This is a genomic window from Snuella sedimenti (assembly GCF_016428595.1).
Classification (GTDB): domain Bacteria; phylum Bacteroidota; class Bacteroidia; order Flavobacteriales; family Flavobacteriaceae; genus Snuella; species Snuella sedimenti.
Map to the genome: position 1 here is coordinate 1 of NZ_JAELVQ010000002.1, position 57,671 is coordinate 57,671.

46 protein-coding genes (1 of these 46 running past the window's edge) are annotated in these 57,671 nt (G+C 35.3%); 21 read left to right on the top strand and 25 right to left on the bottom strand.

What is annotated here, in order from left to right:
• Positions 1–239: 239 nt before the first annotated feature.
• From JF259_RS01800 to JF259_RS01810, 3 genes are all read right to left on the bottom strand, one after another.
• Entirely contained in the window at positions 240–1,481 is a 1,242-nt protein-coding gene (locus tag JF259_RS01800; protein ID WP_199112642.1) for a DEAD/DEAH box helicase, read from the bottom strand.
• Between the two features lie 25 nt (positions 1,482–1,506).
• Positions 1,507–1,887, bottom strand: a complete 381-nt coding sequence (locus JF259_RS01805) for a hypothetical protein (RefSeq protein ID WP_199112644.1) — start codon at positions 1,885–1,887, stop codon at positions 1,507–1,509.
• Between the two features lie 137 nt (positions 1,888–2,024).
• Positions 2,025–3,275: an IS4 family transposase gene (locus JF259_RS01810; RefSeq protein ID WP_199112646.1), complete on the bottom strand. Its 1,251-nt coding sequence runs from the start codon at positions 3,273–3,275 to the stop codon at positions 2,025–2,027.
• Positions 3,276–3,384: 109 nt separating this feature from the next.
• Between JF259_RS01810 and JF259_RS01815 the strand changes: the two genes are divergently transcribed.
• The 3 genes from JF259_RS01815 to JF259_RS01825 all read left to right on the top strand — a co-directional run bounded on the left by JF259_RS01815 (position 3,385) and on the right by JF259_RS01825 (position 6,655).
• Complete coding sequence (locus tag JF259_RS01815; RefSeq protein WP_199112648.1) at positions 3,385–3,978, top strand: SprT-like domain-containing protein; 594 nt, start codon at positions 3,385–3,387, stop codon at positions 3,976–3,978.
• 30 nt (positions 3,979–4,008) lie between these two features.
• A complete protein-coding gene (locus JF259_RS01820; protein ID WP_199112650.1) occupies positions 4,009–5,088 on the top strand; it encodes a mannose-1-phosphate guanylyltransferase in 1,080 nt (359 codons plus the stop codon).
• A 106-nt stretch (positions 5,089–5,194) separates the two neighbouring features.
• Entirely contained in the window at positions 5,195–6,655 is a 1,461-nt protein-coding gene (locus JF259_RS01825) for a DUF389 domain-containing protein (RefSeq protein WP_199112652.1), read from the top strand.
• A gap of 164 nt (positions 6,656–6,819) precedes the next feature.
• On the opposite strand, the gene JF259_RS01830 is transcribed toward JF259_RS01825, so the two are convergent.
• Both JF259_RS01830 and JF259_RS01835 read right to left on the bottom strand, forming a co-directional pair.
• On the bottom strand, positions 6,820–7,587 hold the full coding sequence (locus tag JF259_RS01830) for an ABC transporter ATP-binding protein (RefSeq protein ID WP_199112660.1): 768 nt from the start codon (positions 7,585–7,587) through the stop codon (positions 6,820–6,822).
• Positions 7,587–8,324, bottom strand: a complete 738-nt coding sequence (locus JF259_RS01835) for an MlaE family ABC transporter permease (RefSeq protein ID WP_199112662.1) — start codon at positions 8,322–8,324, stop codon at positions 7,587–7,589. Before JF259_RS01835 ends, JF259_RS01830 begins: the two co-directional genes overlap by 1 nt.
• A gap of 107 nt (positions 8,325–8,431) precedes the next feature.
• On the opposite strand from JF259_RS01835, the gene pafA reads away from it, so the two are divergent.
• From pafA to JF259_RS01850, 3 genes are all read left to right on the top strand, one after another.
• Positions 8,432–10,099, top strand: a complete 1,668-nt coding sequence (gene pafA / locus JF259_RS01840; protein WP_199112664.1) for an alkaline phosphatase PafA — start codon at positions 8,432–8,434, stop codon at positions 10,097–10,099.
• A 4-nt stretch (positions 10,100–10,103) separates the two neighbouring features.
• Positions 10,104–10,916 carry a DNA/RNA non-specific endonuclease gene (locus tag JF259_RS01845; protein ID WP_199112666.1) on the top strand — a complete coding sequence of 271 codons (813 nt, stop codon included), beginning with the start codon at positions 10,104–10,106 and terminating at the stop codon, positions 10,914–10,916.
• Positions 10,917–11,009: 93 nt separating this feature from the next.
• A complete protein-coding gene (locus JF259_RS01850; RefSeq protein ID WP_199112668.1) occupies positions 11,010–12,761 on the top strand; it encodes a T9SS type A sorting domain-containing protein in 1,752 nt (583 codons plus the stop codon).
• Positions 12,762–12,788: 27 nt separating this feature from the next.
• On the opposite strand, the gene JF259_RS01855 is transcribed toward JF259_RS01850, so the two are convergent.
• The 4 genes from JF259_RS01855 to gcvP form a co-directional block, all read right to left on the bottom strand.
• A complete protein-coding gene (locus tag JF259_RS01855; protein WP_199112670.1) occupies positions 12,789–13,649 on the bottom strand; it encodes a glycosyltransferase in 861 nt (286 codons plus the stop codon).
• 26 nt (positions 13,650–13,675) lie between these two features.
• Positions 13,676–14,203 (bottom strand): methyltransferase domain-containing protein, encoded by a 528-nt coding sequence (locus JF259_RS01860; protein ID WP_199112672.1) that lies wholly within the window; start codon positions 14,201–14,203, stop codon positions 13,676–13,678.
• A gap of 26 nt (positions 14,204–14,229) precedes the next feature.
• Positions 14,230–15,288, bottom strand: coding sequence for a 3-oxoacyl-ACP synthase III family protein (locus JF259_RS01865; protein ID WP_199112674.1), 1,059 nt, complete (start codon positions 15,286–15,288; stop codon positions 14,230–14,232).
• 100 nt (positions 15,289–15,388) lie between these two features.
• A complete protein-coding gene (gcvP, locus tag JF259_RS01870; protein ID WP_199112676.1) occupies positions 15,389–18,238 on the bottom strand; it encodes an aminomethyl-transferring glycine dehydrogenase in 2,850 nt (949 codons plus the stop codon).
• A gap of 119 nt (positions 18,239–18,357) precedes the next feature.
• Here gcvP and JF259_RS01875 point away from each other — a divergent pair, with 119 nt between their 5' ends.
• Positions 18,358–19,191: a UbiA prenyltransferase family protein gene (locus JF259_RS01875; RefSeq protein ID WP_199112678.1), complete on the top strand. Its 834-nt coding sequence runs from the start codon at positions 18,358–18,360 to the stop codon at positions 19,189–19,191.
• On the opposite strand, the gene JF259_RS01880 is transcribed toward JF259_RS01875, so the two are convergent.
• The 5 genes from JF259_RS01880 to JF259_RS01900 all read right to left on the bottom strand — a co-directional run bounded on the left by JF259_RS01880 (position 19,188) and on the right by JF259_RS01900 (position 23,970).
• Entirely contained in the window at positions 19,188–19,451 is a 264-nt protein-coding gene (locus tag JF259_RS01880) for a hypothetical protein (protein WP_233164061.1), read from the bottom strand. The genes JF259_RS01875 and JF259_RS01880 overlap by 4 nt on opposite strands.
• Positions 19,452–19,453: 2 nt before the next feature.
• A complete protein-coding gene (locus tag JF259_RS01885; RefSeq protein WP_199112682.1) occupies positions 19,454–20,008 on the bottom strand; it encodes a sigma-70 family RNA polymerase sigma factor in 555 nt (184 codons plus the stop codon).
• A gap of 46 nt (positions 20,009–20,054) precedes the next feature.
• The gene (locus JF259_RS01890) at positions 20,055–22,094 is read right to left on the bottom strand and encodes a M3 family metallopeptidase (RefSeq protein ID WP_199112684.1); all 2,040 of its coding nucleotides are present in this window, start codon (positions 22,092–22,094) and stop codon (positions 20,055–20,057) included.
• Between the two features lie 145 nt (positions 22,095–22,239).
• Positions 22,240–22,722, bottom strand: a complete 483-nt coding sequence (gene purE, locus JF259_RS01895) for a 5-(carboxyamino)imidazole ribonucleotide mutase (RefSeq protein WP_199112686.1) — start codon at positions 22,720–22,722, stop codon at positions 22,240–22,242.
• A 93-nt stretch (positions 22,723–22,815) separates the two neighbouring features.
• Complete coding sequence (locus tag JF259_RS01900; protein ID WP_199112688.1) at positions 22,816–23,970, bottom strand: 5-(carboxyamino)imidazole ribonucleotide synthase; 1,155 nt, start codon at positions 23,968–23,970, stop codon at positions 22,816–22,818.
• Positions 23,971–24,447: 477 nt separating this feature from the next.
• Here JF259_RS01900 and JF259_RS01905 point away from each other — a divergent pair, with 477 nt between their 5' ends.
• The 4 genes from JF259_RS01905 to JF259_RS01920 all read left to right on the top strand — a co-directional run bounded on the left by JF259_RS01905 (position 24,448) and on the right by JF259_RS01920 (position 28,200).
• Positions 24,448–25,557, top strand: coding sequence for an adenylate kinase (locus JF259_RS01905; protein WP_199112690.1), 1,110 nt, complete (start codon positions 24,448–24,450; stop codon positions 25,555–25,557).
• A gap of 112 nt (positions 25,558–25,669) precedes the next feature.
• Positions 25,670–26,668 (top strand): GTPase ObgE, encoded by a 999-nt coding sequence (obgE, locus tag JF259_RS01910; RefSeq protein ID WP_199112692.1) that lies wholly within the window; start codon positions 25,670–25,672, stop codon positions 26,666–26,668.
• Positions 26,669–26,735: 67 nt separating this feature from the next.
• Positions 26,736–27,437, top strand: coding sequence for an ion transporter (locus JF259_RS01915; protein ID WP_199112694.1), 702 nt, complete (start codon positions 26,736–26,738; stop codon positions 27,435–27,437).
• Between the two features lie 241 nt (positions 27,438–27,678).
• On the top strand, positions 27,679–28,200 hold the full coding sequence (locus JF259_RS01920; RefSeq protein WP_199112696.1) for a DUF4136 domain-containing protein: 522 nt from the start codon (positions 27,679–27,681) through the stop codon (positions 28,198–28,200).
• A 1-nt stretch (position 28,201) separates the two neighbouring features.
• Here JF259_RS01920 and JF259_RS01925 read toward each other — a convergent pair whose 3' ends face one another.
• The 4 genes from JF259_RS01925 to JF259_RS01940 form a co-directional block, all read right to left on the bottom strand.
• Entirely contained in the window at positions 28,202–29,620 is a 1,419-nt protein-coding gene (locus JF259_RS01925) for a M64 family metallopeptidase (protein ID WP_199112698.1), read from the bottom strand.
• Positions 29,617–30,042 carry a hypothetical protein gene (locus JF259_RS01930; RefSeq protein WP_199112700.1) on the bottom strand — a complete coding sequence of 142 codons (426 nt, stop codon included), beginning with the start codon at positions 30,040–30,042 and terminating at the stop codon, positions 29,617–29,619. The genes JF259_RS01925 and JF259_RS01930 overlap by 4 nt, the downstream gene beginning before the upstream one ends.
• 380 nt (positions 30,043–30,422) lie before the next feature.
• On the bottom strand, positions 30,423–30,797 hold the full coding sequence (locus JF259_RS01935; protein ID WP_199112702.1) for a DoxX family membrane protein: 375 nt from the start codon (positions 30,795–30,797) through the stop codon (positions 30,423–30,425).
• A gap of 249 nt (positions 30,798–31,046) precedes the next feature.
• The gene (locus JF259_RS01940) at positions 31,047–37,097 is read right to left on the bottom strand and encodes an alpha-2-macroglobulin family protein (RefSeq protein ID WP_199112704.1); all 6,051 of its coding nucleotides are present in this window, start codon (positions 37,095–37,097) and stop codon (positions 31,047–31,049) included.
• A 267-nt stretch (positions 37,098–37,364) separates the two neighbouring features.
• Here JF259_RS01940 and JF259_RS01945 point away from each other — a divergent pair, with 267 nt between their 5' ends.
• Positions 37,365–38,321 carry a tetratricopeptide repeat protein gene (locus JF259_RS01945; protein WP_199112706.1) on the top strand — a complete coding sequence of 319 codons (957 nt, stop codon included), beginning with the start codon at positions 37,365–37,367 and terminating at the stop codon, positions 38,319–38,321.
• Positions 38,322–38,436: 115 nt separating this feature from the next.
• Positions 38,437–39,792 (top strand): UDP-N-acetylmuramate--L-alanine ligase, encoded by a 1,356-nt coding sequence (locus JF259_RS01950; RefSeq protein ID WP_199112708.1) that lies wholly within the window; start codon positions 38,437–38,439, stop codon positions 39,790–39,792.
• 47 nt (positions 39,793–39,839) lie between these two features.
• On the opposite strand, the gene JF259_RS01955 is transcribed toward JF259_RS01950, so the two are convergent.
• Together JF259_RS01955 and JF259_RS01960 are read right to left on the bottom strand one after the other, a co-directional pair.
• Entirely contained in the window at positions 39,840–40,487 is a 648-nt protein-coding gene (locus JF259_RS01955) for an MOSC domain-containing protein (protein WP_199112710.1), read from the bottom strand.
• Positions 40,488–40,539: 52 nt separating this feature from the next.
• On the bottom strand, positions 40,540–40,989 hold the full coding sequence (locus tag JF259_RS01960; RefSeq protein ID WP_199112712.1) for a DUF1569 domain-containing protein: 450 nt from the start codon (positions 40,987–40,989) through the stop codon (positions 40,540–40,542).
• Between the two features lie 124 nt (positions 40,990–41,113).
• On the opposite strand from JF259_RS01960, the gene radC reads away from it, so the two are divergent.
• The 6 genes from radC to JF259_RS01990 all read left to right on the top strand — a co-directional run bounded on the left by radC (position 41,114) and on the right by JF259_RS01990 (position 46,702).
• On the top strand, positions 41,114–41,812 hold the full coding sequence (gene radC / locus JF259_RS01965; protein ID WP_199112714.1) for a RadC family protein: 699 nt from the start codon (positions 41,114–41,116) through the stop codon (positions 41,810–41,812).
• Between the two features lie 68 nt (positions 41,813–41,880).
• Positions 41,881–43,182: a polysaccharide deacetylase family protein gene (locus tag JF259_RS01970; protein WP_199112716.1), complete on the top strand. Its 1,302-nt coding sequence runs from the start codon at positions 41,881–41,883 to the stop codon at positions 43,180–43,182.
• Positions 43,172–43,861 carry a YjjG family noncanonical pyrimidine nucleotidase gene (locus tag JF259_RS01975; protein WP_199112718.1) on the top strand — a complete coding sequence of 230 codons (690 nt, stop codon included), beginning with the start codon at positions 43,172–43,174 and terminating at the stop codon, positions 43,859–43,861. Before JF259_RS01970 ends, JF259_RS01975 begins: the two co-directional genes overlap by 11 nt.
• Positions 43,862–43,903: 42 nt before the next feature.
• The gene (locus JF259_RS01980) at positions 43,904–44,467 is read left to right on the top strand and encodes a hypothetical protein (RefSeq protein ID WP_199112720.1); all 564 of its coding nucleotides are present in this window, start codon (positions 43,904–43,906) and stop codon (positions 44,465–44,467) included.
• Positions 44,464–45,876 carry a DUF5723 family protein gene (locus tag JF259_RS01985; RefSeq protein ID WP_199112722.1) on the top strand — a complete coding sequence of 471 codons (1,413 nt, stop codon included), beginning with the start codon at positions 44,464–44,466 and terminating at the stop codon, positions 45,874–45,876. Before JF259_RS01980 ends, JF259_RS01985 begins: the two co-directional genes overlap by 4 nt.
• Positions 45,866–46,702: a hypothetical protein gene (locus JF259_RS01990; protein ID WP_199112724.1), complete on the top strand. Its 837-nt coding sequence runs from the start codon at positions 45,866–45,868 to the stop codon at positions 46,700–46,702. The genes JF259_RS01985 and JF259_RS01990 overlap by 11 nt, the downstream gene beginning before the upstream one ends.
• Positions 46,703–46,719: 17 nt before the next feature.
• Here the strand turns inward: JF259_RS01990 and JF259_RS01995 are convergent, their stop codons facing one another.
• Complete coding sequence (locus JF259_RS01995; protein WP_199112726.1) at positions 46,720–47,997, bottom strand: replication-associated recombination protein A; 1,278 nt, start codon at positions 47,995–47,997, stop codon at positions 46,720–46,722.
• Positions 47,998–48,114: 117 nt separating this feature from the next.
• Between JF259_RS01995 and JF259_RS02000 the strand changes: the two genes are divergently transcribed.
• A complete protein-coding gene (locus JF259_RS02000; RefSeq protein ID WP_199112734.1) occupies positions 48,115–48,852 on the top strand; it encodes a rhomboid family intramembrane serine protease in 738 nt (245 codons plus the stop codon).
• A gap of 45 nt (positions 48,853–48,897) precedes the next feature.
• Here the strand turns inward: JF259_RS02000 and rlmB are convergent, their stop codons facing one another.
• Entirely contained in the window at positions 48,898–49,635 is a 738-nt protein-coding gene (gene rlmB, locus JF259_RS02005) for a 23S rRNA (guanosine(2251)-2'-O)-methyltransferase RlmB (RefSeq protein WP_199112736.1), read from the bottom strand.
• Between the two features lie 118 nt (positions 49,636–49,753).
• Here rlmB and JF259_RS02010 point away from each other — a divergent pair, with 118 nt between their 5' ends.
• Positions 49,754–53,728, top strand: coding sequence for an FG-GAP-like repeat-containing protein (locus JF259_RS02010; protein ID WP_199112738.1), 3,975 nt, complete (start codon positions 49,754–49,756; stop codon positions 53,726–53,728).
• A gap of 128 nt (positions 53,729–53,856) precedes the next feature.
• On the opposite strand, the gene JF259_RS02015 is transcribed toward JF259_RS02010, so the two are convergent.
• The 3 genes in view from JF259_RS02015 to JF259_RS02025 are tightly spaced (at most 17 nt apart) and all read right to left on the bottom strand, a layout consistent with a single transcriptional unit that may run on beyond the window.
• Positions 53,857–54,732: a hypothetical protein gene (locus JF259_RS02015; protein WP_199112740.1), complete on the bottom strand. Its 876-nt coding sequence runs from the start codon at positions 54,730–54,732 to the stop codon at positions 53,857–53,859.
• A gap of 12 nt (positions 54,733–54,744) precedes the next feature.
• On the bottom strand, positions 54,745–56,442 hold the full coding sequence (locus JF259_RS02020; RefSeq protein WP_199112742.1) for a SusD/RagB family nutrient-binding outer membrane lipoprotein: 1,698 nt from the start codon (positions 56,440–56,442) through the stop codon (positions 54,745–54,747).
• Between the two features lie 17 nt (positions 56,443–56,459).
• Positions 56,460–57,671 carry the 3' portion of a SusC/RagA family TonB-linked outer membrane protein gene (locus JF259_RS02025; RefSeq protein WP_199112749.1) on the bottom strand. The gene runs 2,019 nt beyond the window's last position, so 1,212 of the gene's 3,231 nt are visible here — the last part of the coding sequence; its start codon lies beyond the right edge, outside the window; the stop codon is at positions 56,460–56,462.

The following is a 57,671-nucleotide window of genomic DNA, read 5'->3' on the forward strand; positions in this document are numbered from 1 at the left end:
ACTCAAATAGAAACGATTTTTAGTGGCTCACTTTCGTCCGGCAAGCTATGCTCAATTTAGACCGGCAAGGGTGGCTCACTTTGCTCCGAAGTTAGTGGTATACTTTGTCCGAATTTTGCAGTTAAAATGCGGCAGCTATTTTAGCCATCCTAACTTAGCATTACCCGCTAAATTAGCCTTTTCTCAATTTATTATAAGGGAGCGACTACATTCAGGTGATTTTTTGCCTAATTTTTAACTTAATACCAGCGTTTCTTTTTCTTTTTTGAAGCTATGCTCTTTCTGCCTTTTTTGTGTTTGCTACCTGTTTTTTTAGATTTATGAATTATGGGTTTAGCCTTTGGGTCTAAAGGATAGGGGTGATCTTCTTCAATGGGAATTTGTATGTTGATTAGCTCCTCTATACTTTTAACATAGGTTTTTTCGTCTGCCGAACAAAAAGAGTAAGATAAACCAGTGTGTTTTGCTCTGCCAGTCCTACCAATGCGGTGCACGTAGGTTTCTGGTATGTTTGGTAAATCGAAATTAACAACAGCATCTAATTCGTTTATATCGATCCCACGAGCTGCAACATCAGTGGCTATTAATATGTTTGTATGCCCATTTTTAAATTCGTTTAAAGCATTTTGTCTGGTTGTTTGAGATTTGTCACCGTGAATACTGCCTACTTTATAACCATTTTTAAGAAGCGTTTTTTCAAGTTTGTCTACACCAAACTTAGTGCGCCTAAAAATAAGGATGCTTCCCTTAATGTTGTTCCTTAGTAAATGCAAGCAAAGCTCTATTTTGTTTCGCTTGGGAACATAGTATAGTAATTGACTTATATTTTTAGAGGTAGAAGCGTTTGGAGAAACTTCAATGCGCTCTGGAGTGTTTAAGATGTTATTCGCTAGTTGTTCTACTTTATAGGGAATGGTCGCCGAGAAAAGTAGCGTTTGTTTATCATTGGGACAAAGACGTTCAATTTTTTTAACATCATCAATAAAGCCCATGTCCAACATTAAATCTGCTTCGTCAAGCACCAGCGTTTCAACATAATCTAAATTTACAATATCTTGTTTGTGCAAGTCTAATAGGCGCCCTGGGGTGGCAATTAAAATATCAACCCCTTTTTTTAATATGTCTTTTTGTGGTTCAATAGAAGTGCCTCCAAAAACAACCGTTGCTCTTAAATTGGTGTATGTGCTGTATTTATTAAAGTCTTCACCTATTTGAACGGCTAATTCACGTGTTGGGCTAACAACCAAGGCTTTTATTTTTTTTCCTTTCTTTGAAGCATCTTGTCTGTCAAAAAGTAGTTGCAGAATGGGTAAAGCAAAAGCAGCCGTTTTACCAGTTCCCGTTTGCGCAGAAACAATTATATCTTTTTTTTTCAGAATTAGTGGAATGGTTTTATTTTGAACTAACGTTGGATCGTTATAACCAATCTCGGTAACTGCTCTTAAGATAGGTTTATTTAGTTGTAAGTCTTTAAATGACATTCTTTTTTTGACAAAGATAGGTTATTTAGGCTAGTACTTTGCTTAATTTAATGGCATTCCAAGTATGGTCAATACGGAGTAATTTTATAGGTTTAAGTCTATAGTCTCCCAAGAAATCCCAATCAAATTCCAGATGAAGTTTAGAAAGTTCACTAATTGAAGTGACTTTCGGGTAAAATACCCATATTATTGCACTGTCCAATAATCTGGGGAACAAAGTGAGCATTTGGTTTATAAATTCTTCTTTGGTATCAACAAAAACCAATGCGCAATTAACACATGAAGTAGTTACTAAAGATTCGAAGTAATTTATACCATCAAAAGAATCGTTAAAAGCTTCCGGTTTGTTTAAAATATAAACATCGTCGTTGTCTTCTAATTCTAGTTTTATAGTTAGTAAGCTCATAAAATAAAGATACAAAAAAAACGTATTGTTAAAAAGTAAGGAAAGTATGTTTTATAATCTAATAGGGTATTGTTCTTAAAACATAGCCGTCCGAAAGTTTTTTCCAAACATTTAAAAAAAGCTCAGCATCTCTTTGTTTATAGGGCTATTCTCAGTTGGCTACCATAATTATCTCTATCGAAGAGTGTTTTATCAGGAGGTTTTTCTGCTTTTTTTACGATAGGTTTTAGCTGATTGCATAAGTAATCTATCGTTAGGTAGTGCATCAGGCATATTCTTATTTTCTCGCAGAAATTACTAAAAGCCGTTGCCCTATCACAGCAGCATCTTCTTATGAGCTCTAATAGCAGGTAACATATCAGTGCCACGTATATCTGTGATTTTACGGCATTCTCGCTAATCCCTAAGAACGTTTTAATTTGCAAGTTCTGTTTCATTGCTTTAAAGAACAGTTCGATATCCCAGCGTTTTTTATACAGATCGGCTACGGTTCGTGCAGACCAGTCCAGTTGGTTGGTAATGATCTCAATGACTTTGTTCTCATCGGGCTTGTACACGCTCACTAGGCGTAGCACTTGTTCTGATATGCCTGTTCTTTTTGCCTGTGGGGACGTTAACTTGATGGTCTGGTCCTTGAGAATGTCCTGGTCGGCACCACCGGGCAGGTCAAGCTCTTCAACTTGTTCAAATACCGTATTGGCCTTGATTCGGGTTACAAAAACATTCCCCGCCCTTATGCGTAACAACATAAGCTCAAAATCGAAGTAGGCCCTGTCCTCTACGATAATGGTATCCTTGGCATAGATATGGTCTTTAAGACCATAGCGATCATGTAATTTAGCTTCTGTGATATTGACCATATCTGGGAGCCCTAGCTGATCGTCCCAGACCGTATGGATCTTTAACCCTCCTTTAGCTGTCCGAAACTTTGCCCAATCAAACAAGCCCAAGCACAGGCTTACCGTGCTGCTGTCCACTAATTTAATGGTAAGGTGTTTTATCTCTTCGATAATATGGCTTTGATACCGCACCCTCAATATTTGTTTGTGATAGCTCAATAGCCTATAATACAAAGATTCATAAATTTTATAGGTGCGTTTCTTGTTGCCATCGCTCATAGTGGATTTTGCTGGGCTTTGCGACAAACCGATATCCGATAGAAAAGTGCCGCTAACTGATAATCCGCAACTTATGTCGGTAAGTGTGTAACATTTGTTCAGCTGTCCGAAAATCATAGCGACCAACTGGTCGTAAGTCTTGTATTTACTGCACCCCTTGTCACTTTGGTGCTTGAGGACTTGGGATTGCAATAAATGTCGTGGTATCAAGCCCAAGATTTGACCAAGTAAGGGGCGTTTTGTATTTTTGCTTCGCCTGAAGAGTCCCATAAATCGTATTTTTTTATGACAAATCTAAAATACGGGATTCTCAGGCTTTCTTAAAACTTAAACTTTCGGATAGTTGTGTTCTTAAAACAATTAGTTTATTTTTGTAGAAATGGAGAATTTGCTTAAAGACTATTTGCCGAAATTGGCATTACCACAGGTTTTAAAACTTTTAGAAAATGAGCACTTAACTGTTAAAATAAAAGCAGAACGTAAAACGCGTCACGGAGATTATAAGCGTTTGCCTAACGGGAAGCATCAAATTACGGTTAATTCAAACTTAAATGAATATCGATTTTTGATTACGTTAGTTCATGAAATAGCCCATTTTGAAGCATATAAAAATTATGGACATTTTATTAAGCCGCACGGAATTGAATGGAAACGTTGTTTTCAACATTTAATGTTGCCTTTTTTTAATCCAGGTATATTTCCATTAGAATTACTTCCTCTTTTAGCGAATCATTTTAAAAATCCGAAAGCATCTAGCGATACAGATGTTCGTTTATCGTTGGCGCTAAAACAGTTTGATGAGCCCAATGATAAAGCCTATGTTTTTGAGGTGCCTTTGGGGAGTGTTTTTAAAATATACAATGGCAGGCTATTTAAAAAAGGGCATAAGCGTGTAAAACGTTATGAATGTGTTGAAGTAAATACAGGTAAGTTGTACCTTTTTAATCCCAATGTGGAAGTTGAAATGATATAATGAACAAAATGATAGAAAGATAATTAAGAAATGAATAAAAACTATTATGCCATATTAATGGCGGGCGGTATTGGAACGAGATTTTGGCCAGTTAGTACCAAGGAATTTCCTAAGCAATTTCACGATATGTTGGGAACTGGAGAAACACTTATCCAAAGAACATTTCACCGATTGTCAAAAATAGTTCCTAAGGAGCATATTTTTATATTAACTAACGAAAGCTATAGCGATTTGGTTTGTGAACAGTTACCCGAAATCAAAAAATGTCAATTAGTTTTAGAACCTGCTATGAGAAATACGGCCCCTTGTATTTTATATGCATCGTTAAAAATTCAAAAGGAAAACCCAGATGCTCTAATGGTTGTAGCACCTAGTGATCATTGGATTGAAAACGAACAGGCATTTGTAAAGAATGTGCAGCAGGCTTTCAATTTTTGTTCAGGTAACGACGTCTTAATGACATTAGGAATTCATCCCACATTTCCTAACACGGGATATGGCTATATTGAATACGATAAAGGTGGGAAAGAAACCATAAAATTTGTTAATCAATTTAGGGAAAAGCCAGACTATAAAACAGCAAAAAGTTTTATCGATAAAGGAAATTTTTTGTGGAATGCAGGTATTTTTATGTGGAGTGTAACATCCATTATAAAAGCTTTTCAGGATAATCAACCACAATTATATGCCTTATTTGAAAGCGGGATAGAAGTGTATAATACAGATAGGGAAACTGAATTTGTAAATGAAAATTATGAGAAGTCCGAAAATATTTCGATCGATTATGCTGTTATGGAAAAATCGGATAACGTCTATGTTATTACGGCTGAATTTGATTGGAACGATCTTGGTACTTGGGGTAGCTTATATGATAAACTTCCAAAGGACGGACATAATAATGCGATATTAAATGCCAGAACCTTAGCCGAAAATGCCGAAGGGAACATTATTAGAACCAATAAAGATAAGCTTGTTGTTGTTGATGGATTGAACGATTATATTATTGTAGATAAAGATGATGTATTGCTTATATACCCAAAAAATAAGGAACAAGATATTAAGCAGATACTCCAAAGAGTAAAAAAGAAATATGGGGATGATAGCTTATAAAGGTTCTTTTTAATAAGGGTTTATACCTTCTTAACAACCAGTTTTACGGATTAGGAATTTAAAAAAATATTGTTGTATCTTTAAAATGCTAGTATATCATTAATATATGGAAGAAAATAAATTCAATTTTTCAGAAGAAGAATTAAAGAAAGAACAAACCATTGAAGCTTCAAAAGAAACAATTAAAGAAGAAGCAAAAGGATTATTTCAAAGTATTAGGAGCTTCTTAAATGATTTACTTGATTTTAGGGATGATACAGATAGGGAAGCAACAATTCAGGCTATTAAAAATGACATTTCGTTTAAAGGCGCTACAGCATGGATTTTAATTTGTTCCATATTTGTTGCTTCCGTAGGGCTCAATGCTAATTCAACAGCAGTCGTAATTGGAGCGATGTTAATTTCTCCCCTTATGGGACCTATTTTAGGCGTAGGATTATCCATCGCGATTAATGATATTGATACCCTTAAAAAGTCCTTGATAAACTTAGCAACAATGATTGTTTTAAGTTTATTAACAGCTTTTTTGTTTTTTTGGTTTTTTCCATTGAGTGATGTTACTTCCGAACTTTTAGGTAGGGTGAAACCAGACATACGTGATGTTTTAATTGCTTTTTTTGGAGGTTTGGCACTTATTATAGCACGGACTAAAAGAGGAACTATCGCATCCGTTATTTTTGGAGTAGCTATTGCTACAGCTTTAATGCCCCCTCTTTGTACAGCCGGTTATGGGTTGGCTAAGGGGAACTTAGAGTATTTTTCTGGAGCGATGTATTTATTTACCATTAATACAATTTTTATAGCTATGGCTACAATTATTGTGTTAAAGGTATTGCGATTTCCTATGCTTAAATATGTTAACTCAAAAAAGCGTCGTCGCTTAGCAAGATTGGCTACTTTACTGGCAATTGTTGTTATGATTCCGGCTGTTTGGACATTTTTAAATGTTTTAAATGAAAGCAATTTTAACAGGGATGCCAGTAGTTTTGTAAGTAACGAACTCAAGTCTTTGCCTCATGCCGATTATTTAAAACGAAATGCTAGTTATAAATATGATAGAAAAGGTAGCTCTATTATCGAGCTGAATACGTTTGGTTTAGAAGAAATACCAGAATCAACCATAGCTATTTTGCAAGACAGAATGAAGGATTACAGTGCTTTAAGTAATAGTAAGCTGGTAATTAACCAAAATCGTTCCAAGTTAAATAACTTTAGGTACATGGAAGAGTTACGTACACGCGACTCTTTAGACTTATTGTCGCAGACACAAAAAATAAACTTTTTGGAGAATAAGGTTAAGCAATTAACAAAATTAGAGAAAAACTATATAGCCTTCGATCAGTTGGCAAAAGAAGTAGAGATTAATTACGAAACTATCGAACAGATTTCTTATGCCAATGTCATAAACTCTAATTTCAAAAAAATGGATACACTGTCTGTTTTTTCGATTAAATGGGTTGATTCTTTATCTAACGAAACTGTTAGAAAAAAGGACAAGGAAAAATTAGAGAAGTGGTTGCGGTTAAAACTAGGTTTGGATACCTTAGTTGTAAAGCGAGTTAATTAAGAGACTATTTAAAATTCGTTTTTGAAATTTATTATAGGTCATTATTTTGCCAATAAAGGCTTTGAAACCGGGGTTTAGCAGGGCTAAATGAGGATTTTCATAACGAAAAGTGGTGAAAAAAGGGGCATAACAAAACCAAAAGGTGGAATTTAAACAGTCTCTAATTATTTGTTTTCTTCCAAGTACATTTTTCGAACTTTTTTAAATAAATTGGAAGAGTAAACAAAATTTGTGACAGCTTCGTTATCGGTTTTGAATATCGTTTCATTGGATCCCTCCCAAGCTTTTAACCCATCTTTTAAAAAAACTATTTTTTCACCTATTTCCATAACCGAGTTCATATCGTGGGAATTAATAACAGTGGTTATTTGGTACTCATCCGTAATTTCCTGAATAAGATTGTCTATAACAATAGCAGTTTTTGGATCGAGGCCAGAGTTGGGTTCGTCACAAAACAAATATTTGGGGTTGTTAACAATGGCTCTTGCTATAGCCACACGTTTTTGCATGCCCCCAGAAGCTTCACTGGGCATTTTGTAATGTGCATTGTCCAAGTTAACACGTTTTAAAACAAAATCGACACGATCCTGCATTTCACTTTTACTTTGTTTGGTGAACATTTGTAAAGGGAACATCACATTTTCGGCTATGGTCATGGAATCAAACAAAGCACTCCCTTGAAATACCATGCCTATTTTAGAACGTAAATTTCGTTTTTCGTCTTCTGTTAGTTGAGAGAAAATTTCACCATCGTACGAGATAGAACCTTCTTCGTAATTAAAAAGCCCTAACAGGCACTTTAGAAAAACAGTCTTTCCAGAACCACTTTGCCCGATAATAAGATTGGTTTTTCCCTTTTCAAAGGTTGTACTGATACCTTTTAAAACTTCAGCTTCACCAAACGATTTGTGTAAATTTTTAACCTCTATCATTAGCCTAACATCATTCCTGTTAATATATAATTAAGTAAAATAATAACAACACTGGTCCAAACAAAAGATGTAGTACTGGCCTTTCCAACTTCCAGTGCGCCGCCTTTCATGTAAAAACCGTGAAAGGAAGGAATGGTGGCTAGAATAAAGGCAAATACAAATGTTTTAATAAATGAATAAATAACATGAAAAGTGTCAAAGTCCGTTTGTAAACCAAGAATATAATTTTCCAGCGACGTATAACCTCCAAAAACACATGCAGCCATCCCTCCAAGAATACCTAAAAACATACCAATTGCTATAACAAATGGATATAGCATTAGGGCAATTGTTTTTGGGAAAACAAGATAGTTTAAAGAGTTAATGCCCATCACTTCTAAAGCATCTATCTGCTCCGTAACACGCATTGTTCCTATACTGGAAGTGATAAATGATCCTACTTTTCCTGCCATAATAATAGAAGTGAAAGTAGGTGCAAACTCTAAAACAATAGATTGCCTAGTGGCAAAGCCAACCAAGTACTTAGGAATAAGAGGGTTGCTAATATTTAATGCCGTTTGAATAGTGATAACGCCGCCAACAAAAAAGGAAATAAATGCAACGATGCCCAACGATCCTATTATTAAATCGTCAATATCCTTAAATATTAACTTTTTCATTACAGGCCATTTCGTTGGTTTACGAAACATCTCAGCAATCATTAAAAAATAATTGCCAATATTATATAGGTATGTCATACTTTAATTTGTTAGCGCTAAAGTAAAAAAAAAGTAACAGCTATTTTAAATTAAATTTTGATTATCATTCCCAAAAAAATGTATTTTTGGCGGCAAAACACATTATCATGTTAAAAAATATTATATCCCTGACCATTATTTTGTTTGTGGGAACCGTTTGTATAGCACAAGAAGATAAGCCGAATTTTGGAAAAAAGAAGACTGTAACAGCTCATGAAAATCCTAAGCTTATTGTAGGTATTGTGGTCGACCAAATGCGGTATGATTATTTAACCCGTTTTTATAATAGATATGGAGAGGGCGGTTTTAAGCGCATGATGAATGACGGATTTAATTGCAAGAACAATCATTATAACTATGTACCAACGTATACAGGGCCAGGACATACCTCAATATACACAGGGACAACGCCTAAATATCATGGTGTTATTGCGAATGATTGGTATGATAAAGACATTAAGGATATGGTATATTGTGCAGGTGATGCAGCTGTACAGCCTGTAGGGACCTTAGATAAAGCAGGGAAAATGTCGCCTCACAGAATGAAAACAACAACCTTTGCAGATGAAAACAGGTTATTTACACAAATGCGTGGTAAGACCATAGGAATTTCAATTAAAGATCGCGGTGCTATTTTACCAGCTGGACATACAGCAAATGCAGCATATTGGTTTCATGGGAAAAATGAAGGCCATTGGATATCAAGTACACATTATATGGACAAATTACCTAAGTGGGTAAATGATTTTAATGCGTCCAGTACTGCAAAATCGTATCTGAAAGTTTGGAATACAGTTTACGATATTAATAGTTATGTAGAAAGCGGAAGTGATTTAAATGCCTTCGAAGGCGGTTTTAAAGGCAAGAAAACGGCAACATTCCCATACGATCTTTCTAAGTTAAGCGCTCAAAATGGCGGGTTTGATATTCTTAAGTCTACACCATTTGGTAATAGTTTAACGGCAGACTTTGCCATAGCAGCAATTGATGGAGAAGCATTGGGAAAAGATGATATAACCGATGTGTTGGCCGTTAGTTTTTCTTGTACGGATTATGTAGGGCACAATTTTGGGGTTAATTCTAAAGAGATAGAAGATACCTATATACGTTTAGATAAAGATTTGGAAAGGCTATTCAATAGCTTAGATGAAAAAGTTGGTAAAAATAATTATACCGTTTTCTTAACAGCCGACCATGGAGCTGTTGATGTGCCAGCATATCTACAAAGTGTTAAAATCCCTGCGGGTTACTTAAATAATTCTAAAACCAGAAAAGTGTTCGATGCTTTTATGGTGGCGTCTTATGGAAGTAAGGATTTGGTTGAGAACATTAGTAATAATCAAATATTTTTAAATAGGGAGAAGATAAAAGCTCTAGACTTACATTTAAATGATGTTCAAGAAGCTATTGTAAACGAAGTTATTACTTATGAAAGTATTGATAAAGCATACAGTGCAACTACAATGAGCACAACATCATTTGAAATAGGGGTAGAGAGCCTTGTACAAAAAGGATTTAACCAAAAGCGGTCTGGAGATATTATTATGGTGCCAGATCCAGCCCATATTTCGTACGGGAAAACAGGTTCTTCACATGGAAGCAGTTTAAATTATGATACCCATGTACCGCTTCTGTTTTTTGGGAAGGGTATTGAGCCTGGACAAACACTACGGCGAACGGAAATTACAGATATTGCACCAACAATGTCTGCGCTGTTGGGAATAAGTTTTCCAAATGGGGCTATTGGTAAACCTTTAGAGTTTGTTTTGGAATAATAATTTGAATAAACGAACATTATATTCAATTTTAGCAGCCTTAATTTTTTTAGGGGTTTATTCCTATGAGTATTTTTTGAATGAAGGCGAAAAGGTTGCAGATGTTTCAGAGGGACAAGTTGTAAAAGCAAATACGAAAGAATATTTACTCCCTACAAGCACTACCGAGCAAGTTATTCATCATGAAGGTTATTCCTTATCGTACAGTGAACCTTATGAACAACCCGAGTGGGTAGCCTATCAACTAAAAAAGTCAGACTTGTCGAAGGCTAATTATAAACGCCCTTATTTTGAAATTGATAAAGCCGTGATAACAGGCGCGGCTCACTGGAATAACTATAAAAATTCGGGCTACGATCGAGGCCATTTATGTCCTGCAGGAGATCGTCGTTACAGTCAATCGGCATACGAAGAAACTTTTTTAACCAGTAATATCACACCACAAGAACACCGCTTTAACTCTGGGATATGGAACGACTTAGAACAGCAAGTGAGATATTGGGCATCTAAGTATAATGATGTATTTGTGGTAACAGGAGGTGTTTTAAAAGACGGTTTGGAAGTTATTGGAAAAGAACAAGTTGCTGTACCCGATTATTTTTTTAAAGTGCTTTTGGCAACTCAAAACGGGAAAACCAATATGATTGCATTTTTAATGCCCCATAAAGATTCCGATATCCCATTATATGAGTTTGTTGTGCCAGTAGATGAAATTGAAAAGCTAACTGGTATAGATTTCTTTTTTCAACTAGATGACGAATTGGAGTACAAATTAGAAACGTCAAGTAACACTACTTCTTGGGACTTTTACGAGTGACCGATTTTTTTTGTACCTGATACGATAGATAGCAACTATTTTGTTGGTTTTTTGTATCTTATTTGATCTTATTAAATTATAAATCAAATAGTTATGAAAGAAAAGGTACACGATGATTCCCCAAGTCAATGTTTTGTAAATATTAAAACCAAGATGCTTCTTTTTGTTTTAATAGTTTTAAACATGAGTTTTGTAACTGCTCAAAATGAGCATGCTAACGAAAATGCTACTGTTGATGGAGGCGTTATTAGTACTACAGATAATACAACTGTTTGCGTAGGCGATGGTATTCCAGATTTAATAAATGTCGCCGTCGAAAATGCTTCAGGACGTGTCAAACAGTGGATTATAACTGATGATGAGAATAATATTTTAAAGCTTCCAGAGGGGTCTCCATTTGATTTTGAAGATGCGCCTCCTGGAGTTTGTAGAATCTGGCATTTGTCCTATAACGGTATTAAGCCTTTAGTAGATCCATTCTGGCATAAACACGTTAAAAACCTTTCCGATATTAAAGGACGTTATAGCTTATCAAACTATATTGAGGTTACAAGACAGCAAAAACCAACTGGAGGTATGTTGGAAGGCGAGCCATTCGAATTTTGTGTAGGAGATGGTGAAGCAGATCATATACCGGAAGGCGCTATTACACTTTCTGGGAATATGGGAACCAATTCGCAATGGGTAGTAACAAATGAAGATGGATCCGAAATTCTTGGATTACCCCCCAATAGTTATACAGAAGTAAATTTTGATGGAGCTCCGGCAGGTATTTGTTTAGTGTGGCACTTAATGTATGAGGATGGACTTGTTGGTCTGGAGGTTGGTAATAACCCGGCGGATTTAATGGGCTGCTTCGATTTGTCAAATGCTGTAACGGTTATAAGAAGACATACAGAGGGTGGGACATTAACAGCGGGTGATGATAATACCTTTGAGTTTTGTGTAGGAGATGGTGAAGCCGATCATATTCCCGAAGGAGCTATTAGCTTATCGGGTAATGAAGGGACACATTCAAGTTGGGTAGTTACCAACGAAGATGGATCCGAAATTCTTGGGTTACCCCCAAACAGTTATTCTGAGGTGAATTTTGATGAGGCTCCAGCAGGTACATGTTTGGTATGGCATTTAAGTTATGAAGATGATTTAACAGGATTGGAAGTTGGTAATAATCCAGCAGATTTGATGGGCTGCTTCGATTTGTCAAATGCCGTAACAGTAATTAGAAAGCATACAGAAGGAGGAACTTTAACAGCGGGCGATGATAATACATTTGAATTTACTGTAGGAGATGGTACTGCAGATAATATTCCTGCAGATGCTATTACCTTAGAAGGGAATATAGGCACTAATTCTCAATGGGTCGTTACTAATGAAGACGGAACAATTATATTAGGCTTACCTGAGAATGATTACACAGAGGTCGATTTTGATGGGGCTGGAGCCGGAACATGTTTGGTATGGCATTTAAGTTATGAGAATGGTCTAGTGGGATTGGAGCCTCCCTCAGAAGGAGATCATTTGGTTGCCAGTCTAGAAGGGTGCTTTAGCTTGTCTAATTCTATTACCATTACAAGAACAGCAGCAGCTAGTACATCTAAATTTACGCTCTATCCAAATCCAGCAAAAGGGACTGTGAACGTAGGTTTATCCAAATTCGGTAGTAACGATATAAATCTGAAAGTATACAGCTTACAAAACACCCTGTTGTTCGATTCCCGATATAACTCAAAAATTGACAATACCTCTATAAGTGTAAGGAATTATTTAAGTGGTATTTATATTGTAAGTGTTACAGATAATAAAACAGGAAATACAGTAGTTAAGCGTTTAGTCGTAAGGTAGTTAAAAAAATATTTATTTTGAAAAGGTTCAAATTAGTTTGGACCTTTTTCTATTTATCATCCCTTGCCAACGTAATTTTCTAATAAAATCACCTTGGTCTTTGGTAACAAGAAAGTCGGGCTTTTCGCGTTTGGCTTTAAAATAGCCGTTCATATAATCCAAGAATAATTTAAAGCTATGCTTTTTGTAAGCTAACTTTAGGGCCGAAATAAGCGTAATTAAAAAACCATAGCGCATTTTGTACATGGCTTCCCCTTGCATGTGTTTAGATGCTTTATTATAACTAATTCCAGTAGGTTTTAGGTGTTTTACCTTTAAAGAGGCATCTGTTACTATTTTCCAGCCGTAATATTTTGCAAGCAGTTCATCCACGGTATCCCATCCCATTGAAGGTTTTAATTTGCCAATTTGATTAAAACAGGCCTTTCTATAGGCTTTAAGTGCACCACGAATATGGTCTTTACGGGTTAAGTTCTCTAACTCCCAAGCGTCATTTTTTTTAATATAACAAAAGCCCGATGCCATGCCTAGCATATTGTCTGAGCTAAAGTGGTTAGCCAATTGCTCCAAATAGTTATTGGGAAAGATTAAGTCGGCGTCAAACTTACAGATTACATCATAGCTGTCGTCTAAAGCCTCATAGCCCTTATAAAACGCATTTATGATTTTTGAACCCGGTAAGTGCTCGTTAGACGATTTGGAGTTTACCAAACTAATCCACGCGTGTTTTGAGGCAAACGCTTCTATAATATCTTCTGTATTGTCTGTTGAATTATCATTAACAACTATAACGCGTTTTGGCAGATGGGTTTGGTTAACCAATGAATCTAAAGTGAGTCCAATGGTATCTTGCTCGTTATGTGCTGGGATGATGATGTAGAAGTCCATGCTGTTGGTTTCAATGTTTAAAAAAGTTATGGGCTAACCTTTTCTGCATAAACAACATAATACCTTGGAGTAAACCAACGCAAAATAGGTCGAATCCCTATTTTTCTGGTTGGGTTAGTCCACTTTTGACGATCCATAATTTTCCATCCCGCTTTTTCCAATAGCCAATCGAATTGCCAATCTTCAAACTCATGATAATGTCTGTCTAACATATCCGTTTTACTTCTGTAAGCTGAGGAAAACCAAAGTTTAAGAGGTACACTTGCAACTAATTTATCAGCTTTAATAGAATTTAATACAGTAAAAGGGGATAGCAAGTGCTCAAAGATTTCGAAAGCGGTTACGACAGTAGCATCCGAGTTTGAAATGGTTGATGTATCGATATCCAAATCTTCTCCTTTAGTGTTTTCAACATGAAACCCATGCTGTTTCATGATTTCAGAAAAAGGGTTTTCTACACCTAAGTCCAGAATGGTTTCAGAGTTTGAAACATGTTTTTTTAGAAATTCTAGGGTATACTTAAAACGTTTGTTCGGAAATGTTTTTTCGTACATCTTGCATGTTCGCCTAAGCGGTTAAATTAGTATCTATAAACAATTGCATTAATGTGCATACCAGCACCAACGCTTGCAAATATAATAACATCCCCTTTTGTAAGACGATGATTTTCTAATTTATTGTTTTTTACCAAATCGAATAGGGTAGGGACCGTTGCAACCGAGCTATTACCTAATGTTTGAATGCTCATAGGCATAACACCTTCTGGGATGTCTGTTCTGTAAAGTCTGTAGAAACGTTTTAATATGGCTTCATCCATCTTTTCATTTGCCTGATGGATAAAAATCTTTTTCACATCCTTAATACTAACACCACTATTATCCAAACAGGTTTTCATGGCCTTAGGTACGTTGGTAAGCGCAAATTCATAAATTTTGCGGCCATCCATTTTTATATAGCGTGTGTCTTTACACTTGTGTGGGTTGTTTGATTTACCAAAGAATAAATAGTAAGCTTCATCATAGGTGAAACTGGCTGTCTCGTGAGCTAAAATGCCTCCTTCTTCTTCTGAAGCTTCAACAATGGTAGCACCTGCACCATCAGAGAAAATCATTGAATCTCTATCATATTTATCTACAACTCTCGAAAGTGTTTCAGATCCAATTACTAAACAGCGTTTTGCCATGCCCGATTTTATAAAGGCCTTAGCCTGGATAACACCTTCTATCCAACCAGGACACCCAAAAAGAATATCGTAGGCTATACATTTTGGGTTTTTAATTCTTAAGCTATGTTTAACCCTAGCAGATAAACTGGGTAGAATATCACTTTGTACGGTACTGTGCTTTACATCACCAAAATTATGCGCAATAATAATATAGTCTATTGTTTCTGGATCTATATTGGCATCAGCAATTGCCTTTTCAGCTGCAAAAAAAGCTAAGTCAGAAGCATTTAAATGAGGCTTGGCATACCGACGTTCAACAATACCTGTAATAGCTTTGAATTTATCTACAATAACTTCACTTGGTTGGTTTATGATAGAACCATCTGTGTTAAGGAATTGACGTTGATGGAAGTTTTCGTTTTTCTCAATGGTATCAGGGATGTAGCTTCCTGTTCCAGTAATTTTTATATTCATAAAAGAAGAATGCCTTTAATTGTGCTAATATAACAAATATAATAGCAATCTATTAAAGGCAAATTCTATCCTGTTCTATTTTACGATGTCCAAAAGCGTGTTATGCTTCGGCATATGCTTCTAAAGGAGTACAAGAGCATATTAAATTTCTGTCTCCATAGGCATCGTCCACACGCCTAACTGAAGGCCAGAACTTATTTTCTTTTACGTAATCCAACGGAAATGCAGCAGCTTCTCTTGTATATGGAAACTCCCAGTTATCAGTTGTTAGCATATCCAAGGTATGTGGTGCATTCTTCAAGACATTATTAGTGTTTTCTTTTGAAGCGTTGTCTATTTCTTCCTTAATGGATATCATGGCATCACAAAAGCGGTCTATTTCAGCTTTACTTTCACTTTCTGTAGGCTCGATCATTAAGGTGCCGGCTACCGGGAAAGAAACTGTAGGTGCATGGAATCCATAATCCATTAAGCGTTTTGCTATATCTGTTACTTCAATGCCATTCGCTTTAAATGGTCTGCAATCTATAATCATTTCATGTGCAGCGCGACCACGTTCACCTGAGTACAATGTGTCAAAGCTACCTTGTAAACGTTGTTTTATATAATTGGCATTTAAAATAGCGATCTTGGTAGATTGCGTTAAACCTTCAGCACCTAACATTTTTATATACCCGTAAGAGATTAAACAGGCAAGTGCAGAACCAAATGGCGCAGCAGAAATAGCTGTAATAGCTTTTTCTCCTCCTGTTTTAACTAGTGGATTGCCTGGAAGGAATGGAACTAATTGCTTTGCAACACAAATAGGACCAACACCAGGACCTCCACCTCCATGTGGTATAGCAAAGGTCTTATGTAAATTTAAATGGCATACATCTGCTCCAATATTTCCTGGGTTTGTTAAACCTACTTGAGCATTCATGTTTGCACCATCCATATATACTTGTCCACCATTATCATGAATTATTTTTGTAATTTCTTTAATGGCGGATTCGTAAACACCGTGTGTAGATGGATAGGTTACCATTAGGCATGCAAGGTTGTCTTTGTGGGCTATTGCCTTTTCACGCAAATCGTCCACATCAATATTTCCTTCTGAAGTCGATTTTGTTACGACAACTTTCATGCCTGCCATAACAGCACTTGCAGGATTCGTTCCGTGAGCCGATGATGGTATTAAACAAATATTTCTATGGTTATCGCCACGGGATTCATGGTATGCTTTAATAACCATAAGTCCTGCAAATTCACCTTGCGCACCCGAGTTAGGTTGTAACGAAGTAGCAGCGAAACCAGTTATTTCGGTTAATTGATCTTCTAGTTCCTTTAAAGCTGTTAAATACCCTTTGGCTTGTTTAAGCGGTGCGAATGGGTGGATGTTTCCCCATTTAAACCAACTTAAAGGTAACATTTCCGAAGCAGCGTTCAATTTCATTGTACACGAACCCAAAGAAATCATCGAATGGTTTAAGGATAAATCCTTGCGTTCAAGTTTTTTGATATAACGCATCAATTCGGTTTCAGAATGGTAGGTGTTAAAAACAGGCTCCGTTAAGAATTTTGAAGTTCTTTGCAACGCTTCTGAAATGTTGTTAGTTTCAAGAATTGACGAGATAATAATTGTTTCTTTATTTGCGGCTTCAGCAAAAATGGATATCAAATAGTTAATGTCCCTAATAGAAGTAGTTTCGTTAATTGAAATAGTAACCGTTTCTTTATCGGGATAATGTAGGTTTACTTTCTTCTCTTTGGCAACAGCTTTTATTTTTTTAGCTTTAGTCTTAATTTGTAACGTATCGAAATACGAGGTATTAGTTTGCGCATAGCCTAATTGTTCTAAGGCTTTGGCTAATGTTGCCGTTTTATTATGGACTTTATTAGCAATGAATTTTAATCCTTTAGGACCATGATACACGGCATACATCCCTGCCATAACGGCTAAAAGTACCTGTGCAGTACAAATATTAGAAGTCGCTTTGTCTCGTTTTATATGCTGCTCACGTGTTTGCAAAGCCATTCGTAAGGCTCTGTTGCCGTTGGCATCTTTGGTCACACCAATGATACGACCAGGGATATCGCGCTTGTATGCTTCTTTAGTAGCAAAGAAAGCAGCGTGTGGCCCGCCATAGCCCATTGGAATACCAAATCGTTGTGTGGTTCCTACAACAACGTCTGCACCAAATTGGCCAGGAGCTTCTAACTTTACTAAACTTAAAATATCGGCAGCTACAGCTACTTTTATTTGTGCTTCTTTTGCTTTACCAATAAATGATTTTATATCGCTTATTTGTCCGTCTTTTCCAGGGTATTGTAGAATGGCACCAAAAAAGTCGGATGAGAATTCAAATGTTTCTTCATTGCCAACAACAAGTTCTATACCAATTGGGGTAGCTCTTGTTTGTAGTAAAGAAAGGGTTTGGGGTAATATGTTTTCTGAAACAAAAAACTTATTAATGTTGGCTTTCTTTTGCTGACGTTCGCGAACAGCAAATAACAGGCTCATGGCTTCTGCCGCCGCAGTACTTTCATCAAGAAGCGAAGCGTTTGCTAATTCCATTCCGGTAAGGTCGATTACCATGGTTTGGAAATTTAAAAGAGCTTCCAGTCTGCCTTGTGCTATTTCGGCTTGGTATGGTGTATAGGCGGTATACCAACCTGGGTTTTCAAGAATGTTTCGTTGAATGACCGCAGGTAATATCGTTGGGTGATAACCTAAACCAATATACGTTTTATAAGCTTTATTTTTTTTAGATAACTCATGAATATGAAGTAAATACTCATGTTCTGTCATTGGATCATCTAGGTTCAATCCGTTTTTTAAGCGAATGTCATCAGGGATGGTTTCGTAAATTAACTGATCTAATGAGTCAACTCCTATGGTTTCTAACATAAGGTTTTGGTCTTCTTCACTGGGACCAATATGACGTAATGCAAAAGCGTTTGTATTCATTGCAAGTTTAGTTTTAACTAGTCGGCAAAATTACATAATTATTAATGTATTTTAATGTGTAAATGTGAAACTTTTTAACCATTTTAAGAGCTTATTAACACTTTGCTTATTTTTGTGGTATGAAGGTGATTAGGGAACTTTTTAATTTCTATATTAATAGTAGTATTCATGTTGCTCTGTCTGTGTATTCATTGGCTTGGATTACTTTGATTACTTACGGTGTGCCTTACGACGAAAATGTATTGTACTTTATATTTTACGCTTCAATTACTGGCTACAATTTTGTAAAGTATTTTGGAGTTGCAAAGTTTCATCATAGGCGTTTGGCCAATTGGTTAAAATGGATTCAAATATTTTCGTTTTTTAGTTTTCTTTTCATGTGTTATTATGCCTTAAGATTACAAACAATTACATTATTGTATATAGGTGGTTTTGGGTTGATAACTTTTTTATATGCCATACCATTCTTGCCAAAACGTTTTTTTTTAGATAGTAAACAGAATTTACGAAGTATTGGCGGGTTAAAAGTTTATTTAATTGCTTTGGTATGGGCAGGGGTAACCGTTCTTTTACCATTAATAAATAATGGCCAGGGTATTAATATGGATATTGTGTTAACTGCAGTGCAGCGTTTTGTTTTTATTGTCGCTTTAATGCTACCTTTTGAAATTAGGGATTTACAGTACGATAGTATAAAGCTAGCTACAATTCCTCAAAAAATAGGAGTACAGCAGACAAAATTATTGGGAAGTATGCTATTGTTGGTTTTCGTTTGGTTGGAATTTTTTAAAGAGCAAACAGGAAGAACTAGTATGATGGCTTTTTTAATAATTGCCTTTTTAACGATGCTCTTTTTGATTTTTTCAAGAGTAAATCAATCTAAGTTTTATAGTTCGTTTTGGGTTGAGGGCATTCCTATTTTGTGGTTAATATTAGAACTATTATTGTCTTAGTGCTGGATTTCCTGTAAAGCTTTTTCAAATTCTTGCTTCATGGATTCTTTGCATTTTTTGTCCATGCATTTTACTTCAGATTCGTTAATGGCTTGCGTGAGTTTAGCATTGTTTTTTGAGTATTTTCTACACGCTTTACAATACAGAAGGTGAAAGTTTAGTTTTATTTTTTCCCAAAAAGAAGATTCGTTGTATTGGGTTTTATCACAAACATGATTAGCTTCTTTACAAGGAATCAAGACCTTAATTTTTTTACTCATAATTAAAACCAATTTTCTTTTAAGCAATCTGCCATAGCTGTACGTGCTCTGTGAATGATTACCCAAAGGTTAGACGCCGTAATATTTAATTCATTACAAATTACTTCAGTTTCAAGGCCTTGTATGGTTTTCATTTTAAAAACATCGGCTTGTTTTTTAGGTAATTTACCCAAACATTTATGTATGGCTTCTCCAAGTTCGTTATTCTGTAAAATGTCTTCGGCTGTTTTGTCGTAAGGATCGGCGACGCGTTCTTCTAACCAGTCACCTTCACTTTCAGAATCATTGTTGTAACCAATACGTACTTCTGCTTTTCCTTTGTTTGAATTTATTTTACGGTAATAATCAATAATTTTTCGTTTTAAAATAGAGATTAACCAGGTGCGTTCACTGGATTCTCCTTTAAAATTCTTCATCGATTTTAGGGCGGCTAAAAAAGTGTCTTGTACCAAGTCCTGAGCAACCATTTTGTCACTAACTCTAGAAATTGTGTAGTTGTACAAATAATCGGAATACAAATCAATCCAATTATTAGGGTTAATTAGGTTGTTGGACATAACAAGCTTTTTGAATTCCAAAAATAGGACAAAAAAATGAATATGTTTAATTCTTTATCAACCCAGACCGTTTTAACAAGGCTTCAGGTTTTGGTTCCTGCCCCCTAAAGCGTTTATAAAGTGTCATAGGGTCTTCGGTACCTCCTTTGCTTAAAACATTTTCCTTGAATTTATTGGCAGCCTCTTTATTGAAAATTCCTAGCTCTTTAAAATATTCAAAAGCATCAGCATCCAAAACTTCGGCCCATTTATAACTGTAATAGCCAGACGAATAACCACCTTGAAAGATATGTGAGAAAGCTGTACTCATACAGTTTTCTTTTACTTCCGGGTATAAAGAGGTGTCTTTAAAAGCTTTGGCTTCGTGGTTTTTTACATCTGTCATATGGGTAGGGTCTTGTCCGTGCCAACTCATGTCCAATAACCCAAAACTTAATTGGCGTAAGGTTTGCATACCTTCATGAAATGTTGCCGATGCCTTTATTTTTTCAATAAGTTCCATAGGAAGTATTTCTCCTGTCTCATAATGTTTAGCAAAAAGTTCCAAAGCTTCCTTTTCGTAACACCAATTTTCCATAACTTGGCTAGGTAGTTCTACAAAGTCCCAAAATACACTGGTGCCGGATAGGCTAGGATATGTGGTGTTGGCCAACATGCCATGAAGCGCATGTCCAAATTCATGAAATAGGGTAGTGACTTCGTTAAAGGTTAAGAGAGATGGTTTTGTTTTTGTTGGTTTCGTGAAGTTGCAAACTATAGAGACATGGGGTCTTTCGTTAATACCATCTTTAATATATTGTGGTTTATAAGATGTCATCCAAGCACCGTTGCGTTTACCTGGTCTTGGAAAAAAATCGGCATAGAAAATGGAAATCAAGTTCCCTTCTTTATCCGTTACTTTATAAGTTAGAACATCTTCATGGTATTTATCTATAGTATTTATTTCTTCAAAATACAGATCAAATAATTTGTTTGCAACGGTAAATGCCCCTTTAATAACATTTTCTAATTTGAAATATGGTTTTAGGAGTTCGTCATCTAAACTAAAAAGTTTTTGTTTTAATTTTTCCGAGTAATAGGAAGCATCCCATTTTTCCAATCTGTCTATATTGTCTAGCTCTTTGGCAAATTTCTCTAAGTTTTTAAATTCTTTTGTTGCCGCAGGCTTTGCTTTTTCGAGCAATTCGGTTAAAAACTCTTGAACCTTTTCGGGTGTTTTGGCCATGCGTTCTTCTAAAACAAAGTGTGCATGTGTTTTATAACCTAAAAGATTAGCACGCTCATGTCTTAGCTTTACTATCTGAAGTATGTTTGCTTGATTGTCTAAGGCATCATTTTTAAAGCCTTTACTTCCGGCAGCTAATGTTAGTTGCTTTCTAAGGTCACGATTGTCTGCATAGGTGACAAATGGAATATAGCTTGGATAATCTAAAGTAAAACCCCAACCGTTTTTATTTTTGGATTCGGCGAGTTGCTTAGCAGCTTCTATAGCACCTGCTGGAAGCCCTGAGAGATCTTTTTCGTTTGTGATTAGCATTTCAAATTTATTGGTTTCTGCTAATACGTTTTCTCCAAACTTTAATTTAAGAGTGCTGAGCTTTTTGTCAATATCCCTAAGTTTTTGTTTTTTATCTTCTGGTAAATTGGCACCATTACGAGAAAAACTTTTATACTTTTTATCAAGTAGTGTTTGTTGTTCGGTAGTCAGATTTAAAGATTCCTTTTGTAAGTATACAGCTTTTACACGCCTAAACAGTGCTTCGTTAAGTGTAATATCGTTACTGAATTCTGATAAAAGGGGTGATACTTCTTGTGCGATTTTTTGAATGGTATCATTAGTTTCAGCAGAATTTAAATTAAAAAAGATATTTGATATTCTATCCAATTGCTCTCCGGAAAAGTCTAAAGCTACAATAGTGTTCTCAAATGTAGGTGTATCTGGATGATTTATAATGGTATCTATTTCAGATTTAGCATTTGAAATGGCTTCCTTAAAAGCAGGGATAAAATCGGAGTCCTTAATTTTTGAAAAAGGAGCGGTATTATATGGAGTGTTAAAGGATTCTAGTAAATAGTTTTTCGTCATTTTAAGAAGGGGATAAAAATTACAGTTATTACTATGCGCGCATAATATATTTTTTATATATTTGCCAAGTAAAATTTATAAGGTGACTAACTTATAATAATTCGGTTTTATATTTGATGGGCCCCGAAGATTGTTCGGGGCTTTTTTATTTTAAGTCTTTGGCCGATTCGTGTACTTTTTGCTTCAGTTCTTCTTTGTAAGCTATGAGTTTATTTAAAACATCTACATTATGAGAACCAATTATTTGAGCGGCTAAAATACCTGCATTTTTAGCGCCATTAAGAGCTACAGTGGCAACAGGAACACCGCCTGGCATTTGGAGAATGGAAAGAACAGAGTCCCAACCATCTATAGAATTACTACTTTTTACAGGAACTCCAATTACCGGTAGAGGAGATAATGAAGCTATCATTCCTGGTAAATGGGCAGCACCACCAGCACCGGCAATAATTACAGAGAATCCTCTAGTATGTGCGTTTTGTCCATAATCAAATAGTTTTTCCGGGGTTCTATGTGCAGATACAATATCCACTTCAACCTCTATATGGAAACTGTTTAAGATGTCTATGGCATCTTGCATAACAGGAAGGTCACTTTTACTTCCCATAATTATTCCAACTTTACTCATACAAATTATATTTTGTCAGGTCGAGCGCAGTCGAGACCTAAATTCAAAAATAAGAATATGTAAACAGCTCCCTCGACTGCGCTCGGGGAGACGTTATTCACTTATTACCTTAATGGTATTTTTTACTTCTTCTGCAATCCGTCGGGCTTCGCTTAAATCTGCATTTACAATGGTAACATGTCCCATTTTACGAAACGGTCTGGTCTGTTTTTTTCCATAAATATGTGGTGTAACACCTTCCATTTTTAAAATGGCTTCAATATTTTGATAAACAACATTACCCGTATACCCTTCAGCACCTACTAAATTTACCATCACACCACCTAGTTTACTAGCTGTTCGTCCTAAAGGTAAACCTAAGATTGCTCGGAGGTGTTGCTCAAATTGCGATGTGTAGCTGGATTCAATAGTGTGATGCCCTGAATTATGAGGTCTTGGAGCTACTTCATTTATTAGAATAGCATCGTCTTTGGTTTGGAACATTTCTACAGCCAAAAGCCCCACATGGTTAAAAGCTTTTGAGGTTTCTAAAGCAACTTGTTCAGCTTTTTTTGCCACAGTTTCTGGAATTCTAGCTGGACAAATTACATATTCCACCTGATTAGCCTCTGGATGGAATTCCATTTCTACAACAGGGAAGGTTGTTGTTTCCCCAGATGCACTACGGGCAACTATTACAGATAATTCATTTTTAAAAGGCACCAACGTTTCAGCAATACATTCTACATTTGGTAAACCATCTAGATCGTCAATTGTTTTTACAATTTTAACACCAGTGCCATCATATCCAAACTGTGCCGATTTCCAAACAAAAGGTAGTTTTAATCCACCATTATCTATAGCGTCTTTAATTTCTGATGTGTAAGCAAAACGTGAGAATGGCGCTGTTGGTAGATTGTTATCAGTGTAAAATAATTTTTGTTTTGCTTTGTTTTGAATGGTACGGAGTGTTTTGGATCCGGGGTGTACCTTTATCCCTTCTTTTTCGAGAGCTTCCAAGGCATCAACATTGACGTTTTCAATTTCTATGGTAAGCACATCAACGTGTTTCCCAAAATTGTAAACCGTATTGTAATCCATTAAATCACCTAAATGGAACTCATTGCTGGCAATTTTACAGGGTGCATCGTTGCTAGCATCTAAAACACTGGTATATATATCAAATTTTCTGGTATCGTTAAGCAGCATTTTTCCTAACTGGCCGCCACCAAGAATACCAAGTTTAAAATTTGAAGAAAAATAATTCATTCTATTGTATTTTACTGAAATTAGACCACAGCTAAGTGGCTTGGAATATGCAAAAATACACTTAAAAATGGAACATCCATAACTAAAGTTTAATACCTGATCTTGATATGATGGTAATGAGCTTTATGTAAATATGTAAACCAGAATGGATGATCGAATAGGTAATAAAAACTAAATGAAACCGCCATAGTTAACGTAACCATGTAACACATAGGGAGTGATTATTTGCTCATTAAACGTTGTACTATCTATATAGGGCAAACAAAATAAGCAGATGAAACGAACATTAACAAAATTTAAGCATTTTTTCACAAAAGGGAATGTTTAAAATTTTTAATGTGGGAGCGTAGCGATTACATACGTTCTCAATTTTATCATTAATATAAAATCAAATGAATTATCATAATTTAAACGTATAAAAAAATGGTTATTCCTTAATCTATTGATTATCTTTGCGTCTTTCAAAATGTATTAGTCGTGTTACAATTTCATGATAAATTTTTTAAGCCATTTATTTCGGCCCAAAGCATAGACCAAGCTCTGGATCGTATGGTCAATGAAATAGCTAAAGATGTTGGTGACGAAATTCCTGTGTTTGTTGGTATTTTAAATGGATCGTTTATGCTAGTAAGCGATTTTGTTAAGAAATACCCCAAGCCATGTGAAGTAACCTTTATAAAGTTGGCTTCGTACGAAGGCGTTAAGTCCAGTGAGGATATTCAACGTTTAATAGGTTTGACACAAGATTTAACAGATCGTACGGTTATTATTTTGGAAGATATTATAGATTCTGGTAATACGTTGGCCGAAGTACATCGTATTTTTAAAAACGAAGCAGTAAAAACATTAAAGATAGCAACGCTGTTTTATAAGCCCGAAGCCTATAAGAAAGATTTTAAATTACATTATGTAGGTATTGAAATTCCCGATAAGTTTATAGTTGGTTACGGACTTGATTATGACGGTCTGGGAAGGGATTTGCCAGAAGTATATCAAATAAAAGAAACACAACACATGACAAACTTAGTGCTATTTGGCCCTCCAGGAGCTGGAAAAGGAACACAGGCAGAATTTCTTAAAGAAAAATACAATTTAGTTCATATTTCTACAGGTGACGTTTTTAGGTATAATATTAAAAATGAAACAGCTTTGGGAATGTTGGCTAAGTCTTACATAGATAAAGGCGAATTGGTGCCGGATCAAGTAACAATAGATATGTTGAATGCCGAGGTTGAAAAAAATACAGATGCAAATGGTTTTATTTTTGACGGATTTCCAAGAACCAATGCACAAGCTCAAGCTTTGGATACGCTAATGCAAAGTAAGGATTCGGAAATAAGTGCCATGGTTGCCCTAGAAGTTGAAGATGAGGTTTTGGTACAACGCTTACTTAAACGAGGTGAAACCAGTGGCAGGGCAGACGATGCCGATGAGTCAATTATTAGAAACAGAATAACAGAATACTACAATAAAACAGCTGTTTTAAAGGAATATTATTCCGCTCAAAATAAATATTACGGAGTCGACGGTATTGGTAGCATTGAAGATATTACCAAGCGATTAAGTAGTGTGATTGACAGTTTATAGCATACAAGAAAAACAGACACTACTTAGTTTTTCTATAATTATGGTAAGCGTTGAGGTTGAAAGTTTTTATTGATAACTTTTAATTTTTTAACTTATCACTTTTAACTTTAATATGACTGAAGGAAATTTTGTTGATTATGTAAAAATACATGTTACCTCTGGGAACGGAGGTAAAGGTTCTGCGCATTTACATCGTGAAAAGTATATCGCCAAAGGCGGTCCCGATGGCGGTGATGGTGGTCGAGGCGGTCATGTAATTATTCGTGGTCAATCTAACCTTTGGACCTTACTGCATTTAAAATTTAAAAGGCACGCAAAAGCTGGCCATGGTGAACATGGTGGAAAAAGTAGGAGCACCGGGGCTGATGGTGAAGATGTGTATATTGACGTGCCGCTAGGGACTGTAGTACGTGATACAGAGACCAACGATATTATCTTTGAAATCATAGAAGAAGGAGAAGAAAAGATTATTGCTGAAGGTGGAAAAGGAGGCCTGGGAAACTGGCATTTTAAGACAGCAACCAATCAAACACCACGTTACGCCCAACCCGGACTTCCGTTAGAAGAAAAACATATTACTTTAGAATTAAAGGTATTGGCCGATGTAGGTTTAGTTGGTTTTCCTAATGCAGGGAAATCAACGTTGCTATCGGTAATAACATCTGCAAAGCCTAAAATTGCTGATTATGAATTTACAACACTCAAACCTAATTTGGGAATTGTAAAATATCGGGATTTTCAAACCTTTGTAATGGCAGATATCCCAGGGATTATTGAAGGAGCTGCCGAAGGTAAGGGGCTTGGGTATTATTTTTTACGGCATATAGAGCGTAATTCTGTATTGCTGTTTCTAATTCCAGCCGATGCAGATGATATTAAGAAACAGTACGATATATTGCTTGATGAATTAAGACGCTATAATCCTGAGATGTTGGATAAGGAACGTATTATTGCCATTTCTAAATGCGATTTGTTAGATGATGAGCTAAAAGAAGAATTGAAAGAGGAACTGGATAACGAACTACCAATTCCCTATGTATTTATATCGTCAGTAGCACAACAGGGTATAACAGAGCTTAAGGATATATTGTGGAAAATACTTAATAATTAGTTTTTTAAGGCTCACAAAGATTTTTAAATTGGCTCATTTTTGTTTATAATTGAATAAAGAATTCAATATGCAAAAGAGTATTAAAAATATTGTGGAAATTAATGATAATAAGTTAAGCAGGTATTTCTCTATCTTTATTCAGTTTTTAATCCTATTATCTGTTGTTGCTTTTTCAATTGAAACACTACCCGATTTAGAACCCCAAACAAGAGCCCTTCTAAAGTATATAGAGTGGTTTAGTGTAATTGTTTTTACTCTTGAGTATTTTCTAAGAATCTATGTAGCGGATAGTAAACTTCGATTCGTTTTTAGCTTTTTTGGTATTATTGACTTATTAGCGATACTTCCATTTTATTTAGCGTTTGGGGTCGATTTAAGGTCGTTAAGGGCTTTACGTTTTTTGCGCTTATTCAGAATTTTAAAATTGGGGCGTTATAATAGAGCCATGAATCACTTTACTTCAGCAATAAAATCGGCAAAGGAAGAAATTCTACTGTTTATCTTTATTACACTTATATTAATATACTTTTCTGCTGTAGGAATTTATTATTTCGAAAATGAAGCGCAACCAGAACATTTTTCATCAGTTTTTGATAGTCTTTGGTGGGCTATTATTACACTAACTACTGTAGGCTATGGTGATGTATACCCAATTACAGTAGGCGGAAAGGTGTTTACGTTTATTATCCTAATGATTGGACTGGGTATTGTTGCAATACCAACCGGTATAATATCTTCGGCCTTAACGAAATCTGTTGATAATAAATAATCGGATAGTTTTTTTTACACGTTTAAATTTTAGTAATTAATTGATTTTATTGTAATTATAAAATTAAGAACGTGTGTAACCACTCCTTACACTCGTTCTCTCATTAAAAATTTTAAACATTTCCTTTTGTGAAGTAATTTTTAAAATTTCTTAATGCTCGTTTCATGGTGGAAATGGTATAAAATTTTTTAATGAAAGTTTGTAGCACAATTTTTGATTAATTTTATAAAAAGTATTTGTTATGAAGTTTTTTAAAATTATTCTTTTAGCAACAATAATAACGTCTTGCGCTCCCATTCGTGTCAGTTATGATTTTGATAAGAACACCAATTTCACTAAATACAAATCCTATAACTATTTTAGTGATATGGAAACGGGCTTGAGCGATTTGGATGTAAAACGATTGTTGAATGCAATTGATTTGAATATGAAAGCTAAAGGTCTTGATTTGTCCGAGGCACCTGATTTTTTCATAGATATAAAAAGTAGTGCATATCAGGAAGCACCTCGAAATACCGTTGGTGTCGGTCTGGGGGGGACAGGTCGTCATGTTGGAGGTGGCATTTCTATAGGGGTGCCAGTTGGGCAAGGAAATTTGAATCGCAGGATTATAATTGATTTTGTAGACAAAAGTGGTATGACACTTTTTTGGCAAGCAGTTAGTGAGGCCAGTTTCAATCCAAATGCTACACCAGAAGAGCGGGAAAATCGTTTAAAAGCTATTGTAGAAAAAGTACTTGGACAATACCCACCCAAACAATAGTTTATATTTTAATTAGCCGTTTGCTAGCAATACGGACATTGTTTGTATAAAAATTGGCAATATAGGTACCTTGACTTAAATGTTCAATGTCTAATTCGATAGGAATTAATGTGTTAAGTTCGAGACTTTTTATTTTTTTTCCATCCAAGCTTATGAGTTCTACTTTTAATGTAATAATGTTTTTGCTTTCCAGTTTTATATAAGCAATTGTATTAGTCGGGTTTGGATATAATGCAATGCTTAAATTGTTAATTTCACTAGTTATAGAGGATACTCCCAAAGAAGAATTATCAATGCTCCAGTTTACTGTATAGATATGGGTTGTAGTATGGTTATCAACTCTCAAAAGAGAAGTAGCGTCGTGTACAACAACCGTTAAGTTATTATTACCGCTATTTAAATCGGATTCCAAAATACTTATTGCGTCAACATTTGTTGCAAATTCGTTTGAATTTAAAGTCCATGTTGTTTCTAAAGTATTTGGAATGGGATGAATTAAATCTAACTGAAAATCTATTGGAAAAGAGGGGCTTTCAATAGAAGTATTGCTAGGTGAATAATCATTAATAGGAGAGATGATACTGTGTATTTTTTCAATCCCACCTTCTTTACAGACAGAACAAAATGATTTTTCAATTTTTTCCATTATGCAATCTTGGTGTGGTTTGTACCAATCTTTAGCAAAACCATCATCATCATAATATTGATAAATACCTACTTCATTACTACCTAGCCAATTTTTCCATCGTACTATATTGGGATCGGTTACTTGTGTCATATTAATTGCTTCTCCAGCTAACAGATCACCTGGGTAGTATTCGTCTTTTAGGTCGAACAAAGCATGGCCTAGTTCATGAACCATTGTAGCGGCTCCCCAATTGCCTGAGTAAAACATGGGAAATTCACCACCACTACCGCCATAATCGTCGGAGTTAACCAATAGGACGGCTTTGTCATAATTAGGAAAATTATTGGCGAGTACGGTTGTTATTTTTAATTCTGTGTTATTGGCATTGTTACCGTCAATTTCGTAGTACAACAATCGGTGTGTGCCAAAGGCATCATATGTAGCATTAAAATAGGTGTCTACGTAAGTAGGTGTTATTGCTGTTTCATCAATGTCTGTAGCCGTTCCGGGGTGGTCGGCACCACTTTCATTAGAGGGTACTTTTATGGCATATACATTAAAATAGTTTGCATATTCCAAAAAGGGTGGCTCATTAAACATTGCATTAGTAAATTCGGTCGCAACTGTTATAAATTGAGCTAATTCATGCTCTTGATAGCCTTCACTTAAAATAACGAGGTTAATCCGTTTGTTATCCTCTCCTGAGTATTTAATTGTTTCTACATCAAAGGTTTGTGCAATACCTAGATATTGACCAATAAATACCAACAACATTAGTAGTGCTTGTTTCATAGTGAATTAATAGCTGTTCGGATTAGTATTTGATCATTCTTTTTATAAGCCATGATCTCGCTTATCATTATAGATTTTGTGAGGGGGTTTAGTTGTAATCGTAATGAAAAAGAAGTACTGTCTAAATTAACTGTTTTCTTTTCGAACGATCTAGAGTCATTAAGATATTCAAATGATTTGATTAACGGGTTTTTTATAATATGTTCATGTAGTGCCTTTCCCGTTTTGTCTAACTGTACACACTTAAGGTCACCCGGATGGCCAGTTTTAATATACTTATTGCCATAACTTTTTAGCTTACCTTCGGTGACTATTTTGTTTACAAATCGGACAGTTTTGGTGTCATCCGAATTTTTCTTTATGGCATAGTTTAAAAAGATAAGTTTTGGAGAAGATTTTATGTTATAAGTGGGTGCTTCCATAGGTTTGGTTGGAGCACAGGAGCATATAAACACAGATAAGAGGGTTAAAATCGCATGGTATGTCGATCGTTTCTTCAATTAAAAAAGGAATTAATTTTCGATCAAAGTTAATAATTAAACCTGAATTGTGCATTTGAGCCTCATAACAAGATTACTGTTAACATAAAATACCATTTCAACTTTAAATTGGTACATATAAAATGCGCCTTTTTGCACGATACATCATTACAAAAATAACCGTATCTTTTCTTTTTTGTCTAACTCAAAAATACACCATTTTTGGGGGGATAAATGAAAATAAGAGGTATAAAAAAGAGGCTGCCCAAAAGTAAACAAAAATTGAAATGTATTATTCAGCTTTTTAGGCAGCCTCTTTTATGTTATGCTTTAAGTAGTTCTTTATACTTATCTCTATAATTATAGAGCATAGCAATATTTAAAATGAATAGAATTAATCCAGGACCTATGTTTTCTGCATCCAAACTTAGGTGGTATAGTATAATATTTACAGAAACACTCATTAAAATTACAGCCATTAGGGCTGCATATTTGTTTAATAAAAATGCAAAGCCCGCAAGGACTTCAACAATTGCAATTAACATAAATGTTTTTGTAGAGATCAAAGCGCCAAAAAACGCACCTGCGTCGGCAGAGACATCTGGTTGTGGTAAATAATGAAAAAACTTATTGAGACCAAATACTAGTAGTATTAGCGCTAAAATTATCCGTAATACTGTAAAAACTTTTGAATTCATAATAGAATGTTTTTAGTTAGAATTTATTCGATAATAGTCATTATACCATAAAATGACTCATTAAAATCAGGAATGGTATTGAACCCTTCGAGGATTGCCCCTCGAAATCCATATGTTTTCGTTGCAAATACCACAAGGATAAATCATTAGGCGGTTTGCAAAAAAAGCATAAAGAAATTTCTTCAACCTCTTTTGTCGGTAAAAGAGGTATTAACTTACGCGTAAATAGTTATTTACGTGTAAAAAGAATTAATTAGTACTATTAACAATAATTCGCTTTCCTTCACTATAACTACTAAATTCTGGTGCGTACATGCTTTGAATGGTTGTAATACCATTACTCATATTACCTGCATTGTTAACACGTAAATCGTATTCAAACACAAAAACACCTTTTGGTAAATAATCAAAAAAGAAATTGGTAGCCGCATCTTTGGTACTTTCGTAATAGCCTAATCCATCTTGCCATTTGTATTGTGACTGTACGTTTATAGGCTCAAGTCCGGAAGCTCGCATATCTTTCATGTGGACAAATTCCATAAGGCGATCATTTTGTAATTCGATGCGAACCCTAATCAGATCCCCTATGTTTAAAGGGGTGTCTTGGGAGATTTCGGAGATGGATTCCCCTTTATCGGTGTATTTTTTTAGAAATAGCTTTTTCTTTAGTTTTAATGATGTTTCGGCAGCGGTTATTTTGTCAAGATCCTCAAAGTATTGCCAGTATAATCCACCCCAAGCAATACCGTTTCCTTTTTTTGTTAGTTTCACTTCTCCCATATCGGGTTTAATCTCAGAAGTGTTCCAATTGGTTTTATAGTATCCTGTTCCTGCTTCTACTTTTACTGCTTCCAGTTTTGATGGTACTATTTTTTGGTTGCCAATTGTAACATCTACCTCGTTGGTTATGCTTAGCCAATCACTGCCCTGTAATAAAAGTGCATAGATGGCATCTGTGGTTGCTTTGGTTGTTTTCCAACGATTGGTTTGTTTATTTTTAAGTAGCCATATTTTAAGATTGTCTAGGGTTTCTGTATTATTTTCAATTTCAGAGAACGTTTCTATTAATAGAGCTTGCGTTTCAATGGGAGCTTGGTACCAGAACCAGGAATTGCTGTTTTCTTTCCAGTACATGCCAAGCTCTTCAGAGATAATAGCAGTTTCTTTTAATGATTTTAAAATTTTTGAAGCCGTAAGCTTATCGTTCATCCTATCGGTAATTAAAGCCATTAAACCTTTGGCGTAAAGAGGACGTGTTAGCCAGTACTTTTGAATTTGGGATAGGTAGTATTCTGAAATCTCCTTGGTCTCATCCGATTTTTTGATCTCAGGAAAGAAGCTACGCATATACAGGTAATGTAGTTGTATATAGGTTAAGTGGTCTTTAGTCAAATCTACTTTAGCATCGTATTTACGGATGTCTTTATATGCTTTTACAAATTCGGCATCCAGATAGCGGATTGCTTTTTCAATCATTTCAGGCACGGCGTTTGTGTTTGGTGTAACCCCTAGTTTATCTAAATGTCCAAAGCCAGTAATGATGTGCTGGGTGATATAGCGGTTTTCCCTGCCTCCCTGAAACCAGGGCCAGGCTCCGGAATCCATTTGATTGTTTTTTAATTTGCGTAGTGCCGATTGTAGTTCGTTATGCATTTTATTTAAATCGAATAATAAGGCGATACGCTTTTTCTGTTCTGTTTCGCTTTGTGCATCTCGTAGCCAAGGGGTTTCTTGAATTAAGATGGATTTTAATTCCTGATTTTTCTCAAGGTTGCTAATTACCGCGCCCAGTGAGTTCCATTGCTTAAATACATCTTGTATTCTAGGGTTACTGTTGGCTATATGGCTAGCAAGTGCATTGGCATAGTATCGTGAAAAGGTTTGCTCGTTGCATGCATACGGATATTCCATTAGGTAAGGAAGTGCCTGTATGGCATACCACGCAGGATTGGAAGTTATTTCCAAGGTGAGTTTGTGGTGTTTTAGTGTTGTTGAGGTATTGGTCTTTAGTTTATCTAATACAAATGTTCTGGTTTCATTACTTTTAATCCACATGGGGAGGGTTTCGGTTACGAGCATGCGGTTAGAGAGTACAGGTAATAAGTTTTGTTCACCATCACTAAAGTTACCAGATTTAGCAATCACGCGATACTGTACAGCTTGTATGTCGTCTGGAATGGTCAAATCCCAAGATATCTGAGTATTACTTTTAGCCTTTACAGTAAACGTTTTGTTATTGGATGAATTTCCTAGTTTGAAGTCTATAGGTTTGCCCGAAAGTGCATCAAATAAAAGTAAAATAGCGTTTCCGGACAGTGGCTTACCTGATAGGTTTGTAATTTTGGCGCTGATGTTTATTTGATCACCTTCACGTAAAAAACGTGGTGCATTGGGTATAACCATAAGGTCTTTTTGTGTAACTGTAGTTAAGGTTTTGGTTGTACTTTCTAAAGTTTTAGTATGTGCCAGTAATTGCAGCTTCCATTGGGTGAGTGCTTCAGGGGTTGTAAAGCTAAAACTAATATTGCCAACTTCGTCTGTTTGTAACTGAGGAAAGAAAAAGGCTGTTTCTTGCAGGTTTTTACGGATTTGAACATTGTTGAAGTTTTGGTGTTCTTCAAGCTTTTTTTCTTGTTTTTTATCAAAGCTAGCTACAACAACTTCATCTAAAATACCCTCATTGTCATCAGCGTTCATAAAAGCAATTGATTCTTCGACTTCTATTTCATCATTAACAATTTGAGCACCTTTAATTTTTTGATTTATCGCATTGGTTACATCATATCTTTTTCTGTTTCCAAAATAAAATCCAAACCAATTTAACTGATCGTATAGTTGTATTGGATAATTAATATTAAGCTTGTTATTAGATACTCTAAAATGTGATGTTCCAAAACTTTGTTTGGCATTGCTTCTATAATATGGATAGTAGATAGGGTTGCTAATGGGGCTAAAGTTCCAATTGTGTGGTTTGAATTGGTCTAAAGAAGCATCGTACATACTCGCCAATAGTTCGGCGCTTATTTTATTTCCTTGAGGCCCTTTGATTTTAAAGCGCCACGTTTCATCTTGTCCGGGTTGCAATTTGTCACGAAACGTAAGCGTTTCAATTTCTAACTCCGTTTCAGGATAAGGTACAGTAATTGCTTGTGAGCCGGATTGAAAATCGTTAAATGCTGAAAAACTGTAATGGATAATAAAACCACCAATATCTTGGTTTGTAATGGGAACATGTATAGATTTTTTATTGTTGTTTAATTGAATGATGGCTGTTTTTACGGTTTTGCGATCTTTTTCAATCGTAACCGTAACATTCAAATTATCGGCAGCCGAGGCCAGCGTTATTATAGCTGTTTCACCAGCTTTGTAAGTTAATTTATCGGTAGTTATACTGAATAATTGATTGTCGGCTAGTGTTTCATCGGTATCGGCATACAATGTGGTTTTTATCTCATCTTTAACCTCTTGTCCAAAGCGGTCCTTGCTTTCTAGGGTTATAATGTATTTGCCCGAATCCCATTTTTTTAGGTTACCTAATTTTATTTCTTTGGAATCCCCGGTATTAAATTCAGTTTCAAAAACGAGGTTGCCTTTTTCCCAGTTTTCGGGTTTGTGCTCATTATTATAAGCATCGTGTGGAAACAGTTTTTTAAAGGTGTCTTTTGATAATTCTTGATAGTCGGGAGCTTCCCAGGGACGCTGTCTTAGAACAGCTTCAGGGGCTTTTAGTTTATATATTTTGATAGTACCTTTTGCGGGGACAAACTCGCCGTTTAGGTTTTGGGTATCAATACTAAGCGCGTGGGTCTTTTTTGTTTTTTCTAATGTAGGATCTATAGATAATGTGGCTAGCAATGCATGGTAACCTACCTTCACAGTCGTTAGGGTACTTCTGGTCTCTCCGTTAAGATCGGTAACGTCTGCCGTGATTTCGTAATTGAAAATAGGGAGGTCATTTTTATCTACACTAAGGTCGGGTAGGGCTTTAAAGTTGATTTCAAACCTACCATTACTATCCGTTGAGGTTTCGCCATGGCTTATTTCTTGAGGTTCACTGTGAAACCATGGACGGTACCAATGATACCAACGTGGGTATTGGACTTTTCTATGCACACGATAAACGACCTTGGCATTGGTAATGGAACTACCTGCATAAGCTAAGGCACTACCCTTAATGGAGACTGTGTCATTTATTTTAACTGTTTCGGTTACCGGATTGAACTTCGTTTCAAATTTAGGGCGTTTGTATTCCTCAACAGAGAAATAATGGCGATCGCGTATAGCACCTTTTGTTGCATAAATTTCAATATAGTATTGGCCATTTAGCCCTGTGTTGGGGAGTATAAATTCACCAGCAACAGAGCCATATTCATTTGTCTCAAAATCAAGTTCGGAAATTATTTCACCATTGGCATTGTAAAGGGAAGCGAAAATGGTTTCGTTTATAACAGGACTGGTTTGTTCTTTATGTTTTTCAATGACAATCCCTTTAAAATATACAGTTTGACCGGGACGGTATATACTTCTATCGGTGAATAAAAAGGAGGTGTAGCTAGTTTTCTCATGTTCTCCTTCCTTTTTGTAGTATTGGTAGATAAAATAACCTTCAAAATGTGCTTTTTCATTGTTAGATTCAACCTCTATTTTTAGATTTTTATAAATGGAATTGAACTTAGGAATTGATATTCCTCCATACTTATTGGATGTTTTAGTTTCAGAGATTTTTCCACCACTCGAGCTTTTACGGTACGATAGTGTTAGTTTGGCGCCTTCAATTGGTTGCCCATTATTTCTATCAATTACCTGTAGGTGTTTATAATCATCACTATCGGTTTCTATTAAGGCCAGGTTCGTAACCTGAATGCTTTTAAATGCAAAGATTGTATTGTCATTTTTAGGTGTAGCAAATATTAAATACGTCCCATTTTCAAGTTTAGGAATTGTAATTTCAGTAGTATGGGGCTGGAAGTCATTTTCGTTACGTAAAGTACTTTTCCATTGGGTTGTAGCTTCAAGCTTTTTAATAAAGGCTAATTGCTCTTCTTTTCTGTAAGTTTTATTGAATTGATCCAGTGTCTTCCTGCTTAGTTTGAATATTTTAAAATCAAGCAAGTCTAAATTTTTATATCGAACCAACAGGCGTCCGTGTTGTTGAATGGGAATGAAGGCTTCTGTAGTAATTTGGACGGTTTGCTGTCCGATTTGCTGTTTTAAAACAGCACATTTTTTGGCTGCCTTGCTTTTAGGGAATTTTGAGATGATAGTATTGCAAATGTCATTTGCTTCTTTAGCTTTCCATCGAAAGGTTTCATTCGTTTTGGGATTGTATTCCTGGCTTTTGCCAAAATATAAAGATGCGATTTCGAAATTGTATAATCCTGAAGCTTCATGCTGTTTTATCTTTAGTGCCTCTGCTTTGAATGTTTCTGTTAAAATGGCCTCACTGTTCTTAAATGTAGCATGTTCCTTTACAAATTTTAAGCGTTCAATATTAATATCGGATAAGGCAATGGGCGTGGTATCTTTTAAATGGAATTTTATAAGGTTTTGATAAATTTTTAGAGCATTTAATTGTAGCGAAGTGGTGTCTTTAGAAATGATAGTTAACATGGAAAATGTCTTGGAATCACCCAATAGGTCTGGATTGTCAATTTCAAATTTATATGAGGGTTTGGTAATACTGTTTTCATTGGTTTTATAGAAGTCCAAAGCATTATGACTCAAAAAGTCGTAAAGTGTAGGTCTGTAAATTTTAGAATCCTTTTGGGTTTCGAGTATGGCATCATAGGAGTCTAAAGATTCTAATTGAAGTAGTAGACCGTTTTGAAGTGAATTTTGATAATGTATGTGTATCGCTTCAAAGAGTGTTTGCAGATCCCAAGTTCTAAAATCTTCAGGAGAAGCTTTTGTTTCAGTTTTGGTACGGTTGTAAAATTGCCATCTGTTTTGTTGAAAGTATTGCCAATATAAGTTGGCGAGTAAATTTTCTAGAATATTTTTTTTGGGGAAACTGCTTTTGGCTATTTCAGCTTTAAAATCCTCTATGATGTTTAGTTGTGCCTCTTCTTCCAAAACTAAAGCAAACTTACTTTTATACAGCATTACTTTTATTTGTTGCGCCGCATTATTGTCTTTTGTTGCTTGTTTTGAAATATTGGTAACTATTTTTAATGCAGATTTAGGTAAACCTTCCATTTCAAAATGTTCTACTTGCTCCCAAAGATTTTCATAGTTTGGTACTTGGGCATAAGTAAAATTTGTAAAAAGAATAACTGTTAAGATGCGACGTAAATATTTCATAAGAGTTAGAAGGCTTTTTTGTTAGTACTACTCAAAAGCCATTCCAAAATACAATAAATGTACGAGACCTTTTATTCGATAGTCGAGATTTAAATGTTCCAATGCTTGTCCCGCTATGGTTTACAGTAAATCTAAGTTAGAATGGTATGTTTTGAAAATATTAATCGAAAAGAATTCCTCGGGGATCTGTCTTGGGGATAGTTCGTTTCATGAAATTCTTTATTTTGTACAATGAAAGTTTAATTTCGTAGTTTCGACGGATTTATTATGCGTAAATTTTTCTACTTTTTTTTATTTCCTATTGTGCTTTTAGGGCAGCCAAGGCTCAATGCAATCGATTTGCTATTTCAAAAAAAGCAATTTGCTAATGCTGAAATTGAGCTTCAAAACTATTTAGAGACCTATCCAAATAATTTAAAGGCCATTGAGTTGTTGGGAGATGCTTATGGCCATCAAAAAAAATGGAATAAAGCCATAGTACAGTACAAACAATTGGTGGAAGCTAAACCAAATGAGGCAAATTACCATTATAAATACGGAGGCGTTTTGGGTATGAAAGCTTTGTCTGTTAGTAAAATACAAGCTTTAACAATTATAGGAGATGTAAAGACAGCATTTTTAAAAGCTGCCGATTTAGATAAAAACCATATTGATACCCGTTGGGCGTTGGTTGAACTCTATATGCAGTTGCCTGGTATTTTGGGAGGGAGTAAAAAGAAATCATTACACTATGCAAATCAGTTAGAAACCTTGTCGGCCGTAGATGGTTATTTGGCTAAAGGTTATATATATGAATATGATAATGAACCCGAACTAGCTGAAGCTTATTATAAAAAGGCAATACAGGTAGGAGGCTCATTGACTTGTTTTAATAAACTAGTTAGCTTTTACGAAAAAAATGAACTACCCGGTAGGGCTATAAAAACTATTGAAGACGCACAGAAAAAGCATCAGCGTAATGCATTGCATTATCAAATAGGCAAAGTGTCGGCCGAATATAATGTTGCGCTAGAAAAAGGGGAAAGGTGCTTACATGTATACCTTAATAATTACAGCACGGCAGATGGGGTTCCTAAAGCTTGGGCATATTATCGATTGGCACAAATACATAAGCATAGAGAAGATAAGATTGCGGCTTTAAAATATATAGATTTAGCAATTGCCGAACTTCCCAAAGAAACCTCTTTTATAGAAGAAAAGGAAAAGATATTAGAACTTGATTAATGTTTAAGTTTGGTCTAAATAGATTATGAATGCCATATACAGTACATAATAGTTAAAAACATTCGTGTATTATATACGAAAAAAGTATATTTGATTTTTCTTCAAAAAACGATACATGAACGTACATTTTATAGCTATAGGAGGTGCAGCAATGCATAATTTAGCCTTAGCATTACATAATAAAGGAGATAAAGTAACAGGAAGTGACGATACGATTTTTGAACCTTCAAAATCAAGATTGGAAGCAGTAGGTTTGTTGCCAGAAGTCTTTGGTTGGTTTCCCGAAAAGATCACAACAAATCTAGATGCCATTGTTTTGGGAATGCATGCCAAAGCAGATAACCCTGAGTTATTAAGAGCACAAGAGTTAGGCGTTAAAATTTATAGTTATCCGGAATTTTTGTACGAGCAGTCTAAAAATAAAACGCGGGTAGTTATTGGAGGAAGTCATGGAAAAACCACCATTACTTCCATGATTTTACATGTAATGCATTATCATGATAGAGAAGTCGATTATATGGTAGGTGCACAGTTGGAAGGTTTTGATGTAATGGTAAAGCTTACTGAGGCTAATGATTTTATCGTTTTAGAAGGAGATGAATATTTAAGTTCCCCAATAGATAGGCGACCTAAATTTCATTTGTATAAACCTAATATAGCATTGTTAAGTGGTATTGCTTGGGATCATATTAACGTATTTCCAACTTTTGAAAATTACGTTGAGCAATTTAAAATTTTTGTAGATAGCATTGTTAAAGGCGGAAGCATTAACTATAATGAAGAAGACCCAGAAGTAGTTAGCGTGGTAACCTCTAGTGAAAACCCAATTAGAAAAATACCATATTGTACGCCCGAATATACGGTTGAGAATGGGGGGACACTGTTGGAAACACCAGAAGGCCCTATGCCTATTGAAGTTTTTGGCAAGCATAATCTTAACAATTTAGCAGGTGCCAAATGGATTTGTCAGCATATGGGTATTGATGAAGACGATTTTTATGAAGCTATTGCTACTTTTAAAGGTGCAAGCAAACGTTTGGAGAAAATAGCTGAAAGTAATAACAGTGTAGCATACAAAGATTTTGCCCATTCACCAAGTAAGGTGAAGGCAACTACAGGTGCATTAAAAGAGCAATACCCAAATAGGAAATTGATAGCCTGTTTGGAACTACATACTTATAGCAGTTTAACCGCAACTTTTCTTAAAGAATATAAAGACACATTAAATGCAGCCGATGAAGCTGTTGTGTTTTATTCACCTAATGCCGTTGCAATTAAAAAACTTGATGCCGTAACGAAAGAGCAGATAGCTCATGCATTTGGTCGTGATGGCTTGGTTGTTTATACAAACCCTAACGATTTTAAAAACTACTTGTTCTCTCAAAATTTTGAGAATAAAGCCTTGTTGTTAATGAGCTCTGGTAATTATGGTGGATTGGATTTCGATGAAGTTAAAAGGCTGATTAAGTAAAATTACAACGTATTTACCTAATCGAGATTTATGTGCGCTGCGGATTGTCACGAAGGTGCTTTGCCTAGAAAGCTTTTTAACTTGTCCCTTTTATGTTGAGGTAACGCCTCATTTGACATCGCTATTTCTATAAGCGTATCGTCTTTTGTTTTAGAAAAGAATAGATGAAATAACTCAGCTACTGAAAGACTTTTTTCCATACGTTCTACTAAGGTTATTGAATCACCTATACTTACGCTACCTTCTTTTAAAATACTTATATAAGTTCCAGGGCGTTTATGGGCTATAAATTGTTTTAAAATCTCTTGGGAACCAAATTTTGCCCCCAATTTAAAACAAGGCTCCCGAGGTTGTGAAACCTGAACTAGAGCACTGCCCATTTTATAAATATCACCAACATGAATTTTAGTTTCATCAAGTCCTGCAACCGTTAAGTTTTCACCAAACATGCCCCAGTCCCAATTTAAGTTAGGATAAAGCGCTTTCCAATAGGGGTAATGGTCTGCAGAGAATAGATAGCATGCTTTATAATAACCACCGTGTACTTTGGTGTCGCTAACAAAATCATTATTAACGCTTTCCTTGCCCAAAAATATAGGAGTATTAACCGGAGTTTTAAAAATACCAGAAGTTACTTCCTTTCCTTGCCATACAAATGTTTGGGGAGTTGCAATATTTGTAGAAGTTATGTTCATAAGTTAAAAATAGTTTTATTGGTAATGAGCTTAATACTATAAATTTCTTTGGTTAAACTCCAAATTGCCTTAAATGGTGGTCTAAGTGTTTGTATTGCATTTGTCCCCGTTGCTCATGGGTGAAATCTCCACAAATAGGATGTGATGGCCAATTGGGATCGTCTTTTTTAGCATAAAACACATTGATTAGTTCGATTAGTTTGTCTTTCTCTTCTACAAAATTCTTTTTGTCAACAACCCTATATTCTCTTGAAGTCGGTAAATTATGTTTCCAAGGCTTGTCATTATAAAGAGATGCCTTATAAAACGAAAACAAAATCTTCATAATAAAGTTTGGTTTTTTAAGGGTTTGTTTGCCTAAAGTAACGTTTAATGGTTCCATGCAATGCGCTAACATTTGGGCAACATCCATCTTTCCCCATAGCGGCTGTGAGTTTTCAGTTAGTGCTTCAATACGATTTAAAATGTCTTGGTGTACATGTATTTCAAATAGGGATTTCATAAGTAAATATTTTAGAAAATTTTTAACCAACGGATAAATCTAAGAATTTCATGAAATGAACTAACATCGAGGAATTCTTTTGATTAAAATTGCCTGATAAATTTACAATAATTATATTTATCAAATGTCTGAAAAATCTTCATCTTTTACTATTAAAAAATGGTCGCTAGACGACCGTCCTCGTGAAAAACTTCTTAATAAAGGTCGGGTTTCCTTAAGTGATGCTGAATTGGTTGCTATATTAATTGGTTCGGGGAATAAGGAGGAAAGTGCAGTTGCCTTAGCCAAACGCATACTTGCCAATACAGGTAACAACCTAAGTGAGTTGGGTAAGTTGTCTATTGAACAGTTAATGGTGTTTAAAGGCATTGGCGAAGCCAAAGCGATAACAATTGCAGCTGCCTTGGAGTTAGGGCGTAGGCGTCGGGGAGAAGAGGCATTGAATAAGAAAAAAATAAGTTCAAGTTTATCGGTTTTTGAATTAATGCAGCCACTAGTTGGTGAATTGCAGCATGAAGAGTTTTGGATAATATATTTAAACAATTCAAATAAAGTTATCCAAAAATACCAATTAAGTAAAGGCGGTATTACAGGTACTTTAGTAGATGTTCGTTTAGTACTTAAAAACGCCTTAATGCTTGGAGCTACGGGGCTTATTTTGGTACATAATCATCCGTCAGGGGCATTAAACCCTAGTACAGCCGATAAGCAGTTGACCACAAAATTGAAAACAGCAGCACAAAGTTTAGATATTAAAGTATTGGATCACCTAATTGTAACGGAAAAAGCATATTTTAGTTTCGCCGATGAATCATTATTGTGAAAGCATCAAATTCCAATTAAAGATTTGTGGTTTGAAATTTAAAAATTGAAATTTACTTTACTCTATCTATGCTCTTAGTTTATACACATCATATTACGCCGAGATTAAAATATGTTTTTAGACATATTTGTACTAGGGTATTAGGTATTGAGGTTTCTTTTACCACTAAGATCGAGGCATTTATTGCTCATGACAGCTTAAAAATGTCTTATACCAAACAGTCACTTGGAAATGAGTTTTTTATAAAGAGCCATGATATTTTATTTGAACAAAGTTTGTCGGATGTCGATATCCACATTCACGATTGGGAAGAAACTAAGTGTTTTTTCTTTAATGGTGACAAGAGTTCTTTGCCATTTGATATTTTTGCGGCGGCCTTTTATTTGTTGTCTAGATACGAAGAATATTTACCACACGTTAAAGATGAATATGGTCGTTTTGTTGCAACCGAAAGTATAGCGTATAAATATGGGTTTTTACATCAACCGGTAGTAGATATCTGGGCTTATAAGTTTAAAGCAGCCTTACATGAGCAGTACCCCGAATTTGAGTTTCCGGTAAGGAAGTATTCTATAAAACCAATTATAGATGTTCCCAGTGCTTATAATTTCAAACTTAAGGGAATTATGCGTTCTTTAGGAGGTACTTTAAAGGATTTGTTCGAATTTAAATTTAAACGACTCTATAGCCGCTACATGGTGTTGTTTGGTCTAAAGCATGATCCCTACGATACGTTTAGGTATATTATTAATAAGCAAAAGCATAGTGATCATAAGTTTTTATTCTTTTTTTTAATTGGCGATTATTCTACTTACGATAAGGGTATAAACGCAAACAAAAAGCATTTTATATCACTTATAAAGCACATAGCCGATTACTGTAGTGTTGGCTTAAAAACATCCTTTTTTGCAATTGATGACATTACAGTTTTAAAAAAGGAAAAACGGCGGATGGAAGCTATTTTGAATACATCATTAAAGGCTTCCCGACAATCGTTTTCAAAGCTTAATATGCCAGAGTCCTACAGAAATCTTATCGAATTGGAGATTCAAGAGGATTATACTATGGGCTATGTAAATCATGTTGGATTCCGAGCTGGTTCATGCACACCATTTTTGTTTTACGATTTAGATTATGAAGTACAAACACCTTTAAAGATTAACTCTTACCATCTTATGGACTACAGTTTGCTTAAAACACAATCACTGTTAGATAAAAAGAAGGTGTTAAATGAGTTGATTAGCGAAATAAAAAATGTTAATGGGGAGTTTGTGCCAGTATTTCATAATTACACCTTTAGTGATACAGAGCGCTGGGAAGGGTTTAAAGAATTGTTTAATATTATTTTAGATTCGGTAAATGAAGCTTAAGGGCATTACAGATGTTTTTTTTGATCTCGATCATACCTTATGGGATTTTGATAAAAATTCGGCGTTGACATTCAAAAAGGTTTTTGAACTCAATGAATTGGCTGTGGATTTAAATGCATTTTTAGCGAATTATATAGTCATTAATGCACACTATTGGAAGCGTTATAGGGATGAGAAAATTGATCATGAAACTTTGCGTTTCGGACGCTTAAATGATACATTCAAGGCTGTTGGTTTTTCTATTGAAGATGAAACGGTGTATCGAGTTTCCAGGGATTATATAATGCATCTTACAAACTATAATCATTTGTTTGATAATACAATTATAATTTTGGATTATTTGAGTCGTAAATATACATTGCATATTATAAGTAATGGCCTAAGCGAAGTACAGCACAAAAAACTAAGAAATGCTAATATCTATCATTATTTTAAGACTGTTACCAATGCAGAAATAGCAGGCGTTAAAAAGCCAAACCCTAAAATTTTTGAGTTTGCACTACAAGCAGCAAATACTAATATTAATCAAAGTGTTATGGTTGGTGATGGTTATGAGGCAGATATACTAGGCGCTATGAATGTTGGAATGGATGTTATTTATTTCGATCCAAAGAATCAGGCATTAGATGTCAATATTAAGCAAATCAATAATCTTATTCAATTAAAAAAATATTTATAGAAGAATGTACAATTTAGAAAATCTTTACGTTTAAGTTTAGACATGTTAAAGCAAATATTTAAGTATACCATTATAAGCGTCATTTTTAGTTTTTTTGTTGGTTCGTGCACCAAAGATGTGGATTTTGACCAGATAAACGATTTTGAAATTTACCCAGTACTGGAATCCAGTTTGGTACACCTAGATGAGCCAGCGAGCAGGTTTTATATCGATGGCTATGAGGTCGCTGTTATCCAAGATTCGGTTAGCATCGATGTTTTTAACAATCAGTTTGCAATAGATAATTTAATAAAGGCTGAGCTTGTATTGGAAATGACCAATTCAATAAATAGAGGACTTGATGTGCAAGTCGATTTTTTTGATGCTGCAAACCAATTAAGGCATGCCTTTACAGTATCTGTTGCTCCTTCTCCAAATAACGAGGAAATTGTTTCACAGCATACAGAGGTTTTTGAAGGTAATAGTTTGATAGCTTTAAAGCAAACAACCAAATTAATACTTACTTTAAGAACACGTTCTGGTAGTCCGATCAACGAAGGCACACCGGGTAGAATAGGCTTGAAATCTAAGGGTGTTTTTTATTTAAAAATAGATAATTCTATATGAGAAAGGTTATTTGGTTGCTTTTATGTATAACGGGATTAACCTTTTCTCAAAATAAGCAAGTGCTTTATGGGTTTTCAGAAATACCACAAGCACTAATGCTTAATCCCGGAGGCGAAATAAAGAACGATTGGTATTTTGGTATTCCATTACTGTCTCACATTCATACTAGTGTGGGAATATCGGGTAGTACGGTTTATGATGTTTTTGCCGATGATGGTGTAGATTTCAATACTAAGCTCCGTAATGCTATATACAGCATGAGATCTAACGATTTTTTTAGTGCTAATCAACAATTAGAAATTTTCTCTGGCGGTTTTGCTTATGGAACTAGTTATAATAAAAACAAGTACATAAGTTTTGGTATGTATCAAGAGTTTGATTTTATCACATATTTCCCAAAAGATTATGCCATTTTAGCTTACGAAGGCAATCAAAATAATATCAATAGACGTTTTAATGCAGGTCATGCCAGTGGTAGTGCAGAAGTTATTTCAGTTTTACATGTAGGATTCAATAAAAAAGTAAATAGAACATTTTCATTTGGTGTTCGGGGGAAAATATACTCCAATATACTTAATCTAACTACTACTAAAAACAAAGGCTATTTTGTTACCGAATATGGCGAGAATAATTTTTACAACCATATATTCAATTTAGATCTTGAACTTAGAACATCTGGGTTGGCAAGTTTAACCGATGATGATACAGATTCGGAAGCAGTAGCTAAGGCATTAAAAAAAAGAGCGCTTTTTGGAGGAGATCTTGGCTTGGGATTTGACATAGGTTTTTCTCATAAGTTGTCAAAACAATGGACTGTGGACGGAAGTTTATTAGATATTGGGTTTATAAGTCATAGTAAGGATGTGGAAAATTATAAAATAGCAGGTAATTATGCTTTTGAAGGCGCCAACCCTATTTTTCCAGAAACTGGATCTGGTCAAACAGCAGAGGAATACTGGAGTGAAATTGAAGATGAGTTCGAAACGTTATTTACTGTCGATACGACTGCTAATAAATACATAACCTGGAGACCTATAAAATTGAATGCTTCCTTAAATTATGCATTTGGTGAGAAAAGAAGTGAGGAATGTAATTGTTTAAAAGAGGATGTTGGGTATCTTAATGCTGTTGGTTTGCAGTTATATGCGATAAAAAGGCCTAAACAGCCTCAAATGGCCCTAACGGCATACTATTACAGGAGATTGTTTAAAGGTTTGCGGGCAAAGGCAACCTATACCGTAGATTCCTATTCTTTTAGTAACATAGGCTTTGGGCTTTCAGCACATATTGGTGCTGTTAATTTTTATCTTATGGCAGATAATTTTCTACAATATAAAAACGTATATGATGCACAAAGTGTATCTTTACAGTTAGGGTTTAACTATATATTTAATAAAAATGAAGACTAGATTATTTTTGGTGTTAATAGCACTTTTCATGGTTTCAAACACATTTTCTCAAGCGAATTTAAATGATTACAAATATGTAATCGTACCAAATAAGTTCGATTTCTTAAAAGAAAAGAATCAATATCAATTAAATGAATTAGCTCAATTTTTATTTAAGAAATATGGTTTTAATGCACTAATGGAGGGAGACGGATATCCAGAAGATATGGCACTTAATAGGTGTTTGACCTTAAAGTCGGATGTTATAAAGGATTCAGGCCTTTTTAAAACGAAGTTAACCGTCGAATTAAAAGATTGTAATGATCGTGTTGTTTATACATCCGAAATAGGGGAAAGCAGAGAGAAGGAATATGCAAAGGCCTATAACGAAGCATTAAGAGCGGCCTTTAAATCGTTTGAAGCACTTAACTATAAATACCAACCTAAGATAACAAATACTGTTGCTGTTCAAGCAGTTGAGGCCAAGGCTGAAGTATCAAAGGAGATAGCGACATTAAAAGAGGAAATAGCATCTTTAAAAAGAGAGAAGCAAGCTGAAGTTACTGAAACAAAAGTTGCTACAGTGCCTGTTAAAGCAATTAAGAGTGTTGAATCTAGTGCAATAGAAAGCGTGTCTGGGGTATTGTATGCACAGATTATTAAAAACGGATTTCAATTAGTGGATAGCTCACCAAAAGTGGTTTATAGAATTTTAAAAACTGGACTTGAAAATACGTTTCTGGTTGAAAACAAGCAGGCTATTGTTTATAAGAAAGGAGATAGTTGGATTCTTGAATATTATGCCGATGGTACTTTAAAACAGGAAGGACTCAATATTAAGTTTTAGGTTTAAGAACGAAATAATTAATATCCGTACTTGTCTTTCCAGCGTTGTTTTAAAAAATCGCGATGGGCATTTTCCCGAGCATTATTGCCAGGGTCATAAAGCTTAGTGTTTTTTATGGCTTCGGGTAAGAATTCCTGATTGGCAAAGTTTAGGTCATAGTTATGGGCATATTTATAATTTTCACCATAACCCAATTCTTTCATTAATTTTGTTGGCGCATTTCTAATTTCTAAAGGAACCGATAAGTCTCCGGTTTGTCTTACTAATTGCTGGGCTGTATTTATTGCTTTGTAAGCTGCATTACTTTTAGGAGAGCAAGCCAAATACGTGGCACATTGGCTAAGTACGATCCTGGATTCAGGATAGCCAATAGTCGATACAGCCTGAAAGGTGTTGTTGGCAATTACCAAAGCAGTAGGGTTGGCGTTGCCTATATCTTCACTAGCCAAGATAAGTAACCGTCGCGCTATAAATTTAACATCTTCGCCGCCTTCAACCATACGCGCTAACCAATACACAGCAGCATTAGGATCGCTACCCCGTATCGATTTTATAAAAGCAGATATAATATCGTAATGCTGTTCACCCGTTTTATCATAACGTACTGTATTGTTTTGAACTTTATCTAATACCATGTCATCAGTAATGATAATATCATTACTATCATGGGCATTAACAATTAGTTCAAATACATTAAGCAATTTTCTGCCATCACCACCAGAAATTCTTAATAAGGCACTTGTTTCTTTTAGTGTTATATTCTTTTTAGAAAGGTATTCATCCTTTTCGATGGCGCGTTCTAAAAGGGTTTCTAAATCAGTCTTATTAAAGGCATTCAGAATATATACCTGACAGCGTGATAAAAGAGCAGGGATTACTTCAAAACTCGGATTTTCGGTAGTAGCCCCAATAAGCGTAATCCATCCCTTTTCAACTGCTTGTAACAAAGAATCTTGTTGTGATTTACTGAACCTATGAATCTCATCAATAAACAAGATGGGATTTTTGGTGGTAAATAATCCGCCACTTTGTTTGGCCTTATCAATAACCTCGCGAACATCTTTAACACCAGAATTTATAGCACTGAGGGTATAAAAAGGTCGTCCGGATTCTGTTGCTATAATATTGGCAAGTGTAGTTTTTCCAGTGCCAGGCGGTCCCCAAAATAACATAGATGGGATTAGGCCTTGTTTAATGTGTTGTGTTAATGATCCATTGTCGCCAACCAAATGTGCTTGACTTACGTAATCTGCTAATGTTTTTGGTCTTAAACGTTCTGCTAAAGGTTCATTCATACTGTAAAATTAAAATATTTATTACAGTGATGATAAGGAATCGTAAAAGAATTAAGTTTAATCATGACAATATAACATCAAAGTAAACTGTGGATTATAATTTGATATCTTTATGTTATGGATAAAAGAGAACATTTTAAATTTTCAACGGGTGTAGTTGCTTACCCTATACTCTTCGTACTTGTCATTTGGATTGTGTTTTGGTTTGAAGTGCGCTTTGGTTTTAATTTTAGTAAGTATGGGATATATCCCTTAACCGTAAAAGGTTTGCGCGGTATTATTTTGAGTCCTTTTATACATGGAGACATTAATCATATTTATCATAATACAATACCTCTTTTTGTACTGTCTATGGCATTATTCTATTTTTATAGGCACATTGCTTGGAAAATTGTTATTTATGGCATTTTGATATCTGGTTTCTTAACATGGTGCATAGGGAGGCCTTCTTATCATATTGGAGCAAGTGGACTAGTTTATATATTGGTAAGTTTTACGTTTTTTAAAGGTGTTTTTGCTAAGCATTATAGGTTAATAGCTTTGTCTTTATTGGTTGTTTTTCTTTACGGTAGCATGATATGGTATACCATGCCCGTTAAGGAAGGCATCTCTTGGGAGGGGCATTTGGCAGGGATGATCACAGGTTTGTTATTTGCACTGGTTTTTAGAAGGGAGATAGCAAAACCCAAAAAGTTTGATTGGGAACAGGAAAATTATAATGAAGATGACGATCCTTTTTTAAAACACTTCGATGCAGATGGCAATTTTGTAGAAACAATTGATAAGGTGGAAGTAGATAAAAACCAAACGATTGTTAATTATACGTTTAAGGAAAAACAGGATAATGAAGAATAGGGTTGAAGGCTGTGTGTCCTCATAATTCATTAAAACTGCTTAAATCTAATTTAAACGTTGCCTTACCACTTCATATAAAAATGCTCCACAAGCAACCGAAACGTTAAGCGATTCAATCTCGCCCAGCAACGGGAGTTTGGCTTTAGCATCTGCTACTTTTAGAATAGAAGGGTTAATGCCTCTGGCTTCTGATCCCATAACAATAGCACAAGGTTCCTTAAAAGAAACATCGTATAGCGTGTTATTCGTTTTTTCGGTGGCAGTAATAACTTTAATGCCCGATGCTTGCATGTAGAATACAGCGTCTTTTATATGGTCTACTTTGCAAATAGGTACTTTGAACACAGCACCGGCACTGGTTTTAATAGTATCGCCATTTACAGGAGCACCGCCTTTTTTCTGGATAATGATACCGTCTACACCTGTGCATTCGGCAGTACGGATAATAGCGCCAAAATTACGAACGTCACTCAATTGATCTAACAACAGAAACAAAGGTGTTTTTCCAGACTCTATAACGTTCAAAACCAAAGTCTCTAAGTTATGAAAAGCAATAGGGGATATTTGTGCAACGGCTCCTTGGTGGTTCTTTTTGGTTAACCGATTGAGTTTTTCAACAGGAACATACGATTTGTTAATGCTATTTCTGTTAATAAGCGATTCAAGCTCTTTAAATAATTCGCCTTGTAAACCTTTTTGAAGAAATACTTTATCTAGGGATTCACCAGCGTTTATAGCCTCCATTATGGCACGAATACCAAAAATTTGTGTTTGATCTTGCATGGGGTAAAGATATAAAAGATACCATTACAAAGTTTAAATTGTATAAAGAGATAACCAGTAAAAAAGATGTTTTTCTATTTTTTTAACTCAAAAAAGGTATATTATTTTTTGTAAATTTATGGAAAAGAGAAGCTACATGTTATTAAAAAAAAGCACCAAACACTTTATTTTATTTACAGTTGTTTTAATGGTTAATGTCGTAACTGGTCAGATTAATTTTATTGATAGGGCCGAAAGTCGTGGTGTAGATATTTCTTGTGGTACTACTTATCTCGGCAACGGAGTGTCTTTTTACGACTATGATCAAGATGGTTTTGATGATATAACCTTTGCAACTGAAGCAGGACAGAACGTAAGGTTTTTTAAAAATACTGGCAGTAATGGTTTTGTTGAAGATTATCTTAATATTTCTGAAATAAACCATCAAACGAAACAAGTTAATTGGGTAGATATAGATAACGATGGCGATAAAGATTTATATATTACGAGCGATACAAATGGAAATAGATTATTTGAGAATGATGGCAACTTAAACTTTATTGACATCACCAATTCTTCTGGTTTGCCCGAACAAAATATATTTACCTATGGAGCATCTTGGGGAGATTATAACAATGATGGCTACTTAGATGTGTTTATTTGTAGTTTCGATTCTAATAAAGTTGTTCCAAACTATCTTTATAAAAATAATGGTAACAATACATTTACTAATGTTAGTGAATCTGCGGGGATAAGTTCTTTAGGCCATTTATCTTTTTGTGCTGCTTTTTTTGATTATAATAACGACGGTTGGCAAGATATTTATATATCTAACGATAGGATTTTCAATCCCAATATTTTGTATAAGAATAACGGAGATGGTACGTTTACAGATAAGAGTCAGGAATCTAAATCTGATATAAGAATAGACGCAATGTCTGTAACCATTGATGACTTTGATAAAGACGGTTGGTTTGATATATATGTTACTAATTCTCCAGATGATGGCAATGTTTTCTTAAGGAACAACGGAAATGGCACTTTTACCGATATAGCCCCATCAACAGGAACAAAAGTTTTTGGTGTTTGCTGGGGAGCTGTTTTTCTAGATGCTGAAAATGATCAAGATTTAGATTTGTATGTTAGTAGTTCGTTAAACGGAACTTCAGTTTATAATTCTTCTGTTTTTTTTGAGAATTTAGGTGATAATAAATTTCAAAGCGATATAAATTCAGGTTTTTTTAATGATAATAAAACGAGTTATTCAAATGCAATTGGCGATGTAAACAATGATGGTTTGTACGACATTGTTGTATCCAATACGGATGATGAATTTATTAATCTGTGGATGAATGAAACAGTTAGCAATAATAATTGGTTAAAGATTGGGTTAGAAGGAACTGTCAGTAACCGAGATGGAATTGGGGCGGTAATAGAGATATCAGCAAGCGGAGAAAAACAATATCGTTATACATTGTGTGGAGAGGGGTATTTATCTCAAAATTCGGCATCCGAAATATTTGGAGTTGGGAGTAATACTTTAGTGGATTATGTTAAAGTAAAATGGTTAAGTGGTATTGAAGATTATTTTTATAATATTGATGTTAACCAATCTTTGACCTTAAAAGAAGGTACGGGCAGTACGGTTACCCCTATATATGGATGTAAAGATCCTAATTCGTGTAATTTTAACCCTGATGCAACTATTGATGACGGTTCGTGTGTTTTTGCAGAGACAGGAAGTATAATAGGTAATGCTACTTCAAGTCCATTACGAACAGAAACATACGCTCATAGTTTAACTGATAGAGAAGTGTACTTTTGGACGGTTACTAATGGAGAGATTCTTAATGGTCAGGGAACAAATGCAATTAAAGTGAAGTGGGATATCGCTTCAAAAGGCATTGTTTCGGTTGTTAATAAGGGTGAAAATTGTATGTCTAATGTCGTTTCTTTGGAAGTGCCTTTAGCTGTTGATTTACATTTAGAGGAGACTAATTATTCTATCGCGAGACTATGGAATGAACTTTTATTAGAGGCTATTAGGACAGATTATGCACGCCCTACAGTCCATGCTCGAAATCTGTTTCATACCAGTATCGCAATGTATGATTCATGGGCTATTTATAATAAGAACAACGAAACTTACTTAATTGGTAAGGAATTATATGGATTTTTATGTGACTTTGATGATTTTTCGCTTTCTGGAGACTATCTTATCTCTGATGCTGTTAATGAAACTTTGAGTTTTGCGGTATATAGGTTATTGAAACACAGATTTAAAGAGTCTCCAAATCGGGAAACTATTTCAGAACGTTTAAATGAGTTAATGGCACTACTTAATTATGATGTTAATTATAATTCTATTGACTATTCAAATGGAGAGCCTGCAGCTTTAGGAAATTTTATTGGTTCCAAAATAATTGAATATGGACTTCAAGATGGCTCCAATGAATTAAATGAGTACGGTAATCAATATTATTTGCCAGTTAACGAGTCTTTGGCTCCAATTGTTGGTGGTAATGAAACCATTTCAGATCCCAACAGATGGCAACCACTTTCATTAGATGTGTATATTGACCAAAGTGGGAATATTGTATCCCCTACTAATTCAGTTCCTGAATTTTTGAGCCCAGAATGGGGAAACACACAGCCTTTCTCTTTAAAACAGAGCGATAAGAGTACGTATTTCCGAAATTCGAACCACTATAATGTGTATCATGATCCAGGACCGCCCCCTTTTATTGATACAGAAGATATTACTTCTTCTAATATATACAAATGGGGGTTTTCTTTGGTCTCTATATGGAGCTCTCATTTATCTCCAAATGATGGAATTATGTGGGATATATCACCAAGATCGATAGGCAACATTTCTTCCAGTTTATTTCCTGATGATTTTTATAATTATAAGGATTTTTATAAACTGATTGAAGGTGGTGATATAGGTAATGGGCATGATTTAAATCCAATTACAAATCAGGCTTATGTAGAGCAAATAGTCCCAAGAGGTGACTATACCCGAGTTTTAGCAGAATTTTGGGCAGATGGTCCTGATTCTGAAACACCTCCCGGGCATTGGTTTGTTATATTGAATTATATTAATGATCATCCACTGTTACAAAAGAAATTCGAAGGTAAAGGAGCTGTCTTAAGTGATATCGAGTGGGAAGTTAAATCCTATTTTATCTTAGGAGGCGCAATGCACGATGCCGCTATTGCTGCATGGGGTATTAAGGGATGGTATGACTATATACGACCCATTTCTGCTATTAGGTACATGGCAGATAAAGGCCAAAGCTCTGAAATCAATTTGGATAATTTTAATATTAATGGAATACCGTTAGTTGATGGATTGATTGAGGTTGTAAATGAAGATGACCCCCTGGCAGGTGATAATGGCGAAAATGTTGGTAAGATTAAATTATTTACGTGGAGGGGACATAAGTATATAGAAGATGCTGAGACAGATGCAGCCGGTGTTGGTTGGATTCTTGCTGAAAATTGGTGGCCATATCAGCGACCATCATTTGTTACCCCTCCATTCGCTGGTTATGTTTCAGGGCATTCAACGTATTCGAGAGCTGCAGCCGAAGTACTTACAAAATTGACTGGTTCGCCTTTTTTCCCAGGTGGATTGGGTGAGTTTCATGCAAATAAAAATGAGTTTTTAGTTTTTGAAGAAGGTCCTAGTCAAGATATAGTGTTACAATGGGCTACTTATAGAGATGCGTCAGATCAATGTAGCCTTTCAAGAATATGGGGAGGCATCCATCCACCAATGGATGATATTCCTGGTAGAATAATAGGAGAGAAAATAGGGGTGGAGACATTTAATTTTGCAAAAAAATATTTTGATAATCAAAACGAAAAAGAAATTGAGATGGTTGCATATCCTAACCCTGTGGGTAATTCCGATCAATTGTTTATTAATAACACTGATGAAGGAATGGCGTTTGAATTATTTAATTTACAAGGAAAGAACTTGCCTATAGATTACGAGTTTAATAAATCAAACCATCAAACTAAGATAAGGTTTGTTGGCAGTTTGTCAACAGGAATTTACATTTTAAGGACAGAAGGGAGATTTTGGAAAATAGCATTAATGAATTAATTAGCTTAAACTTGTTTGACTTTAAAAATTAAGGGCTAGCAGATTAACAAATTGTGTAAAGTAAGTCTATAAAACAAGAAAGGCAACTAAAAAAATAGTCGCCTTTCTTTATGTGTAATATCCAATTTTTATGGACTTGTGTACTCAGGACATGTTCCAGGCTCAGGCCCAAAAGGACCAAACTCTACTCCATCAGGGTTAGTAATGGTGTAAACATGCTCTTCTTCCCAGGAGCCACTTGTGTAAGAAATACGTAATACACCAGTTCCAGAGGGCACATTAAATACATGCGTTGCAGCATCAGTAGCAGGAATTGTATAGTCCGTTGTAGAACCATCGATCTCAACAGTAACAAATGCACCATCCCATCCATCTCCAAATAAATCCGTCATGTCAATAGTCCAATCACCAGAGATTGGATTATTATTGGGAGGACAAGGAATGGCAAAACTAAATTCAAATGCATTTCTATAGCCTGTCTCGTCTAAAAGATCACTACTATTATTACCTCCTTTTACTCCGTCTTCTTCAGTAAAAGTTTGTCTGTCATTGCCTTTGTAAACAATTCCCTTGTCATTTACAGCGGTTCCTGTAAAAGAAAAGGTGTCAGCAAAACCAACGTCTGCAATGTCAAACCCTAAAGCACTTGCTAAATCAGACATAGTAATAGTTAAATTAGCAGGAAATGAGGTAACAGTTTCTCCAAATGCTACAGGGCCGTATTCTTCGCCTGCAACCATTGCAGAAGCTTCAATACTGTAGCTGGCTACATTTCCATCGGGTGCTTCAAGAACGTTAGTTACTGTAATGTTAGCAGCTTCAGCTAAACTTGCTATGTTCACAACTGTTGGGAACGGAGTTTCAAATCTCACAAAGCCTCCCAATTCAAAAACGTTAAAAATATCCTTATCCTCATCTTCACATGAGAAAAGGGTAATACTAAAAATAGCGAGGAAGCATGCCGTGGCTATCATAGTATAATTAAAAAATGCTATTTTTTTCATAATACAATATTTTTATTTTAAATTATCAGGGTTAGTATCCCAGAAAACTTTGGTTGTAACTGGCTTTTCTGGAATGTTAGGATTGGTGGCCGATTCTGCAGCAGGATACAAGAAACTTCTCATAAAGGAACCGGCTTCAATAACAGGATCAGACATATCACTGGGCATACTTGTTCTTCTATACATGTTATATGCTTCAATGCCATTACCCCAAAGCGCTATATAGTATTCTTTCATAATAATATCTAAACGCTCTTCATCAGATGTAGCAGCATCGTAAGCATCTAAAACATAATCAACATAATTATTAACATTGTCTGTAGTTATCAAGTATTCCTCTGGTCGGTCACCAACAGTTACTTCTTCATTAACATCTTCTGTATCCGGATCATCAGGAATCAAAATATTACTTAAAGAGGCCGTTATAGCACTTGATTGGAAATTAGCAACTTTATCCATAGATGCACGTATACCTTCTTCCAAGAGTGTTCTCGGATTTCCTGTTGTTCCAATTGTTAATGCTGATTCAGCCATTAAAAATTTAACATAAGAAGATAACATAAAAGGGAAAATACCAGCACCACCAGCTCCAACATTATTAGTAACTGGTTTAAAGTCATCACCGTCATAAGCTCCACCTACAGGATACAATCCATAAGTCGTTCTTAATAATTGATCGGGGTCTACACCTGCATCGTAACCATGGTCTCTTCCCCAATAGAAATCACCAATATAACAGAAGTTTATTACAGCATCTCCTTCACAGTCTAAGAAATCACCTTCTGGCGCAGTAGGTGTTTGGCGATAAAAATAATAACGTAATCTAGGATCATTAAAGCCTTTGTCGTCTTTTAATAGATACATGTAGTAATTGTTCATGAAATCGTCGGCTCCATCAGAATCATAACATAATGCATAGTAAGGATGACGGCTTTCGCCAGTAGCACTAGATACCGTAGAATACTTAAACTCTAAATCTTCACTGGCATCATCTATTATGCCTTGGCTAATTAAAGTGTTAATTTCAGATTGAAAGTTACCGATTAATCTCATTTGCGCGTACATTTTAAATTTAAGTGTACGTGCAGCCGTTATCCATTTTGAAGCATCACCAGCGTAAAACAAATCATCGGCAGGCATTATACTGGCATTATTAAGAGCAGCAATAGCTTCGTCAAGAACAACAAGCATGTCGTTATATATTACTTGACCGTCTTCAACGTTTGGAGCAATAACAGCTGAGCCTTGTAAAGCTTCGCTATAAGGAACATCTCCCCAAATATCAACTAGGGTTACAAAAGCAAATGCCTTAATTATCTTGGCAATTCCAATGTGACCTTGTAGATCTCTTTCTTCCGCAATGGGAAGTAGTACGTTAATGTCCTGAAGTGTCTCTCTGTACAGGTCTTTCCATGCATCATTCAGAGCGCCATTAGATGCGGCAAAAGGTCCTGAGTAATTTCCAAATAAATGCTGCATTCTAACAGTTTCTGCGGCTCTTACATTTAGACCATCTTCATTATCTTCATTATAAGCAATTGCTGCAACAAAACGCAGTTGTGCGTTATTGAGAAGCAAATCAGGATCAGCACTTACCGGCGTTAATTCACTTGGATCATTCAATAAATCCAAATTTGTAGTTTCACACCCCATAGCTAAGGCTAGAAGAAGGAAACAAATAGGTATTAATTTTATATTCTGTGTTTTCATTTTCTATTTTTTTTAATTTAAAAAGTAGCCTTAAAACTAAATCCATACTTTTTTGAAGTTGGCGCAGTCTGTAAGTCAAGACCAAGACCGTTACCTACACCTGTACTTAAAGTTTCAGGATCAAAATTGGTGTACTTTGGAATATTGGGAGAATAAAACCATAAATTTTGCCCTAGTAAAGTAAATGACATTGAACCAAACGGGGTTTTAGCTAAGAATTTCTTAGGTAGGTCGTAGGTTAATGAAATCTCTCTTAATCTTACAGTAGAACCATCAAATATTTGGTTGTCGGAAGTATCTACATAATTAAGGAACCATAATTCATTAGTACCCTGTTGTATGGTGTTAGGTATTTTGTTCCCTGATCCATCCAGCAATACTTCTCCAGTGTTAGGGTTAGCATAAAATCCAGAGATAACTTTAGTGCCTTCTCTATTATCTTGAAATTTCGTAACACCTCTTCTTAAAAGATTATTTATTGTGTTGGATGAAAAATCACCTCCATGTACGTATTCAACTTGAGCAGTTAAAGTTAAGCCTTTAAACGAAAAACTGTTGATTGTAGTTAATTGCCAATCTGGGTTAGGGTCGCCAATTATTTCATCGTCAAAACCTAAGGCACTACTGTCTAAAATATTACCTGTAGTAGGATTGATTAGTAAATTGCCCTCATCGTCTCTCAACGCATAACTACCTTTTATAACACCTAGAGGTTCGCCTTCTATAGCATAGTTACCTAAATTAGAGAAACCAGCCATGAATACATCACCAGCAGGGAGATCTTTAACTTCACTTTCCATAGCTGTAAAAGTGAAGTTTGATAACCATTTAAAGTTATCATTTTCAATTGGTCTAATGCCTAAATCAACCTCAATTCCCTGAGTTAAAATTTTACCAGCATTAACGGTTGTTCTTTCAAATCCTGTTGACAGTGGAATGGTAGAGCTTAAAATTTGGTCTTTAGAATCTCTTGTAAAGACACTTAATTCTAAATCAACTCTATTGTTGAATAATTTAGCTTCAACACCAGCCTCTACTTCAGAGTGCAATTCTGCTTTAAGATTAGGATTTGATTCAACGTCAACACCACTGGATAATGAACCGCTAGAGTTTACATTTACTACTCGGCCTCCTCGAGTAGTGAATGCAGCAGTACCTAGGGCAAGTGTTTGTCTCGTTCTGTATGGGCTTGGAAAACCAGCTGAAGTACCATAACCAACTCTAAACTT

Coding starts and splice junctions, on each gene's coding strand:
- JF259_RS01800 (WP_199112642.1), bottom strand. CDS start 1,481: ATGTCATTTAAAGACTTACAACTAAATAAACCTATCTTAAGAGCAGTT.
- purE (WP_199112686.1), bottom strand. CDS start 22,722: ATGAGTAAAGTTGGAATAATTATGGGAAGTAAAAGTGACCTTCCTGTT.
- JF259_RS01990 (WP_199112724.1), top strand. CDS start 45,866: ATGAAGACTAGATTATTTTTGGTGTTAATAGCACTTTTCATGGTTTCA.
- JF259_RS02015 (WP_199112740.1), bottom strand. CDS start 54,732: ATGAAAAAAATAGCATTTTTTAATTATACTATGATAGCCACGGCATGC.
- JF259_RS01855 (WP_199112670.1), bottom strand. CDS start 13,649: ATGGACTTCTACATCATCATCCCAGCACATAACGAGCAAGATACCATT.
- JF259_RS01860 (WP_199112672.1), bottom strand. CDS start 14,203: ATGTACGAAAAAACATTTCCGAACAAACGTTTTAAGTATACCCTAGAA.
- JF259_RS01975 (WP_199112718.1), top strand. CDS start 43,172: ATGAAGCTTAAGGGCATTACAGATGTTTTTTTTGATCTCGATCATACC.
- JF259_RS01960 (WP_199112712.1), bottom strand. CDS start 40,989: ATGAAATCCCTATTTGAAATACATGTACACCAAGACATTTTAAATCGT.
- JF259_RS01830 (WP_199112660.1), bottom strand. CDS start 7,587: ATGATAGAGGTTAAAAATTTACACAAATCGTTTGGTGAAGCTGAAGTT.
- JF259_RS01930 (WP_199112700.1), bottom strand. CDS start 30,042: ATGGAAGCACCCACTTATAACATAAAATCTTCTCCAAAACTTATCTTT.
- JF259_RS01940 (WP_199112704.1), bottom strand. CDS start 37,097: ATGAAATATTTACGTCGCATCTTAACAGTTATTCTTTTTACAAATTTT.
- JF259_RS01825 (WP_199112652.1), top strand. CDS start 5,195: ATGGAAGAAAATAAATTCAATTTTTCAGAAGAAGAATTAAAGAAAGAA.
- JF259_RS01880 (WP_233164061.1), bottom strand. CDS start 19,451: ATGAGTAAAAAAATTAAGGTCTTGATTCCTTGTAAAGAAGCTAATCAT.
- radC (WP_199112714.1), top strand. CDS start 41,114: ATGTCTGAAAAATCTTCATCTTTTACTATTAAAAAATGGTCGCTAGAC.
- JF259_RS01985 (WP_199112722.1), top strand. CDS start 44,464: ATGAGAAAGGTTATTTGGTTGCTTTTATGTATAACGGGATTAACCTTT.
- JF259_RS01920 (WP_199112696.1), top strand. CDS start 27,679: ATGAAGTTTTTTAAAATTATTCTTTTAGCAACAATAATAACGTCTTGC.
- JF259_RS01950 (WP_199112708.1), top strand. CDS start 38,437: ATGAACGTACATTTTATAGCTATAGGAGGTGCAGCAATGCATAATTTA.
- JF259_RS01925 (WP_199112698.1), bottom strand. CDS start 29,620: ATGAAACAAGCACTACTAATGTTGTTGGTATTTATTGGTCAATATCTA.
- rlmB (WP_199112736.1), bottom strand. CDS start 49,635: ATGCAAGATCAAACACAAATTTTTGGTATTCGTGCCATAATGGAGGCT.
- JF259_RS01935 (WP_199112702.1), bottom strand. CDS start 30,797: ATGAATTCAAAAGTTTTTACAGTATTACGGATAATTTTAGCGCTAATA.
- JF259_RS01980 (WP_199112720.1), top strand. CDS start 43,904: ATGTTAAAGCAAATATTTAAGTATACCATTATAAGCGTCATTTTTAGT.
- JF259_RS02020 (WP_199112742.1), bottom strand. CDS start 56,442: ATGAAAACACAGAATATAAAATTAATACCTATTTGTTTCCTTCTTCTA.
- JF259_RS01885 (WP_199112682.1), bottom strand. CDS start 20,008: ATGTCCAACAACCTAATTAACCCTAATAATTGGATTGATTTGTATTCC.
- JF259_RS01945 (WP_199112706.1), top strand. CDS start 37,365: ATGCGTAAATTTTTCTACTTTTTTTTATTTCCTATTGTGCTTTTAGGG.
- JF259_RS01805 (WP_199112644.1), bottom strand. CDS start 1,887: ATGAGCTTACTAACTATAAAACTAGAATTAGAAGACAACGACGATGTT.
- JF259_RS01970 (WP_199112716.1), top strand. CDS start 41,881: ATGCTCTTAGTTTATACACATCATATTACGCCGAGATTAAAATATGTT.
- JF259_RS01955 (WP_199112710.1), bottom strand. CDS start 40,487: ATGAACATAACTTCTACAAATATTGCAACTCCCCAAACATTTGTATGG.
- pafA (WP_199112664.1), top strand. CDS start 8,432: ATGTTAAAAAATATTATATCCCTGACCATTATTTTGTTTGTGGGAACC.
- JF259_RS01810 (WP_199112646.1), bottom strand. CDS start 3,275: ATGGGACTCTTCAGGCGAAGCAAAAATACAAAACGCCCCTTACTTGGT.
- gcvP (WP_199112676.1), bottom strand. CDS start 18,238: ATGAATACAAACGCTTTTGCATTACGTCATATTGGTCCCAGTGAAGAA.
- JF259_RS01995 (WP_199112726.1), bottom strand. CDS start 47,997: ATGAATGAACCTTTAGCAGAACGTTTAAGACCAAAAACATTAGCAGAT.
- JF259_RS01815 (WP_199112648.1), top strand. CDS start 3,385: ATGGAGAATTTGCTTAAAGACTATTTGCCGAAATTGGCATTACCACAG.
- JF259_RS01835 (WP_199112662.1), bottom strand. CDS start 8,324: ATGACATACCTATATAATATTGGCAATTATTTTTTAATGATTGCTGAG.
- JF259_RS01865 (WP_199112674.1), bottom strand. CDS start 15,288: ATGAATATAAAAATTACTGGAACAGGAAGCTACATCCCTGATACCATT.
- JF259_RS01890 (WP_199112684.1), bottom strand. CDS start 22,094: ATGACGAAAAACTATTTACTAGAATCCTTTAACACTCCATATAATACC.
- JF259_RS01875 (WP_199112678.1), top strand. CDS start 18,358: ATGAAGGTGATTAGGGAACTTTTTAATTTCTATATTAATAGTAGTATT.
- JF259_RS02000 (WP_199112734.1), top strand. CDS start 48,115: ATGGATAAAAGAGAACATTTTAAATTTTCAACGGGTGTAGTTGCTTAC.
- JF259_RS02010 (WP_199112738.1), top strand. CDS start 49,754: ATGGAAAAGAGAAGCTACATGTTATTAAAAAAAAGCACCAAACACTTT.
- JF259_RS01820 (WP_199112650.1), top strand. CDS start 4,009: ATGAATAAAAACTATTATGCCATATTAATGGCGGGCGGTATTGGAACG.
- obgE (WP_199112692.1), top strand. CDS start 25,670: ATGACTGAAGGAAATTTTGTTGATTATGTAAAAATACATGTTACCTCT.
- JF259_RS01900 (WP_199112688.1), bottom strand. CDS start 23,970: ATGAATTATTTTTCTTCAAATTTTAAACTTGGTATTCTTGGTGGCGGC.
- JF259_RS01915 (WP_199112694.1), top strand. CDS start 26,736: ATGCAAAAGAGTATTAAAAATATTGTGGAAATTAATGATAATAAGTTA.
- JF259_RS01850 (WP_199112668.1), top strand. CDS start 11,010: ATGAAAGAAAAGGTACACGATGATTCCCCAAGTCAATGTTTTGTAAAT.